Here is a 55022-nt window from a genome sequence, read left to right as displayed (position 1 = left end):
TGTAGCTGAAGACGACCAGGGTCGTCACCAGCGAGCCGCCCCACACCAGCATCGAACTGCGCCTGACCGACGTGCGGTTGAGCTTGCGCGTGGCCACCAGGCCCGCGACCAGGAGGATCAGCGCGGTGGGCAGCAGCCAGGAGATCTGGCTGCCGATCTCGGAGTTGAACATCCGGTCCCAGCCGGTGGCACCCCACTGACCGGTACCGCCGCCGCCACCGCCGCCTCCGACGCTGCCGGTCTCGTCGCCGCTGAGGCGGCCGAACCCGTTGTAGCCGAAGGTCAGTTCAAGGAAGCTGTTGTTCTGCGAGCCGCCGATGTACGGGCGCGAGGAGGCCGGCCACAGCTCGACGATCGCGACCCACCAGCCGGCGGCGGCGACCAACGCTCCCGTCGCCAGGCCCAGTTGGGCGAACCTCTTCTTCACGCTCACCGGCGCGCACACCGCGTAGACGATGGCCAGCGGCGGCAGGATCAGGAATGCCTGGAGCGTCTTCGACAGGAACGCGAAGCCGATCGCGACTCCGGCCCACACCAGCCACTTCGTACGGCCGTCCTCCAGGGCCCGGACGACGAGGTAGCAGGCGGTCGCCATGAGCAACGCCAGTGCGGCGTCAGGGTTGTTGAAGCGGAACATCAGCGCGGCGACCGGGGTGAGCGCCAGCACGGCGCCCGCGATCAGACCGGCCTCGGGGCTGTGGCGACGGCGTACGGCCGCGTATACGACGGCGACCGTGCCGACGCCCATGAGGACCTCGGGGACCAGGATGGCCCACGAGTTGAGGCCGAAGATCCGGACCGAGATCTCCATCGGCCACAGGAAGGCCGAGGGCTTGTCGACGGTGATCGCGTTGCCCGCGTCCAGCGAGCCGAACAGCATCGCCTTCCAGCTCTTGCTGCCGGCCTGGACCGCCGCGGAGTAGAAGGAGTTGGAGTAGCCGGACGCGCTCAGGTTGTAGAGGTAGAGCAGGCCCGTCGCGAGCAGCATGCCCCAGAACGCGGGGCGCACCCAGCGCGGGTCCTCGGGCCGGCCGCGCCACAGACGGCGGCCGAGCGGCTGCTTCGGCTCACCGGACTGGGGGGCCAGGGTGTCCGAGGTCGCCACCGGTTCGTGCACAGCCGTCACGGCCCTGTCTCTGGCACCGGTGTCACCGGCCGGCGCCCCCCAGGACGAGGGGCCGCCTCCTCCCGGATAGGTCGTCTGATCGGTTTCGGTGGTCATCGGGGGTCCCTCGGATCGGTGTCGTGGGGACGCACCGGCTGCAACTGCATCGTCGCGTCCCTCCAGGTGCCGTCCGCGGCTTCACCGGCGCGGAACTGGTTGGTGGTGTCGTACGTGGTGGTGTCGTACGTGGTGGTGTCGTACTGGGGCTGCGGCTGCCGGGTGGGCAGCGGGCCGTAGACACCGTGGTGCTGCGCGTGCTGGGGAGTCGCCGCCGTCGAATAGGTGGGCGACGAAGGGGTGTTGAGGGCCGCGAGCGTCGACTCGTCGGTGCTGTCGCCGCGGTCCGGGAAGACCCAGGCGCGGAAGAGCAGGAAGCGCAGGACGGTCGCGGCGAGGTTGGCGGCCACCAGGACCGCGAGTTCGGTGGAGTGCGCCGGGTTGCTGCTGGCCGCGTTCAGCGCCGCGAGGGAGCCGCTGGTCAGCGCGAGGCCGATGGCGAAGACGACCAGGCCCTGTGCCTGGTGGCGTACGGCGCCGCCCCGGCCGCGGACCCCGAAGGTGAGGCGGCGGTTGGCGGCCGTGTTGGCGACCGCCGAGACCAGCAGCGCGAGCGCGTTGGCGATCTGCGAGCCGGAGAACTGCCGGAAGGCGCTGTAGAGCACCAGGTAGAAGAGGGTGGAGAGACCGCCGACCACACAGAACCCGACGAGCTGGCGGGCCAGGCCCTTGGGCACGTCCTTGATGTCGCGGTCGCGGGGGTCGTCGCCGAAGGGGCGCGTGACACGGTCGAGCGGCAGCGAACCGGAGGCCAGGGCCTTGCCCACGCGCCACACTCCCTTCAGGTCCTCGGTCGCCGTCTTCACGATGTGGACCGTCGAGTTCGGGTCGTCGACCCAGTCGACCGGCACCTCGTGGATGCGCAGTCCGGCCCGTTCGGCCAGCACCAGCATCTCGGTGTCGAAGAACCAGCCGGTGTCCTCGACGAGCGGCAGCAGCGCCTGGGCCACATCACGCCGGATCGCCTTGAATCCGCACTGGGCGTCCGAGAAGCGGGCCTGCAGCGAGCCGCGCAGGATCAGGTTGTAGGTCCGGCTGATGAACTCGCGCTTGGCGCCACGCACGACACGCGACGAGCGGGCCAGCCGGGAACCGATCGCCAGGTCGGAGTGACCCGAGATCAGCGGCGCCACCAGGGGGAGCAGCGCGTTGAGGTCGGTGGAGAGATCGACGTCCATGTAGGCGAGGATCGGGGCGTCCGAGGCGGACCAGACGGTGCGCAGTGCTCGACCGCGCCCCTTCTGCTCCAGCCGGAACGATTTCACCTCGGGGATGTCCGACTCCAGCCGCGCCGCCACCTGAGGAGTGGTGTCGACCGACGCGTTGTCCGCGATGGTGATGCGGAACGCGTACGGGAACGTGCGCTTGAGGTGCTCGTGCAGTCTGAGCACACATGGCTGGAGGTCCTTCTCCTCGTTGTAGACGGGGATCACTACGTCCAGGACAGGCGTACCGGCGTCTCCGGCCGGGAGGTGCTCCCGCGCCGGCAGGGTGCCGGGAGAAGAGTCGGTTCGCATGAACCGACTCTCCTCAAGCGCCCTGTTGCACCCATGTGGTGGCACTGTGCTGTGCCTGTGAGTGCGATTGCCAATTCGTTTCGGGGGCGGGCGTGGGCACAGCCGGTGCAAGCGCGGGCAGATGCACGGTGAACACAGTGCGTCCGGGAACGCTGTCCACGGTGACGGCACCGCCGTGCGCGGTCGCGACCGCCTGCACGATGGCGAGGCCCAGACCGGTCGACCCGGTGGAGCGGGAACGCGCCGAGTCGCCGCGCGCGAACCGTTCGAAGACGTGCGGCAGCAAATCAGGCGGGATGCCCTGGCCGTTGTCCTCGACGTCCACACACATCCACGGTCCGCGCCGCTGCACGCGTGCGGTGATCGTCGTACCCGGCGGGGTGTGCTTTCTCGCGTTGCCCAGCAGATTGACCAGCACCTGCTGGATACGGGCCGCGTCCGCCGACACGAGGGCCGGTTCGTCGGGCAGGTCGAGCCGCCAGTTGTGGCCCATGCCGGCCGCGCGCGAGTCGCTGATGGTGTCCACGACGAGCGGGATCAGGTCGGTCTGGTCGAACTGGAGCGGTCTGCCGGCGTCGAGCCGGGCGAGGAGCAGCAGATCCTCGACGAGGAGGGTCATGCGCCCGGCCTCGGACTCGATCCGGCCCAGGGCGTGCTTGGTGTCGGGCCCGGTCTGTTCGCGCCCGCGACGGGTGAGCTCGGCGTAACCGCGGATGGAGGCGAGTGGCGTACGCAGCTCATGGCTGGCGTCCGCGACGAACTGCCGTACCCGCATCTCGCTCTGCTGTCTGGCGTGCAGGGCGCCGTGCACATGGTCGAGCATCCGGTTGAGCGCGGCTCCGACCTGGCCGACCTCGGTGTGCGGGTCGGTCTCGGACTCGGGGACCCGTTCGTTCAGGGTCACCTCGCCCGTGTGGAGAGGGAGTTCGGAGACCCGGGTGGCGGTGGCGGCGACGCGGCGGAGGGGGCGGGTCGCGATGCCGACGAGGATGTAGCCGGCGATCCCGGCGGCGACCAGGCCGGCCGCGGTGACGCTGAGTTCGACGAGGATGAGGGTGTTGACGGTGTTGTCGACATCCGTGGTCGGCAGGGCGACGTAGTAGCCCTCGGTGGTGGAGCTGGGATTCTTGGCGTACTTGACGAGATAGTCGCCGAGCCCCGGAATGGTCACCGAGTGCGTGTTGCCGTCCTTCGACACGGACGCGATGGCCTGCTTCTGCGCCGTGCTGAGACCGACGGCGTTCATGTTCTTGAACGCGCCGCTGCTGTCGGTCACCTGCTGGCTGTAGGACGCGCTGGTGATCACGCCCTTCTGCACATAGGCGGCGACGGTCTTCTCCTGCGTCGGACCGTTCGTGAGCAGCTTGTTGACCTTCGCGGCCGGCGTGAGGGCCTTGTCGGGATCGGTGTTCGAGTTGGCGGACGAGTTGTTGCCCGGGGTTCCCGGAAGCGCGCGCGGGGCGCCGTTCCCGCCGTCCGGACGACCCACGGCCCGGATCGCCGTCTCCGTCACCTTGCCCTGAAGCTGCTGATACAGGTGGGACTGCAGCGCGAGCGTCGTCACGGTCCCGATCACCGCACACACCACCGCGATCAGCGTCACGGACGCGACGACGAGCCGGGTCCGCAGGGTGCGCGGCTTACCCGCTCGCTTCTTCTGCGCACGCGGCCGTCGTCGCCCGCTCATGAGGCCGCGGGCTTGATCAGGTAACCGGCACCGCGTCGGGTGTGGATCATCGGCTCACGTCCCGCGTCGATCTTCCGGCGGAGGTACGAGATGTAGAGCTCGACCACATTGGCCTGCCCACCGAAGTCGTACGACCACACACGGTCGAGGATCTGTGCCTTGCTGAGTACACGACGGGGATTACGCATCAGGAAGCGCAACAGCTCAAACTCGGTGGCGGTGAGGTGGATGCCCTCACCGGCCCGCGACACCTCGTGGCTGTCCTCGTCCAGGGTGAGGTCACCCACGACCAGCACGGAGTCCGAACGGCGGTCCGCAGCGCCGGAGCGGCGGATCAGCCCGCGCAGCCGGGCCACGACCTCTTCGAGGCTGAAGGGCTTGGTGACGTAGTCGTCGCCGCCGGCGGTGAGACCCGCGATCCGGTCCTCCACCGCGTCCTTCGCGGTGAGGAACAGCACCGGAACGTCCGGCAGCTCACGGCGCAGCCGGCCCAGGACGGTCAGACCGTCCATGTCGGGCAGCATCATGTCGAGGACGACGGCGTCGGGCCGGAACTCGCGCGCGGTCTGGATCGCGCCGGTTCCGTCACCCGCGCTGCGGATCTGCCAGCCTTCATAACGAAGGGCCATGGACAGCAGCTCGGTGATCGACAGCTCGTCGTCCACCACAAGCACTCGGACGGGGCTCCCGTCCGGCCTCAGCAGTTCGGTGCGCCCCTGGGGCGAGGTCGTGGTCATGGTGGACACGTTGTCGTGGTCCTCTTAGAGCACGCTTTCTAGAGTCTGTGATTTTCCTGAGAAACGCACAGGGGCCTCTCAGGGAACACCTTGGAATCTCTTGCTCTGGACTTATCCCGTCCCGCACACGGCTCCGGCGGACCTGTGCGTTCCGCCCGTGCCGCCTCGGTCTCCCCTGTATCCCCCCAACCTCCGCGTCTCCCTCACAGTCCGAACAGCCCGGCCCCGTTGTGATGGCAGACCGCCCGCAGCCAGTCGTCCCCGAGGCCCAGCCGCTCCAGGGCGTGCAGCTGGTGCAGATACGGATACGGGATGTTCGGGAAGTCGCTGCCGAGTAGAACGCGGTTTCCCAGGGCGGCCAGCCGGGGGAGCGCACGCGGCGGGAACGGGGCGAGGCGCTCACTGAAGTCGGTGAACGCCATCGTCGTGTCCAGCCGCACCTCCCCGTACCGCTCGGCGAGGTCGAGGAAGTCCTCGTACTCCGGCATCCCCATGTGCGCGACGACCAGCCGCAGCCGAGGGTGTCTGGCCAGCACCCGGCCGATCGGCTCGGGCCCTGTGTGCTTGCCGGGAGCGGGCCCCGACCCGCAGTGGATCACGACCGGCGTACCGGACTCGGCGAGCAACCCCCAGGCGGGATCGAGGAGTTCGTCGGCCGGGTCGTACGCCCCGACCTGCACATGTGCCTTGAACACCCGCGCGCCGGAGTCCAGCGCCTCCCGGACGTACTCCTCAACTCCCGCTTCCGGAAAGAGAGTCGAGGTGTGCAGACAGTCCGGGGTACGGGCGGCGAAGTCGACGGCCCAGCCGTTGAGCCACCGGGCCATGCCGGGCTTGTGCGGGTAGAGCATCGCGGTGAAAGCGCGTACTCCGAACTCCCTTATCAGCGCGACCCGTTCGTCCTCCTCCTTCCGATACGTGATCGGCCACTCCAGCGCCCCGCCGGTCGAGGGCCCGAGCGCGTCGAAATAACCCCAGACCTTGCGCAGCACCCGCTCGGGCATGAAGTGGGTGTGCACGTCGACGAGCCCGGGGAGCCCGAGGCGCCGCCAGAACTGCCGGATCTCGGCCGCTTCGTTGGCCGCGGCCACCTCGGCCGTCTCGCCGCGATCACCGAATTCACTGCCCATACGGGACCCCACTCCTGCCCATCGCTAGCGCACCGGCCCCTGCTCGTCCACGTGAAAGGCGGGCGTCCCCAGAAACACGTCGGCGGTCACCGGCCCGTAGGCGACGTTGAACGTGTCCAGCCAGTACGACCAGTCCCGCACACCGGCCGCGCTGCTGAAACGGTAGTTGAGCTGCCACCGCACCCACTGACCCGGCGCGAGCCGGACCGCGGGAGGCCGCCGCGGTCTGGGCGGCAGCCCGAACAGCGGGTCCACGCGCGGGAACACCCTCAACCACCCCTCGGTCTCCCGCAGCTGGACCGCGGCCAGCTTCCGCTCCGCCAGGCCGTCGACCGGCGTGAAGTCGTCCTTCTCGTGCATCCGGACCGTGTGGACCGACTGCACCAACCCGTCCGGCAACGGGAATCCGACCGGAACCGCGTTTCTGCGCGCGGCTGCCTCGCCTCCCCGCGACCGCTTCGTCCAGGACGTGCGGACCCACTGGACGGTGACCTCCATGACGATTCCCCCTCCCTTCCCCGTTCTCAGAACAACCCCTCCTGGACCCCCGGCACTTCCCTCCTGAACTCCCGCACCGGCACCGTGAATTCAACCGTCTCGCCCCCGGCAGGGATCAGCTCCCACCCCGTCATCAGCCGTGTGTCCAGCACGACCACGCCCCGCCCGGTGGCGAGGTGGAGATCCGGTCCCGCCGCCGCGAGCACCTCGCCGCTCACCACCCCGCCCGGGATCAGCCCGCTCACCTCGCCGACGGGAGCCGGGAGGTCGGTGAGGCCGAACACCTCGACGTGGTCCACGGGTTGGTACGGCTCGCGGTGGAGCGACTCCGGCCATTCGCGCAGCGCGAGGGCCTGGGCGTGCAGGTCGGCGAGTTCGGCCGCGCGGTCCGCCACCGAGTCCGGGAGCACGGAGCGGACGGCGCGCTTCTCGCCGTAGGGGATCCGGTCCGGTACGCGGAGTGCGGCGCGCAGGAGTTCCTCCGAGCGGCGGGCTGCCATCAGGGGGCCGAGGCCCAGCCAGCTGAAGCAGACGGCGCCCTGCTCAAGCAGTCGCGCGGAGCCGCGCTCTTCGGCGGTGATGCCGACCTTGAGCAGGCCGGGACCGAACCAGGCCAGATATACGTGGTACGGCCGCGGATCGTCCGCGATCGTGTCGGCGGCGACCGAGTGCGCCCGGTCCAGCCGCGCGCACTCCTCGCACCGCGCGCCCGTGCTCCGCTCCGGCACGGCCGCCCGCAGCGGACACGTATGCCCCCGCGCTCCCACACATGTCCGCCCGCCCCCTTCCGCGACCTCGAAGGCCACCCGCTTCCCCCGGGGCAGCGGGCTCCCGCGCCCGCCGTCCCACTTCAGCTCGGGACCGCCTACCGTCCATCGGAGTCCCGAGCACTTCCACGTCCGTGGTGCCCGTGATGTCTGTGCCATCGCTCACGAGATTAGAGGGCGCCACTGACAACGGCCTCAGCCTGCGGTTTCTCCGACCGGAACGGGCTGCCGGGTCTCCGAGACCCGCCCCTCCTCGTGCCCCTCCGCCGGCCGTCCCCGCCCCGCCAGCCGGCACCCGACACACCCGGCGTGCCCGCCCCGCGCCAGCGGATCCCGTACCCGCATCCCCCACTGCGCCCGGTCCCGCCGCCCGGGCGGCTTGCCCCAGCCGGTGAGATGCAGCGCCCAAGTGACCAGGACGCTCACCACGAGGATCCCCAGCCCACCGCCGATCAGCGCGGCGGAGACGGTACACACCCCCACGCCGGCGACGGTCGTCCCGACAGTCGCGATGCCGAATCCGGTCCACCCGGCGACCGTATGCCCCTCGTCATACTGGTGTGCGCTCATGTGCCAGCCCCCTCAGACCTCTGAGATCTCTCACCACCTAAGAAGTTTATAGTATTAACCTCTCACTAGCTAAGGCAATATCCATGCAAGCCAAGCCCCGCCCCGCCGCCACCCCGGCCCAGGCACTGGACGCGATGGACTCCCTCATCGCCACCGCCCAGCTCGGCCAGCAGGAAATGGCCGAGCGGCTGGGCCTGAACGTCACCGATCTGCTCTGCTTCGCCTGCGTCCTGAAGGCGGGCGAGAACCTGCTCACGGCGGGCGATCTGGCGGAGCACGCCCACGTCACGACGGGCGCGGTGACCGGCATCCTCAACCGGCTGGAACGCGCCGGTTTCATCACCCGCGTCCCCGACCCCACCGACCGCCGCCGCGTCCGCGTGGCCTCGGTACCGGCCGCGGTGACCCGGGTCGTCGCGCTCTACGGCCCCTACTACGACCGCCTCAACGCCCAGTTCGCCGACTACTCCCCCGAGGAGATCGCCGTACTGGCCGACTGGTTCGCGCGGACGTCGACGCTGGCGCAGGACTACATCGAGGAACTCCGCGCGCGGGACAGCGAGCAGGACGGGAAGTGAGCCCCTCCGGGGGGTAAGCCCGACCCCGTTGGTGTAGCGGGCTCCACCAACGGTTCGGGAGACCGCTTCATCGTGCCCGCAGCCGTACGACGGCATCGTTGATCTCAGCCGGTCAGGAGGACCGGCGCAGGTCGAACGGCCGCCGTACGGAGGGAAATCCCATGTCAACCACTCCCGGTCCGTTCGCGTCCTTCGTGCGGTTCGTGGTGTGCGGGGGCGGGGTCGGGGTGCTGTCCAGCCTGGCGGTACCGCTGCTCGCCGGGCTGATGCCCTGGGCGGTGGCGAACGCGCTGATCACGGTCGCCTCGACCATCCTCTGCACCGAGCTGCACGCCCTGTTCACCTTCGGCACCGGGCGCCGTCCCGGTCTGCGCGAGCACTGGCAGTCGGCGGGTTCGGCCACGGCGGCCTACGCGGCGACGTCCGCCGCGATACTCGTCCTCCACACCGTCCAGGCCTCCCCCTCCATGCTCACCGAGCAGATCGTCTACCTCAGCGCCTCGGCCCTCGCCGGCATCGGCCGCTTCCTGGTCCTGCGCCTGTTCGTCTTCGCCGACCGGAGCGCTCCGGCGACCGTCACAGTCCCGGTACGGCCGGTCCCGGCGACGCCCGTGTTCAGCGCGGCGGCGTGAGCGACCCACGCCCCAACAGCGCGACGCACCAACGGAAGTGGCCGTCACTCCCGTCCGAGGAGAACAGGTCGTACGTCGCCAGGGCGTAGGCACGCTGGTAGAGGGCGAGCGTGTCCGGGGAGTGGTGGAGCTCCTCGGCGAACAGGCGGGTGAGCACGGCGGTGTGGTGTTCGGCGTACGGCCCGTACATGTCCCACACGGCGGCGGTCACCGCGGCCTCGAAGGCGGGGTCGCCGGCGGTGGTGAAGAACCCGAAGTCGAGTACGGCCGTGGGTGCGCCGGTGTCGTCGACGTGGATGTTGGGCGGTACGAGGTCGCCGTGCACGACGGAGACGAACGGGCTGTCCGGCAACGCCACCAGGGACTCCGCGGTCCGCCGCACGACGGCCGCGAGGTCGGAGACCTGGGCGGCGAGCAGGTCACCATGCCTGCGGACAGCCCTCCGGACGAGTGCGGCGAGCGCGTCGGGGAAGCGGGCGTGCCCCTCCCAGAGGGGACGGTCGTCTCCCTGGACGGTGAGTCGGCGCATGGCCTCGGTGCCGGGTACGGCGGCCAGGGCGCGCAGCACCGTCAACAGGGCGTCGGTCTCCCGCGCGGGCAGCTCCCGTGGCGGTGCCGCGATCGCCGAGTCGGGCCGCAACGGCGTTCCCCGCAGCTCCCGTTCATAGGTGACGAGGACGCCCTCGTGCTCCTCGACGGCGTGGATCTCCGGCGTGGCGAACGGCAACGACGCCGAGTGCCGGGCGATGTCCTCGTAGACCCGGCGCATCAGCTCCAGCCCGGCCGGCCGCCGCCCGCTCCACACCTTGGCGACCGTCCCGTCGCCGAGCCGGTAGACGGCACCCTCGACACCGGCGGCGAGCGGCCGGGCGTCCGGGTGACCGCGATCGGCGAAGTGTCGGACCCAGGCGGCGGTGTGCTGTTGACGGTGGGTGGTCATGGCTGAAGTAGATCGCCCTGGACGAGGCTGACCGCCGGGCGACGTCCTTGACGGCGGATGTACGCCCCCTTGTGGCCTCGGGGGCCTGCCGAGGCCGTGGACGCGACAGCCGGGCAACTGCCGTTCCCCGACGGGGCGTTCGACGCGGCGATGACGACGTTCAGCGTGCACCGGTGGAGCGGCCCCGTCGCCGGCATCGTCGACGCGCTCGGCGGGACGGTCACCCAAAGCCGTGGGCATGACTGTGCACGCCCGGTCCGCCGCCGGAAACCATGTCCCCCTCTGGAAGCCCGGCCCCCCGTGGCTGGGCCGTCCTGCCTAGCCCGCCTGGCGGTAGGCCTCGTCCAGTTCCGAGAACGTCGCCGGTCCGTCGTCGAACGGCAGTGTCTCGTCCTCCCCGAAGTCCGGGGCCTGGAAGGGGTTCGTCGCCGGAGGGGGCGATCCCGCGTTGGCACGGCGGGACGCCCCTTCCGGGGCGGAGAACAGCGAGGTCAGTTCGATGAGAGGTCTCCCGTTCGTTACAGGCCGCCAGGACCTGGTGTGCCGTGACCGGGCACTGCGGTCCTACAGCTTGCTCATCTTGGCGTACGGACTCAGGATGCGCTCCTGAACCGAGCCGAAGTCGACGAGCACCGCGATGCCGTCCTCGATGCCGATGACCCGGCCGAGGCCGTACATGTCGTGTGTCACCTGGTCGCCCACGGCGAAATGCTTGGGGGCCGCCGCGGCCGGTGCCTTGAAGGGACTGGTGGGCAGATAGCGCTTCGGTGCAGCTGGCTTTGTCATTGCTTCCAGTATGGGCCTAGACACGCCTCTCGCTGAGGCCGTCCACATCGCTTGTTCATCACAACCTGGTCGCCGACCTCGCGGACCACCTCGCCGAGCACCCGAAATCATGTGAGCAACGTCACTTGGACAGGTCCCCCATCGGCCTGGACAAGGAGGAACCCGCGACGCCGGACGAAAACAGGGACCCTGTGGAGTGATCCACAGGGTCCCTGTCGTTGATGTGCACTCGGCAGGATTCGAACCTGCAACCTTCTGATCCGTAGTCAGATGCTCTATCCGTTAAGCTACGAGTGCTTGGTTTTCTCTTGTTTTCCTTCGCCGCTCCCGGCCCTTCCGGCCCGCTCGCGGCGACAGGAAGAACATTACATGACTGCCGCCGCCATGTGAAATCCGTTAGCCGTACCCCTTGTGAGCTGCGGAAACAGCCTGAAAACGACCTTGCGAACGACCGAAGCCCCGGTCGGTTCGACCAGGGCTTCGGGTGGGGTGCGGAGGCGGAGGGATTTGAACCCTCGATGGGATTTGCGTCCCAAACCGCATTAGCAGTGTGTTGGGGTTCGTCCGGCTATGACCGATCTCGGGGTGTCGCGACGGGTCACCGCAGGTCATCGGCGTACTGGCATCCGGCGGCGTTGGGGGGCGTCGGAACGCGTATCGCCCTCTTGGTGCCATCGCGGTGCCATCTCGGAGGCATTCGGGAGACGCCTCTCGAATGGTCAGCGGAGATCCGTGCGAGCCCCACGACCCGGTCGCTGGAATTCGAGGATCGTGGCCGGCCTCCAGACAGGGGAGCGCCCGAAGACGGCGTCTTCCGGAGGCACTTCGCCGCGGCCTCGAGACCGGTACGTCCGGATGGTCTGCGGAGTGACACCCCAGTGTTCGGCGACATCCGCCACTGTCCAGTACTCGGCGTTCGGGTCGGCTCCCATGCACGGCTCCTTGTCGCTTCGACGTGGACAAAGTCTATGCAGTCTCCGCATCGACACGCCCCCAACAACCTTGCCCCAATGACGTTGACAAGGTTCTCGGTCAGACCCTAACTTTGTCAACGTGAGGCGGACAAAGTCCTTCGGGACTCAGGCCGCAAACACAGCGGCGCCGCCCGGTGATCTCACCCACCGGGCGGCGCCTGAGATCCGAACCCTTCGTCTCAAGGGAGTCAGACCATGAGCACCACCGTACAGAGCAGCCAGCAGGCCGACAGCCCCGCCAAGGAGGCGCACGTCGACGCGATCGGCACCGCGCTGCTCGCCCTCGAGCGCCTCTTCCGCGCCGGAGCCGCCCGGGCGGAGGCCGAGGGCAAGACGCCCGCGGAGGCGTGCCGCGGTGACCTCGAGCTGCTGGAGATGTGGCTGCCCGAGCTCTACGACCGCTTCACCACCCCGGCCCGGATGCTCGAGGACCTGGCGGCCGAGCACGACCTGGAAATCCGCACCACCGCCTCCCCCGGCCTGACCGGGGTGTGCGTGCTGGCGGAGGAGTCCGTGGTCGTCGTCCCGGCCAGCCTCGCCCCCACCGCGGCGCTCACCCAGCTGCGCGCCCAGCTCGCCGAGCGGGGGCAGGCATGACGCACACGGCCCTCAGCCCGGCCGTGGAGGCGCCCGGCATCCTGCCGGGCGCCCTGCCCGCCCCGGTCCGGGAACTGCTCACCGCCATCGTCGAGGCCCTCGACGTACCCCTCGCTGACCGGCCCGTCGACGACCAGGCGCGCGCCGAGCTGCTCACCCGCCGTGCCTCGGACACCCGGGTCATCGTCGAACTGCTCTTGGCCCACGGCCACCTCGCCCACTCGGCACGGCGCCTGCGCGAGTGGACCGCCGAGCACCCCGTCGCCTATCCGACGTGGCAGGCCCGTACCACGCAGTCCGCCGGCGAGCAGGCGCGGGGCCGCGGCGAGGACGGCGAGGGTAAGCAGACCGCGACTGCCCCTCACGAGGGCCGGGCGTCCGACGTGTGCAAGCCCCTGTACGGGGCGGAGGCCGATCGCGTCCGCGACCGGCTGCGCACCCTCGCCAGTGTGTGGGGTGAGGGCCGGTGAGCGCGCTCTCCCTCTCCCCGGACGAGCTGATGGGCCTCCTGGCCGGCGCCCACATCGAGGACATCCGTGCCCAGCTCCCCGAGCTCGGCACCCCCGAGGCCCTGGACGGCCACGGCTGGCAGCACGAGGCCGACCTGGGCACCGTCCGCCTCCGCCTGCGTGTGGAGTTCACGTCGACCGGCATGACGCTCGAGCAGGCCGAGGCCTGGATCGTCGCCGGGGACCCCGGCGAGTCCCGCGCCGAACGGCAGGCGGCCCGCGCGCTCCTGCAGTCCGCCGGCCTTCCCGTTCCCGACACCGGAGAGGAGGACGGGCGGTGACGCGGCGCGAGGTGACGATCCGTACGGCCGACCACGGCCCGGTCACCGTCGTCTGCCCGCCGTGGTGCCAGGGGCACGAGGGCCAGGACGACGAGTTCCGCGCGGACATCGGCCACGAAGGCCCTGAGCACACGATGACGCTGCCCACCAGCCGCGGCCCCGCCACCGTGCTCACCGCAGGCCTGGAACAGCGCCCCTACACCGAATACGCCCCGGGCCGGGCCGTGTTCGTGAACGTCGAGATCGGCGCCGACTGGTACCCAGCCGACGCCGACGGCCTCGAGGCCATGGCCACCGCGCTCACCGACCACGCGGCGACCCTGCGCAGCCTCGCCGCGCAGCTGCGCGGCGTGAGCGGGGCCACCCCGTGACGGCCCGCCACATCCGCCGGCCGACCGAGCGCGCCGCGATCCATGCGGTGTGCCGGTCGGCCCGGCTGCTCCCGCCCATTGACCAGCTCTTTGAGGCCCTCGTCATCGCGCGCCGTGCTGATGACCGCGAGGGCATGACCCTTGCCGCGCACCGCGCTGTGCGCGCCGCCGCCCCGGAGGTCGGCGAGACATGACCACCAGAGAACTCACCCAGGGGCAGACCGTCGTGCTCGGCGCGGCGGCCGTGGCGATGGCCGTCGTCGGAGGCTTCGGCGCGTGGGGCACCTACTCCAACGCTGTCGCTGCGTTCCACCGGCAGGCCACCGCGGCCGGCGTCGTCGCCGCAGGGGAAGGGCTGACGCTGATCCTGGCCCTGGTCCTCCTCGGCCGCACCATGCTGGGCATGTCCGCCCCGGCCGTCGTACGGGGCGGGATGTGGCTGGCCCCGCTGTCCGCCGCCTGCATCGGCGTGGCCATCGCCGACAACCCGCGCGAGGCCGCCGTGTACGCGGTCACCCCGCTCGCCATGTCCGGGGCCGCCGAGGGCCTCGGCTTCATCGCCCGCTCCATCGTCGTCTACACGACCGGCGTGGACGCCGAGGTGATGCGCCGCAACGCGGACGCCGCCCGGCAGCTGGCGTTCAACCGGGCCGTCGCCGACGGGCACCCCGACAAGCGCAAGCAGGACAGTGCGGTCCGCCGCTACTGGCGCCTCGCGAAGTACGTCGGTGTCGGCGACACGGAGCTCGGCGCCGGCCTGGTCGACGTCCAGCGCGTCCGCGTCCGCGAGGGAGCCGATGCGGCCCTCGCCGGGATGTACGGAGCCACGTCCGCGGCGTCCGCGGCGCAGCCGACCATGCAGCCGAGGCAGGCCTCCGCGACGGAGAGACTGAGGGCCGAGTTCGCCGACATGGACCCGGCCGACGCTATCCGTCTCGCCCACGATGCGCGACCTGATGCACCCCCGGCCGAACTCGCGCATCTCCTCGGCACCTACGGCGTGCCGGTGGACGCCGTTGCCGTTGCCCTGGTCCTCGGCCAACAGCCCCCGGAGTACACCGTCGACCGCCCTGATGCGCCCGCGCATCAACAGGTCAACCCGCCCATCGGCGAGTTGGCGCCGGTCACGCTCGAGGCCGCGGTGATCGAAGCCGCATCCACCCTCGGACCGGATGCGAAACCGCGGGAGATCGTCGAGCACGTCGAGCGTCACCGCCGCCTGATCGTGACCGAGCCCTACGTCCGTACCGCCCTCTCGAGGGCAGCGAAGAAGACCGAGCCGGAGCCCCCGGCCAACCCCATGGAAGGCGGCTACGCATGATGCGCTGGCTCATCCTCGGCGCCCTCCTCGGGCTCCTGCTCGCCTTTCCGGCCGCCCTCGCGGTCGTCATCGCCATCGTCGCGGCGATCCTGTCCAAGCCCGTGGTCGTGGCGTTCGGCCTCGGCCTGATCGTCGGCCTCCGCTCGCCCCGCGTCCGCCGGTGGGCCCGGTGAGCGACCTTCCCGAGCAGTACCAGAGGTACGTCAGCGAGGCCGACCAGCTGCCCCGCACCGGGCCCGTGGAGCTGTACGACGAGCGGGACCCGGTCGTTTGGGTGCCCGGCGCGTACGGCGGCATGGTGCCCGTCCGCAAGTCCCAGGCTCCCGCCCCCGTACAGGCCGCGCCGGCGCGCGACCTGAGCCCGCAGCCCGTCCTCGACCCGACCGCTCAGCGGCTCCTCGCCGGCGGGGTCGGCTCCGGCGTCGCCCTGTGGGGCGCCGGCAAGTTCCTCGTCGGCGCCAGCCAGTTCGTCTCCAGCCTGACCGGCATGGGCGCCCTGCTGCTCTTCCTCGCCATCGCCGGAACCCGCGCCCTCGTCACAGGCGGCCGGGCCGTCCGCGTCGAGCAGCACACCCACGTCCACCAGAAGTGGTTCGGACGGTCCGACGTCCGCAACCAGCAGTAGGAATCCCCGTCATGTGCCGCGACACCCGCACCACCGAGCAGATCCAGGGCGCACTCGCCGCCGAAGCCGCGCTCGCCCGGCAGATCGCCGCCGACCCGATGGCCAGCCCGCAGGACAAGGCACTGCACGACGCGCTCCACGACCAGATGAACACCGAGCTGACCGAGCTCGACAACCGCCGCTGACCAGGAGAACCCCCATGCCCGTCACCAAACACAGCGTCTCCGTCTGGCCCGCCCGCGGAGGCCGCAAGTACCAGTACCGGTGCAGCTGCGGGGCCCGCGGCTACGAGACCGACAGCTCCTCTAGGGCCCAGCAGATGGGCGACGACCACAAGGACAAGGCCAGCCGGAAGGGCGGGCGCTGACATGGCCGATGACCTGAAGCTGTCCGATTTCACCGGCGGCGAAAAAGCCCAACTCGCCTTCCTGCACGTCCGGATGGCAAAGCGCGGCCTGGCCGGAGACAAGGTCGACATCAGCGACCTGAAACGCAAGGTCGAACGCGTCGAGGACACCGCCCGCCGCCGCAAAAACGGCAAGTAGCCACGCCCCGGGGCGGCCGTCACCTTGGCCGGACGACCGGCCGCCCCGGGCCTCCCGCAACCCGTACAAGGAGCAGGAAGAGCCCAGCATGACGGACACCATCGCCCCCGCCAACACGACGCCCACCGACACCCTGCCGCCCGAACCCGAGACCTCCGCGGCCGAGGCCCCGCCCGCGCCGGTCCCCGTCGACAACCCCAAGCTCCCCGACCCCGGCGTGACCACGGAGAAGCGCCGCCCGATCATCGCCCCGTGGCTGCGCTCCCGCCGCGACCTGCTCGCGACCGTCGAGCGGGCCGCCGGACACGCCTGGTACGCCACCGCCTACCACGGCCTGCGCGCCCCCTGGTACGCCGCGCAGCTGACGATGATGGCGCCGCGCGGCGCCGCCCGCCTGGTCGCCGACACCAACCGGTGGCTCTGGGACCGCGAGGCCGCCCCACTTCGCGACTACGCCGTGCGCACCGAGGACGTCACCGAATACCTCACCCTCGCCCGGCTGCGCGCCGGACGCGTCCGCCTGCGCGGCCTGGTGACCGTCGTGGCCTGCGTGTTCGGCTTCGGCTTCGCCCTGTGGCTGTACGTCATGGCCCCGGGCTTCCTGTACGCGTTCGCGGCCGGCGGCGTGCTGACCCTCGGCTACTTCGGCCAGCAGCCCGACGCCCCGGTCATCGGCCCCGCCGTGATGCGCACGGAGTTGCAGAAGCTCACCGGGACGATCGTGCTGCGCGCCCTCGACTCGATCGGCAACCCGAAGATCACGGCCGCCATCAAGAAGGGCGGCGACATGAACGGCATGCGCTTCACCTCGGAGATCACCCGCGACGGGCCCGGCTACCGCGCCGATCTCGATCTGCCGTACGGCGTGGTCCCCGAGGACGTCATGGAAGAGCGCCAGGCCCTCGCCTCCGGCCTGCGCCGCAAGCTCGGCTGCGTGTGGCCGTCCGGCGACCCCGACGAGCACGAGGGCCGGCTGATCCTGTGGGTGGGCGACAAGCCCATGAACGAGACCACCAAGCCCCCGTGGCCGCTCCTACGCGAGGGCGAGGTCGACCTCTTCAAGCCCGTCGTGTTCGGCAACGACCAGCGCATGCGGGACATCGTCGTCACCCTGATGTTCGCCTCCGTCGTCATCGGCTCCATCCCCAGGATGGGCAAGACGTTCCTCCTGCGGCTGCTCCTGCTCATCGCCGCTCTCGACCCGCGCGCCGCGCTGTACGCGTTCGACTTCAAGGGCACCGGCGACCTCGGCCCCCTCGAGCCCGTCTGCCACCGCTACCGGTCCGGCGAAGACGACGAGGACCTCCTCTACGTCCTGCACGCCATGCGGGAGTTGAAGGAGGAACTGCGCCGGCGGGCGAAGGTGATCCGGTCCCTGCCCAAGTCCCGCTGCCCTGAGTCGAAGGTGACCCCGGCCCTGGCCAACGACCGCAGCCTCGGCCTGCACCCGATCGTCGTCGGGTTCGACGAGTGCCAGGTCCCCTTCGAGCACGAGAAGTACGGGGCCGAGCTGGAGTCCATCTGCACGGACATCGCCAAGCGCGGCCCCGCCCTCGGCATCATCGGCATGTTCGCTACCCAGCGCCCGGACGCCAAGAGCCTGCCGTCCGGCATCAGCGCGAACGCCGTGCTGCGGTTCTGCCTGAAGGTGATGGGCCACACCGCCAACGACATGGTCCTCGGCACCGGCGCCTACAAGGCCGGCATCCGGGCCACCATGTTCAGCCGCTCCGACCGCGGTATCTGCTGGATGGCGGGCGAGGGCGACGACCCGGTCATCGTGGCGTCCGCGTTCGTCGACGGCACGGCGGCCGAGCTGGTCGTCGTGCGCGCCCGCCAGCTGCGCGAGGCGTACGGCAACGTGACCGGGCACGCCATCGGCCAGAGCCCCAGCGAGAGCCGCGGGATGGACGTCCTCGGCGACGTCGCCAAGGTGTTCCGCGAGGACGAGGAACAGCTGTGGTGCGAGCGGATCGCCGCCCGGCTGGCCGAGGCCTGGCCGGACGTCTACGGCGCGTGGACCACCGCCAGCGTCGCGCCCGCGCTGAAGCCCTGGGGTATCGCCACGGTGGACGTGTGGGCGGCCGGCGAGGACGGCAAGGGCACCACGAAGCGCGGCATCAAGCGCGCCGACGTCCTCGCCGCGATCACACGCCGTGACGCCGACCGGGCCGCGGCGTAGTCCGAGCACGGGTGCTAGGCCTAGCACGCCCTGCTGCTAGGCCTAGCACTCCCGCTAGCACCACAACATGCCCTTGACCTGTTACCTAGCGCCTAGCAGCAGGACCCGGGGAAACGGGAAACACCCGCGATTCGAGGGGGAGAACACGTCATGTGGGTTGCGATGGCGGCCGTCGTCGCCTGGCTCGGCGGCTACGCAGTGTTGTGCGCGCTACGGCCGTTCGGCCCGTGCCGGCGCTGCCGCGGCACCGGCGAGATCGAGCGCTTCCGGAAGACACGGACGTGCCCGCGCTGCCGCGGGAAGAAGCTCCGGCTCCGGCTCGGGCGGCGCGCACACAACTCGTGGCGACGTACCCACGCGGCAGGCAGCCGCTGACGTACGGCCTCGCTGCGGTGAAGGCTTGTCTCGTAGTAGTACAAAATCGGAGGCATTGCCCTGGCCTGCCGCCGTACCATCCCGGCCATGACCAACGACGCCGCTCCCCGGGAGCGGAACCCCTTCCTGGAAGCTGTCGGCCGCATAACGCTTGCTGGTGGGGAACTCGACTTCAGCTTGCGCCACCTGCTCGGCGCGATCACCATCGAACCGACGCTGATCATGTACGCGAACGCGGCCAACACCAGCCAGCTGCTGGAGTTCTGCAGGCTGGCCCTCACCGTGGGACACATCCCTTCGGAAGACATCGCTGAGATCGAGTCCTGCCTCACCCGCGCAGACACGTTCCGCAAACGTCGCAACACGATCGTGCACGCGCTCTATGCGCCGACTGAAAACGGCGTTGGCATCGAAGCGATGAACCCCATCAGGAAGAACCTGGGCTATCACACCTCCGCCGTCTCCATCGAGGAGATGGAGGCGCTGGCCGATGAGGTGGCGCTGTTGCAGAACGACATGTTCCGAGCGGGCTGGAACGCACGCTCCGCCCAGATGCCGGGCATGCAGAAGATCCCGCCGCCTGCCCCTGGACAGATGGTCAACGGAGTCCTTGTGCCTGAATAGCCGGCCCGGCCCGGCTCCTGCCGAGTCTCTGCCACGGGCAGGCCGCAGTGCAGATGAGATCGACGACAGTCAGGGCTGAGACCAATGCCTCGTTGTCACACCCTCCCGGTAGCGTAAGCAGTTCGGCCCCCTGCACGGTCACCACGACCAGGCAGGGGGCCGTTCGTGTGCGCTCCGCGCGCCCCTTCCCCCTGGGCCCGGCGTGCGGGCAGCAGCGGGCGGGCGCACGCTGAAGCCATGGACAGCCGGACCCCGCCAGGCCCTCCAGAAGGGCCGCTGCACTCCCAGGGCCATCGCGACATATCCCGGCTCCCGCGCTCCTGGAGGCGCTTCCTCACTCACGCCGGCGCGGCCGTCATCGGTCTCTTCATCGGGGTGCTGATCGGCCTCACGGGAAACCCCAACGCCGACAAGGCCTCCCCCTCGGCGACGGTCACCGCGACCACAACTGCCCTCCAGACCGTCCGCGCCACCGGCTCGCCCGCCGTGGACAAGGTTCCCGCCGACGGCATCCCGGGCGACGGCACGTACGTGGTGGGCAGCGACATCAAGCCCGGCACCTACAGCACCAAGGGCCCGCAGGGCGGTCTGATCACGAGCTGCTACTGGGCGCGGCTGTCCAGCACGTCGGGCGAGGTGAAGGACATCATCGCGAACAACGCGACCAGCGGCCGGACGACCGTCACGATCTCCGCCTCGGACAAGGCGTTCACCACCACTGGCTGCAAACCCTGGAAGAAGACCGGTTGAGCTGTCGGCTCGCCAGGCGCCCCACGATCACAGGCTGCGACCCCGTCCGGGCCGTCCGCGGCTCCCAAGACGTCACGCCCGTGGACGTACCATCCGCTGCACCTTGCTGATCAGGTTCTGTGCGTCCGCCCCGTAGACCGCGGACTCGCGCAGTGTGTCCCACACCTTCATGTAGGTGGCCACGCTGTCGGCGTCGTCGAGCCAGATCTCGGCGTGCCAGTCCTCGGCGATCACGAGCCGGTCGTCCAGGATCCAGAACCCGTTCGCTGTGGGGATTTTCAGCGACGCCCCGAGCGGGACGACTCCCAACTCCACGGTGTCCATCCCGACCATGCCCGCGAGGCGGTCGAGCTGCGCGGTGAGGACCGAGGGAGCGCAGATCAGGGCGTGAAGGGCCGCCTCCCACACCAGGGCGTGGAAGGTGTGGCCGCCGTGGTGTAGCCACTGCTGGCGCAGGATGCGAGTGCGGACGGCTTCTTCGGTGTCCCGTACGGAGCTGTACAGGTCGGTGTACCGCTGGAACATGGCGCGGGCGTAGTCGGCGGTCTGGAGCATGCCGGGGATGACGGACTCTTCCCAGGCGTAGATGACCTGGGAGCGGTCGACCTCGAGGTTCCACACGTCCTGTACAGGGCGGTGGCCGGCGGCGAGCTGGCGGCGCCAGGATCGGATGTGGGACTCGAACCCCTTGAGTCGGGCGTCGAGTTCGGCGAAGACGGCGGGCTGCCCGACGGCCTCGGCCCACGCCCGGAGGTCGTCCGGGGTGGCGGTCTGGCGGCCGTTCTCCAGCTTGTAGACCTTCGAGTGGGGCCAGCTGAGGCGCCCGGCGAGTTGGGGGCCGGTGAGCCGTCCTGCGGGCCCGGTCAGCCGGAGGTCGCGCAGTCGCGCGCCGAGGGCTTCGCGGGCCTGTTGGTAGTCCGTGCTCACCGGCGGCTCGTCAGGGTGTGCGCAGGCGCGCGGCGAACTCGCCGCACGGGATGGCGTCGTGCGTGGCGGCGTCCCGCAGCTGGCAGTACCGCAGCACCTCAGCGGGGTCGGTGATGATCTCGACGCTGTGGAAGACGTCCTGTTCGTCGAAGTTGAGGCGGGCGACCATACGGCTGTCGAAGATCCAGAAGTCCTCGGCGGGCAGCAGTCGTTCCTCGGCCTCGTTGCGCGGTAGGCAGCGGATGTCCTCGCCGGCCGCGGTGTTGCGCGGGGAGTCGGCGAGGAGAAACAGCTGGCCCTCGGTCGGCGGCTCGTCGACGACGCGGACGCGGCCGATCGTCTTCCCGGCGCGGACCTGATGCCGGATGGTCTGCGACCACTCGTCGTCGTAGTCGAGGGTGATCCGGCCCGTGTCGACGAACTCGCGGTAGGTGGGGTCCTCGCGGTCGGAGGCGTAGCCGCGGCGCGTCTCCAGCCGCCAAGCGGTGTGCTCGAAGGTGTGGAAGAGCTGGCCGAACTCGTCCAGGTCGATGGTCTTCGGCACGCGGTGCAGCTCCTTGGGGCCGTGGTTGACGAGCAGTTCGGCCGGTACGACGACCGCCGCGTCGTCGGGGCCAAAGTGCTTGAGGCGGGCGAGGTCGTCGGGATCGGTGAGCGGCGGTCCCTGCACGATGATCTCGCCGGTGTCGGTGTCGGTGTGGAGTGCTGGGCAGCCGCCGTTCTTGCTGTCCGTGCCGGTGAAGATGAGCCGTCGTGCCACGGTGCCTCCCTCGTCGTGGGACTGGTCGCCATCAGCATCACCACGGCGACCGCGCCGATCTACTGCTCGCATACCTCCGCTTGCGACCACACGAGAACATCTCAGCAGAGACTGAGAACATTCGAGAACATCGCCTGGAAGCTGTCAACAGCCGCTCCCTACGGTCCCGTTCATGGCCTCTGCACCCGAGATGCACGACGTGTCCAACGTCGACCCGTTCACGGCGATGGAATCCCTGCGGGCCGCACTCGACCGCGCCGGCATCGTCCTTCCGTCCCTCGCCGTCGATCCGCAGGAGTCCTACCGGGTCCGGCTCGTCGTGCTCGGCCGCGTCCGCCCGGACGTCGCCATGCGACTGGCCGATGCCCTCCAGCGCGGAGCGGCAGCATGAGCAACACCACGGAGGAAGGCTCGGCGGTGCGATCGGGGCGGTGCCGCCCGAAGCCACACTTCGCCGCCGCGTACGAGGCCGGGGACGCGTGGCTCGCCGACTGCTCCGCGCACCCGGACCTTGTCCGCCAGGCGTGGTGGATAGAGGCACTCGCCCCGATCCCCTCCGGCCCTCACTGGCTCGCCGCCGAAGCGCTGCTCGTCACCACGATGCAGGCCCTCAACCGCATTCGCGAGGAACACCGCGGCCCTGTGCTCGCCGATCCCCTGCTCGACCGGGCCTGGTGGCTGGTGCCCAGCGACGCTGCCGACGAGCTCGCCGACGTACGGGCGGTAGCGGTCCAGCCGTCCGGCACGCCGCTGCACTGCCCGCCCACGGGCTGGCCGGTCTGCGGCCGCTTCTGGCTGCACCGCCCCGACGGGACGGGCCAACTGACCGACCCCACCGTACTCGCCGCCGCGTTCGGCCCCGGCGGGTCCCGACGTCCCACGGAGGCAACCCCATGACGACCACCACCCCCGCCGCCGAGGTCGATGTACCGAAGCTCGGCGAGCTGCTGGTCCGCAACGCCAAGAGCGACCGTGACCGGACAGCGGCGCAGGCCCTCGCCGAGGAGGAGACCCTCCTCGCCCACGATGGCGTACGCACGGCCCTGGTCGTGAAGCAGGACGGCCGGATGACGGCCGTCTGGGACCGTCTCATGGGGCGCCTCTACACGCTGAGCCTCGACGACCAGCAGCGCGCGTTTCTCGGCCTCGTGCTTTCCATGGTGGGCATCGGCCACGTCTCGCTCACAGCCGTCGAGTCGCTCGACGAACGCCGCCTGCTCATCCTCCAGCGGGCCATCCTGCGACTCGCAGGCAACGACCAGGCCACTGTCGGCGCGCGACGCTGACCCCCGAGGCCGGCCACCACCGCGCCGACCGGCCACGGGAAGACGGTGGCCGCCCCTCGTTCCCCCGACGGGGCGGCCGCCGTACCGCTGACTCCTCGGCCCGGCCTGTCCATGCTCCGCACCGCAGCAGGCCGGGCCGAGGGGCGACCGCTCTCCCACCCTGACGGGGACAGGGGCGATACATGCCGAACAAGCAGGCAGAAGCACACGTCATCACGTGGTTGTCGCAGGCTCACCCGGAGCCCGGCTGGGTACAGCGCGAGTGGGCCACGCGTGCCGCCGCCCTTGTGCCGCTCGGGCACACATTCGCCGCGATCCGGCTAACCGGCGGCCTCGTCCACGCCACCCTCGGCGTGAACGAGGTCGGCGCTGTTGCCCAGGCACTCGCCGAGCTGCTCGAGGGCCCGGTCATCTGCGACCCGCGCCCATCACGCCCGGGCCTCTACTACCCACTCGTTCCCGCAAACGTCGAACCCGCTTGGGAGCACGACCAGCGCGCGGAGTTCCTGGGGTCGGGTGTCTACCTCGGCATCCCGCGCCTGGACTGCGTACGTCCACCCGGGCCCCACTGGGCGGTCGCACCCCGGCGTGCCGGTGACCTGTGCCGGCCGGACGTCGTGGCTGCCCTCGTGACGACGGGGGTCGGCGGCGCTGGCTGATCGATGCCCGCGAATGATCTCGTGCTGAGTGCGTCGAGGCGCATCCGGTCAGTCGATCTGCGGCAACCAGTGCCGGCGCACCCACAGTTGCCAATTGCCGTCGCTGCGCTTCTGCCAGCCGTCCGGTTCGGGTCCGTGCTCTTCGAATCGTTGGATGCGCTGCAGGGCCCACTCGGCGAATCCGGCACGGAAGGCAGGGGCCAGTCCGGGGCGGATGACGAGCCGCACCTGAAGTCCTTCATCACGCACGCCAATGAGCGCGCAGCCGTCGACGTCCGGCTCGTCCTCGCGGCCGAAGTCCTCCTCTTCGAGTTCCAGGCCGCCTGCATTCAGCTGCTTCTCTGCATCCGAGGTCATGGGCCAACGCTAGTGCGGCAAGCGACCCTCCCGGGCCATCCAGCCGACACTCGCCGCAGGGATCCCGCAACGCGTTTTCGGTGCTTTCCTAGGAAAGCGGTTCTGGCTCCGGATAATGTTCCTTCTCATGAGCCAGCAACTGGAGTTGAGCACCCCCGTCGCAGCCCTCCCCCAGGCGGTCTCGGCTCCGCTGTCCGATGCCGCGCGGGCCGCGCTCGCGGCCGGTACCGCAGACTCCACGCGCCGCGCCTACAGCACCGACTGGGCGGGCTTCACCTCCTGGTGCACGGCGACCGGCACGACCCCGCTGCCCGCCAGCCCGGAGACCGTCGTGGAGTACACGACGCACCTGACCCTCACCCCGCGGCCGCGCACCGGCCGCCCGTACGGGCCGAGTTCCATCGAGCGCGCCCTGTCCGCCATCCGCACCGCGCACGCCGCCGCCAACGTCCCGGTGCCCAGCTGCAAGGGCGCCCGCGTCGTGCTGCGCGGCTACCGCGACCGGCTCGCGCGCGCCAAGGATCCCGCCGCCCGGCCTCGCAAGGCCGACCCCCTCCAGCCCGCGCAACTGCGGACCGTGCTCGCCGCGCTGGACCGCACCACGCTGCAGGGCAAGCGGGACGCCGCGCTCTTGCTCCTCGGCTTCGCCTGCGCCGGTCGCGTCTCCGAGCTCGCCGCGCTGGACCTGGCCGACGTCGCCGAGACGGACAACGGCCTCGAGGCCGCCGTCTACCGGAAGAAGCTGAAGGCCTTCACCGACACCGCGATCCCGTACGGCGCCAACCCCGCCACCTGCCCCGTGCGGGCCGTACGCGCCCTGCGGGAGGCCATGGCCGAGGCGGGCCGGACCGAGGGGCCGCTGTTCGTGCGCGTCGACCGGCACGGCCGCGTCGCGCCGCCCATGCACCGTCGCGGCCGGCCGATCGGCGACCCCACGGGCCGGATCACCCCGGAGGCCGCCGCAGACGTCGTCGAACGCGCCACGGCCGCGGCCGGCCTCGACGGGCGGTGGACCGGGCACAGCCTGCGGCGTGGGTTCGCCACCGCGGCGCGCAAGGCCGGTCACGACGTCGTACGCGTCGGCCGCCACGGCGGATGGGCCGACGGATCGAAAGCGCTGCTGGGCTACTTCGAAGACGCCGACAAGTGGGAGGACAACCCCGTGGCTGGCACCGGCCTCTGACCGGGCGTCTGGCGCAGCGGGTTGCTGAGCCCGGCGTCCGTCACGGCCGCCGCCTCGAGCTCCTGGCGCTCCGCCGCGGTGAAGGGCAGCACCGAGGCCAGGGCGGCGAGGGCCGCCGTGGACGGACAGCGACGGCCGGCCTCGAGGTTGGCGAGATAGCCCGACGACAACGCCGCCCGCCGGGCCGTCTCCCGCTGTCCCAGCCCGGCCCGGGCGCGGGCGGCACAGAGGATCGACGCCACGGCGGCGGGCGGCGTACGGCGCGTCCGAGGGGTGTCCACGGGGTCTCCTTGAGATCAGTGCTGCTCCTGCTCAGTGCTTGTACGCGGGATGTCGCGCCGTGTCGGGCGTGCCACGCCGTTGCAAGGTGGTCTCGTCGGCCCAGGCTCGGGCAGGTGTAGAGCCGCAGGACGGCGCCGACCGGTGCTCAGCGCTTGTAGGCGGGGTAGGTCGCCGGGTTGCGCATACCGCGACGCAGGAAGCCTCTCTCGACGACGTCGAGGAGCTTCCGTTCCGTCAGTACGTGGCCCTCAACGTGGAGTTGCACCGTGTTGTTGTAGACGACGGTGCCGCCGCCTCCTGCCATCGCGAGGCCCGGTCCGGTGAACGAGCCGGCGCCCGCAACGGAGCTGGCGAGGCGGTGTACGGCGGTGGTCGCGTGGTGGGCGTGGCGCTCGACGCCGGCGGCGAGGCCCTTGGGGATCCACTGGCCGATCTGGGCGAAGACCTGGCTCGGGCTCTTGATCTTGAGGGCGTTCTTGATGGTGGTGGCCATCTTCTTCGCGATCTTGAGCATCTGCTTCTCGATCGCCTTTTCCTGCGACTGGAGGCCCTTGACCAGCCCTTGGGCCGCCTTGATCCCGGACCCGTACATCGCGTCGGCCACCGACTTGCCCGCGCTGGTGGCCGCGTTCTTCGTGGCCGTGTTCGCCGCGTTGATCTGCTTGATCTGGTCCTTCGTCGCTCCGGCCAGAGCCGTGGCGGTCGCGCCGCCCTGGTCCACGCCGGCGGCGGCGATCTGCGCGATCAGATCGCTCGAGAGGCCCTTCTTCTTCAGGGCCTGCAGCTGGGCCGCGAACTGGACGGCCTTCTGCTGCTGGTCGCGCATCTTGTTGACCACGTCCTGCGCGGTCAACGCGAAGCCCTCTTGCGGGGCCTCCGTGACGACGGAGAAGCCCTGCATGATGCCCTGGCTGACGTTCTTGACCTCGTCGGACCAGGCCTTCTGGAGGTCTTTCAGCTTCTTCTGGGCGGTCTTCAGCTTGGCGGCGACCGAGTCGCGCTTCGCCGCCAGGCCGCGGAGGACCTTGTCCTCCTTCTTCGCGTACGCCTCCAGCTTCTTGATCGTCTTCTCGTGGGACTTCACCCACGAGTTGGAGACGCCGCGGGTGCCCTTGAGGTCGGCGACCTTGCTGTAGGTCTGCATCAGCAGCGACTCGATACGCCGGGTCGCGGCCTTGACCTTCGCCATCGAGCCGGTGAGGCCGTCGACCAGGCCGGTGTTGATGTAGATACCGAGCTGGCGGAACACCTTGCTCGGGCTGGCGATCCCGAGGGTGTGCGCGAAGGCGTCCGAGGTCGCTTTCGCGGCGTCACGCATCGTGGCGTGGGCGCGCGGGGCGCCTGCGCGGATGCCGTCCGCCAGGCCGTCCATCAGGGCCCGGCCCGAGTGCAGCGTCCAGCCGCGTCCCGAGAAGGGGCCTTCCTTCGCGGGTGAGTGCGGGAACAGGCCGGCGATCTTCGAGACCACGCCCTTCGCGGCGTTGTACGCCGCCCCGGCCATGTTCTTGATCCCGGTGATGAAACCGCCGATCAGAGCCTTACCGGCGCCCAGGAGGAGGCTGCCCAGGTTCCCGAGTGCGGATTTGACCCGGCCGGGCAGCCCCTTGACCCAGGCGATCGCTTCAGTGGCCTTGCTGATGGTGGAGGACTTGAAGCGGTACCAGGCGTCCAGGGCGACCTCGGCGACCTTGGCCGCGAGGGAGGACAGGGCGTTCTTCGCCCGGCCGGGCAGTCCGGTGATCCAGTCGATCAGGGATTTCCCGGTGTTGACGGTGGCGTGGTAGGCCGTCTTGAACCCGGAGCTGATCTTGTCCCAGTACTTGACGACCAGGGCGACCGCGATGCCGATCGGGCCGGTGAGGATCGCCAGGAGGAGCGGCCAGTGCCCCTTCACCCAGTCGATGACCGCACCGATCGCGCTGCTGATCATCTTGAAGGCGCTGTTGACGAAGTCCCTGAACCAGCCGATCTTGTTGTAGGCGAGGATCAGCCCGGCGATCAGGGCGGCGATGCCCAGCACGATGAGCATGATCGGGTTGGCGTCCATGACCAGGTTCAGGGCGCCCTGGGCGATCGCGGCGGCCCGCGAGGCGATCGTCGATGCGACGAGGGCGATCTTCTGTGCCGTGTATGAAATCGCGGCGCGCGCCGCTGACAGCGCGGACAGAGCCATGGTCCGCAGGAAGCCGAGCGCCTGTACTGAGGCCGTCTTCATGGCGAGGCCGACGCCCTTGATGCCCTTGACGACGCCGGTCCAGGCGGCCCTGCCGGCGCTGGCGGACACCTTGCCGATGTTGAGCGCGAGGGTCTTCACCGCGCCGCCGGCGGTCTTCGCTCCGGACACGATGCCGTCGAAGCCCTTGCGCAGCGCGCCGCCGAACGAGCCGGCCTTCCCGGAGAAGGCGCTCCCGGCGACCCGGGCGTCCCGGAAGCCCTGGACGACGCGGCCGCCCATCTTGACCGCGGACACCCCGAGTTTGCCGACCTCGACGACGCCCTTGGCCGCGCTCATGGTGAGCTTCGCCGCGTACGCGACCACGGACAGGGCGAGGACGCCGCCGATGACCGCGGCCAGCGCGGTCGCGGCGGACTTGTGCTTCGCGAAGAAGCCGATCACGGCGGAGACGACCGGGATCAGCTTGGAGCCGATCTCGATCGCCACCTTCTCAGCACCCATTTTGATCTGGGCGAGCTGCGTGCTGAGCTGCTTGGACGTCTCCTTCCAGCCCTCGACGTCCTTGCTGCTGTGGTTGAAGGACTCGCCGACCTTCTTGACCCGGTCCTTGAAGCCGTTGGCGTTCTCCCCGGTGAGCTGCAGCGTGGTGTTCAGGCCGATCGCGCCGCCCGTCATGCGCTTGATCGCGTCGGTGTAGGTGGTGGCTGCGGGGCCGCCCTTCTTCAGGGCGTCGCTGAACCCGTGGGTCTTGTTGACGAACGTCGCGAACTGGTTGGCCAGGTTGGCCTGGTCGGTGGGCATGCCCTTGATCTGCTTGCGCCAGTCGCCGACCGAGATCTTGCCGGTCTCGAAGGCGCGCGCCACCTTCGCGACCGCGGGGTCCATCAGCGAGAGCATCTGCCGGGCGTTGGCCGCGGCCTGCTTGGTGTCGTTGAACGCGCTCAACAAGATCGTCCCGGACTTGCCCATCTTCGACAGGACGGTCTGGGTGAGCAGGTCGAGGGTTCCGGTCAGGCCGCGCTTGCCGAGCTTGGTCTGCACGTCCGTGGCGGACAGGCCGAATCTCTGCATCGTCTGCACCGCGACGTTGTTGGGCGCAGCCAGGTTCCGGATCGTCGAGGCGAGTTCCTGCGTGCCCTCCCGGGCCGAGGTGCCGTGCTGGGTGAGCGTGGCCAGAGCGCCGGCCACTTCCTGGAAGGAGATCTTGTTGGCGGACGCGATCGGCAAGACCGTCGAAAGGGAGCCCGCGAACTCCTCCATCGTCATCTTGCCCTCGCCGGCCGCCGTCTTGAGGCCGTTCATGACACGCACGGAGTCGCTGGCGTGCAGGTGGTACGACGCCATGACCGAGGTCATGGCGTTGGTGACCGTGGAGAGTTGAGCGTTCTCTTCCTTCGCGCCTTGCGCGGCAGCCTTCAGGACCGTCAGGCCGGACTTCCCCCGGTAGCCGGCCTTTTCGATCTGGTACATGCCGTCGGTCAGGTTCTGAATGCCTGTACCGGTGCCTGTGGCGATGTTGAGGATGCCCTGGCGGACGGTGGCCAGGTTCTTCACGGTCTCGCCCGCGGCGGTGTGCAAGACCATCGTCTCGGATTGGAAGTCGGCCGCCATCTTCGTCGAGGCGACCGCGACGCCGGCGCCGACCAGGGAGACGCTGCGGCCCATCTTCGCCATGCCCGCGGCGACCGTGGCCCCGGACTGGCGGAAGCTCCCCTGCAGTCCTGTGGCCTCGGCGCGGGCCTGTCGGAACGTGCCGCGCAGCTGGGTGATGTCGCCCAGGAGCCGGACCACGACCGGGGGCAGCAGGGCGCCCTCAGACACGGCCGCTCACCCCGCAGCCCAGGGAGCCAGGGGCTTCGCGGGGAGCCGGGGGCGTGGTGTCCGGCCGTTTTGTTGCCATGGGGGGGCTCGTTTCTCCGCGTGGTGGGAGGGCTGAGGGGGCCGGCGGTGCAGGGGAACGCTGTCCTGACCGCCGGCCCGGCCAGCCACCACGCGCCCCCGGGACGAGGAGGAACCAGGGGCGTGGGGCTGGCACCGGCCGGTCCCGACGAGCCGACCGGGGTGGAGAGGGGCGCGGGCCTTCAGGAGGCGGAAGGCGTCCGCGCCCCTTGCTCAGGTCCGGCCGCGTGGCGCCGGGCGGGGAGAAGTCCTGATCTGGTGGAAGGCGGCGAGAGCGGCGGTGTCGAGCGACTTGGCGATGGCGGCGGCTTCCGCGCCGCCGAGGGCGGTGGTAAGCCGCTGCTTGTTGAGGGGCTCGGCCTCGGCGGGCTCGCTGTTGCCGGCGTCCGATACCCGTGTGACATCACTCGGGTCACAGATGCCGATGAGCTTGCCGGTGGAGTCGTAGACGGCCAGCCAATCGCCGTCGGCGGCCTTGGCCTTGCGTACGGGGCGGGCTGCCGTACGGCGCCCGGGAGTCTGCTGCTGTGCCATGCGGGATTCCTTCAAGGGGGCGCCGGTCAGCGGCGGATGAGGATGGTGTGGGGGGTGGGTGGCGGCTCGAGCTGCTCCAGGACGCGCTGGGCGTTGGCCCGCAGGACGGCGAGGGCCTCGTCCACGGCGGCCTCCGGCCGGGCGGGGTCCAGGACGTTCTCCACGGCCCGCAGGCGGGCGCGGAGGGTCGCGAGGCGGCGGTGGGTCTGTGCCAGTTCGCCGGTGCCGTCGGCTGGGCCGATCGCGTCCCGGCGGGCCTGGATCGTCTGCCGCTGGCTGGTGAGCTCGGCGGTGACCTCGTCGACGCCGACGATTTCGGCGCGGCGCGCGGTCACCTCGTCGACGTCGCCGACCTGGCGCGCGGAGGCGAGTCGGACGGCGGTCTCTTCGCGGCGACGGCCGAGCTGCTCCAGGCGCTCGGCGAGAGAGCCGTCCTCGGCCGCCAGCGCCTCGGCCTCGGCAGCGAGAGCCACCACGCGCTCCTGGTCCACGGCGATGTCACCGTGGAGGCTGGAGGCGTGCTCGAGGTGGCCGGCGTGCTCGTCGAGTTGGGCGGCTGTACGGTCTGCGCGCTGCGCACGGCCGGTCAGGGTGCGGGCCTGTGCTTCCGCGTCGGCGACCAGACGCGCGGCTTCGGCCCGGGCGACCCTGACAAGGCTCTCGGCCTGCTGGCGGGCCTGCTGGGCGTCCTCGCGGGCCTGCTGGGCGGCTTCCCGCTCTCGGGCGGCGGCCTGCGCCTGCATCTCCGCCGCCGGGGCGGTCGGCTCGTCGGCCTCGACCTCGCGGGCGTCGGCGGGTTGGGGCTTGGTGGGGTGCGGGGTGGTGCGGGGTCTGGCGAAGAACATCGCAGCGGCCTTCTCGTCCGGAGGACTTGGCTCCGGCTCTCCGCGCTGCGCCTGTGCCCGTCATCTGCGAGTCCTGCCACGCCTCTTGGCGGTTCGCTCGTGCCGCTCGTCGGGCACCTGGTGAGCGAGCCACCCGCGCGACAGCGGTGCTCGAGACGCTCATGGGCTGATGGCCTGCGCTGACAGCCGTTCGTCTCCGGCAAGATCGCCGATCACGTGGTGTCGCCGCTTCCGTGGTTCGCGAACCAGGGGTTGACCTGCGTTTTTCTTGCGAACTGCTGCGAACTCGGCCCGAGACGCCCGCCTTCCGGCCATGGGCTGCAAGCCGTGCCGCGGGCCGGGAGAACGAAAGTGGGGCTCGGCGTCCTCGAGGACGCCGAGCCTCACGTGCGGTGAGTGCCCGTCAGGCTCCGTACGGCCGGCCTGGGGTGTCGACTGCGGCCAGCCGCTCGAACTCGGCGGCTGCCGCCTGATAGACGAGCCGGTCGGTGTCCGTCGGCGGGGCCAAGCGGGCCGCGACGGTCAAGAGGACGTCCTGGGACCCCGCCAGGTCGGTGTGTTCGGAGAGGGCTGCCAGGCGGCCTTCCGCGATGACGAGACGCTCGCGCTGCGCCTGGTCGCGCTCGGCGGGCGACGCGTGCACGACGCAACTCGCCTGCCCGGTCAGCGGCGCTTGACGGCACGGTTGTCCGTCGGCCCGCTTGTGCGTGCACCGTGGGCGCGTGGAGTCGGTGACGGTCTCTGTACGGCTCAAAGCGCTTTCCAAGGGTTCGTACGGCTCATGGGTATTTTCGGAGGGCTACGGATCCAGGGGTTGTACGGGGCGATCGCCGCCCGGCGCGGGGCGTGCCGGGCGGGCGTTGTGTCATGGGGTGTCGTCCGGATCTGGGGTTCGTCGGGCTGCCCAGACGGCGAGGCCGTCGGCGTCGACGAGCCAGGTACGGCCGTCACCGGCCCGGGTTGCCTGGACGATCCCTCGCCGGGCCAGGCGCTGGACGTAGGACACGGAGACACCGGTGAGGGCGGCGGCCTGGCGCACGGTGACCCACTCCGGCGGGGGCTCGGAGTCCGCGGTGAGCGGGCGTGGCTTGCGGGGTGCGGTGCGGGTGTGGAGGCGGAGGTTGCGCCGGATTTCAGCGGCGAAGGGGTGGACGTTTTCGGCGAGTGCGAGAACGTCGCGGGGGAGGACGCCGTCACGTCCCCTGAGGTAGCGGATGTGGTCTGCGAAGACGCGGTCGACAGTGAGGATGTCGCGCGCGGCGAAGAGCATGCCTGGGGGCAGGACTGTCGGCGACACTCAGGCCTCCCCGGGCTCGGCAGTGGCTTGTGCGTAGGTGAGGCCGGCGCGCTCGAGCCAGTGGGGGCCGCCGACGGTGTGGTCGATCATCCACGCGGAGAAGTCAGCGAGCGCCAGGAGCAAGTTGCGTGCGGGGGTTTCCTGCATGAGCGCCTCGAGGGCCTCTTGGGGGGCTTGGTAGAGGCGTCCGGCGACGAGGGCCACGACGGCGGCCGGGAGGCGCTCAGCGGCCTGCTCAGGGCTGCTGGCGCGACTGCTGCCGATGCCGGTGGGGCACCGGTGGCCGCAGTGTGGGCACGGGGGTGGTGGTGTGGGGGCGGGGCCGGTGTCGGGCTGGTCCTGCACGGCACAACTCCTCGGTGGTGTACGGGGGTTGAGGGTGGGACTGACCGGGTGGCCGGAGGGTCGGGCTGATCAGGGTCCGTACCGGGGCGGTGCGAGGCGGGCATCGCGAGTGGCGTGGGACCGGGCGGGGTGTCAGTCGGCGGCCAGGCCGGGGAGCTCGGGATCAGCTGAGAGCGGTGAACGGGTCGGGTGGGGTGGAGAGGGCAGCGAGTCGGGAGAGGGCGCGGGCGGCCTGGGCCGGGCCCAGCCGGGCCTCGTCGTAGAGGCGGCGTTCGCGGTCGGTCAGGGAGGCGAGGAACTCGTCGAGGACGCGTGGGGTGGTGACGCCTGTCTCGCCGCGGCCCTTGGCGTACTCGTCGATCGAGCTGCCCTGGGTCTGGAGACGGCGTTGGCCGTCCTCGGCGACCGCTGGGAGGCCGGCCAGGGTCTGCGCGAGCTCCTCGACGCTGCGGAAGGCGGACGCGAGGGTGACCCGTAGGTCCTCGAGGCCAGCCCGGTAGTCGGCGACGTCGCGTTCGTGGATGGCCCGGTACTCGTCGAGATCGGGGGTGTCCATGGTCATGGGCGAGGCTCCTTCGAGGCGATGGTGTAGCGGGCGCCGCAGGGGGCGCGGCGGTTGCCGGTGTCGAGGTGGCGGTGCAGGTGGCCGCATGCGGGGCAGGTGACGAGGTACTGGACCTGGCCGGCCGTGACGAGCTCGGCCGACGACACATCCGGAGTGGGGGTCTTCAATCGCGCTTGCCTTCCTGGTCGTTCATGTCGCGGAGGCGCTGAGTCGGGGGTGGACTTGGAACTTGGGTGAGGGCTTGCGGCCTCGGCGGCCTTGCCTGTCGGGTGGAGGCAGGAGCGCGATCCATCCGTGGTCTTCCAGCTGCAAGAGGACGTCGCTCATGGCGTCCATGTCTTCGGCCCATTCGCGGCCCTTCAGGGCTTGCCAGGCATCACGCGCGGAGAAGTCGGATCCGGGTTCCGGTCGGGTGCTCAGCCAGGCCAGGACGTCGCGGAGCGGCTTGAGCTTGCCCTCGCGGTTGCGCCCCATAAGGTCGAACACGGCTCGGGCATGGGCGATCAGGTAGGGGGCCAGGGCCAGGACGTCGTTCATGCGCTCGAGACTGATCTCCCGGGCGCGCGGGTCCTCGTAGAGAGTCAGGCAGGCAGCGATACGGACGAGCTGGCCGCGGAGCTTGCCGGCCCAGTCCGCGATGTCATGCAGGTCGCCGCCAGGCTTCCGGCGCTTCGCGAAGGCGTTGTAGTACTCAGCGAAGGCCTGACGTGCACCGGTCGTGAGCGTCATCGTCTCGGCGAGCGGCCGGTCCCACAGCTGAGTGACGAGATTGCGGATGCACGTCCGGTACTCCTCGGCGATCACGAGCGGGACCGCCGGGGAGTCGAAGGTGTCCTCGTCAGTCGGGTTGGATCGGGCGTACAGGAATCGTCCGAGCAGGCCGGATTGCCGGAACTCGGGGTTCTGCTTCTCAAGGCCAGCGACGATGCCCGGCTGCACGACCAGGCCGAGCGCGAGGAAGGTCGAGGACATGCGGGCGGATGCACGGCCCGTACGGTCGATGGTGTAGGGGCCGCCGCTGTACGCCTCCAGGAGCAGGTCTGTGTTGGCCTTGCCGTTGTTGCCGTACAAGCCTGCCGCGACCTTGAAGAGACCGCCCTCCGACGCGAGCGAGCCGATCCGGCCGCCCTGTTCGTACATCACCTTGCCGACCGCCTCGAGCGTGATGTCGCGTACGAGGAGTCGGGGAAGGTGTGGCGTGTCACCGAGTTCGGTCAGCCGTAGACGCGCGGCCTCCGCGTCGGCTTCGGCTTCTTCCCGTTTTTCGGCGGCGGCGCCGGCGGCAGCCTGCTCGGCCTTGCTCATGCGGGCTGTGGTGATGCGGATCTCCTGGGCTGTGGCTTCGACGCGGGGCCGGTGCTGCTCGATCAGCTCGTCTTCGATCTCCCTGAGCGGTGCGGCAGCTGCGTTGAGCGCAGGCGTCTTCTTCTCGGAGGAGTCGGCGAGGGCCACCAGGTACAGAGCCGTGCTCTCGTACCAGTCGGCTTTGACCTGGACGCGCACGCGGCCGCCGGTGGCGGTGGAGATGCTGGCGAGGGAGGCGAAGGCGACCAGGTCCTCGGGCGTCTGCAAGGAGGCCGCGTTAGCGGTGACGAACTTGCTGAGCAGGCCGAGGCGCTCGGTCGGGAATCTGGGCAGCGCGGGCGCGTCGACAGGTACGGGCTCGTCCCAGTCCGTATCCGCGATTCGCGTCCCAGAAATCCCAGAATCGTCGCCGAATCCCATGTTCTGGGCGCTCCCTGCTGTTCTGGGATTTGTGGGACGCGTTTCCCGGGTACCGGGGATGAAGGCCTCGACGATCGCGCTGGCCTCCGCCCGGGTCGCGGCGTCGGTCACGCCGTCACCCCCGTACGACGGGGAGCGCGTTCTGCGCTGTGGAGCGTGCGGGATGCCTCGGCTTCGGACAGGCCGGTGCGCACCCCTGCCTCGAGGAGTGAGCCGTAGACGGCGGCGCCGTCGACCTTTCCGGCCTGCACGAGCTCGAGGCCGCGGCAGGCTGCCCAGAAGAGGCGGCTGTTCCGCTCGCCTTCACGGGCATCAAGGACGAAGGCGACCAGGCCCACCAGGTTGCTGATGGGTCGTACGGCAGCTGCAGACGGGCGGAGGCGCGGTGGGACGGGACGGTGCCCGAGGCAGCTGGGCCATGGAGTGAGCGGGTGGTCGAAACGGCCGTCGCCGGACCACGCGTAGTACGCGCCGGAGGGGTGGCGGGAGGGTGCAGCCACGATGTAGCCGTTGGCCTTGACGTCGATGCCGGGCCCGAGCTTGCCGGGGAGTTCGATTCCGGGGTGGGCGTACACCAGGTGCAGGCCTCCGCCTCCGGTCATCTGCATGAGGGTGCCTGGCAGCGGCCCGTGCTCGTCTTCCAAGCCGGCGATCGTCTCGAGTCCGCCGTTGCGGGGGTCGATGTCGACGACGGCCAAGCCGTTCGGCGCGCACGGGAGTCCGATCCCCGCATTCGGGTAGCGGCCCCACCATGCGCGGATCTGCTCCGGGTCGCGGGTGGCGTCGTGGTAGCCGTGCCCAAGTCGTCCGCACTCGCCGCGGCATGGGTTGCCGGACTCATGTGCGCGGGGGATCGCCGGCGTCTTGCCGACGAGCGGGAAGACGCTCCAGCCGTGTTCTGCGTAGGCCAGGGCCTGGCTGAGCACCTGCTGCGGGGGTGGCGGCGGGCGGTGTGGCGCTCTCACTTCAGGGCGTGTCATCATCGGTGTCCGTTCTCTGTCGAAGCCCTGGGCAATCGCTGGCCGGCGACCCGGGGCTTCGATGCGTTCGGGCTCAGTTGTGAGCCGGGGAGTGGCACGGGCCCCTCGCGCTCACGCGCGGAGGGCGCGAATCGACGCCAACTCCCTATCCCTGCAATCGCATTGAGACTGCGATTGGGGGGCACTTTGACCGGCCCTGAGCTGCGGTGATGCCTCGTGATGGCACACCCCCGCCTCGTGCGGGTTCACTCCGACCCCCGCCAACGCGCCGGGCTCGAAGCCGTAGAGGCAGGCGACCAGATCCCGGGTCGGAATCTTGATTTTCCGGCCGAGTTGAAGAACCCGCGTCATCGTCCACTCGCCCCGGCGGATCTGCGCGTAGATCGTGTCCTTGTTGACGAGGAGGATCGACGCTGTCGTTGGAACGTCCGTCACCGGCCCGAGCGCCTCGATCGCCGCACGCGTCCATGCGGTCATGTGCCGACCCGTCCTCTGGCCGCGACCCAGTCCTGCACGTCACCCCGCCGGTAACGGATGCGCCCGCCACGTCCAGGCGAGAGCTTGATGAAGCGCGGGCCGGTGCCCTTCCAGCGTTTGTCCTTCAGCGTGCCAACGGTCAGCTTCACCAGCGCGGCAGCTTCTCCCGGAGTGAGGAGTTCCTCCGCATCAGATCCCTCGACTACGCGGGCCCCTGGTGAACCAGGTTTCTCAACTCGCATCGATGCCTCCATGAATCGCAGCGATCACTGCGCGTCTTGGACTGTACGCGGATGGCGTTGACTGTGCAAGGAGCCGCATGGGACGCTGCGAAAGTGACAGCGAATACTGCCTCTAGATCTTCTGACTCTCCTGGCTGGGGGCCGATCAGCCGCTACGTGGCCGCAAACCTCGTACGCCTGCGGCAGGAGCGCGGCCTGTCGACCACACGCCTGGCTTCGAGACTGGAAGAACTGGGGAACCCAATTCCAGCCACGGGGATCACTCGCATCGAGAAGGGGCAGCGCCGTGTCGACGCCGACGACCTTGTAGCTCTCGCCGACGCGTTCAACGTCTCGCCGACCACTCTCCTGCTTCCCCCCACGTACGGCGACGACCTTGTGCAGCTCACCAGGGAGCACGAGGTGACAAGCCGTACGGCCTGGCGATGGGCTGAGGGCCATCAGACGGCGATGGATTGGGACGCGCACCCCACCGCCAACAGCGTTGACGGTGACCCGGCGATCCCCACAGAGGCGTACGAGCGGGAGCAGGAGTTCGCGGCTCAGCAGACGGCGTACAGGGCCCTCGCACGGCCGCCCGCGCATCGGCGCGTCACGGAGCACCAGGCCGTGTATCTGGCCTCGCAACTTATGGAGCTGCTTGGGGACTTGGTGGCTTCCACGCCTAGTGCAGATCAGGCAGACCTAGCTGTCCTGGCACAAACAGCACGGCACCGCTACGACCAACTCGGCATCGAGCTGAAAATGCTCCGCGAGCGACTCACCCGGACAGACATCGGCAGCAGCGCGCCGAAGGACCGACCAGGGGGGAATTGATGAAGCCGTACAAGTCCTGTTCGTGCCGGGACCCGGAGACGAAGCGGCTCCTCGGCAAGAAGTGTCCGAGCCTCAGCAAGAAGGGACACGGCGGCTGGTACGCCCGGTACGAAGCGCCGAAGTCCGGTGAGGGTAAGCGCCGGCAGCCGCGTATCGGCCCCTTCGACACCGAGACGGAGTGCAAGAAGCAGCTGGCGAAGGCGCTCGGCACCGCGGCCAGCCCGAAGGCGCACGACGAGCGGAACACCACGCTCGGCGCCTACCTCGAACGCCGCTACACCTGGCGGCTGTCCGAGTCGGAGACCGGTGAGGGCCTGGCGAAGTCGACGCTTGCGGCCGAGCGCGAGGCGATCGACCTGTACGGGAAGCCGGGGCTCGGGCACATCAAGGTCGTCGACCTCACCGACGAGCACTTCCGTGAGCTGTACGCCGCGATGCGGAAGATCAACCGTCCCGAGGAGCAGGGCGACCGCTCGGAGATGCTGCGCCGGCTGAAGGAGGTGCGGGCCGTCCGGGACGGCAAGCGGCTGCATACGCGGCCGATCTCCGAGTCCCGCATCCGGCGCGTGCACGCCGTCCTGCACGGCGCCCTGAGCGACGCGGTGAAGCTGTCGAAGATCCGGATGGACAACCCGGCTGACGGGGTGTGGCGGTCGAAGGGCGGCAAGAAGAAGAAAGGCCGCATCAAGCCCCTGCTGTGGACGGACGAACGCGTCGAACAGTGGCAGAAGACCGGGGCCGTCCCGGCGAAGGTCATGGTCTGGACGGCCGCGCAGACCGGGAACTTCCTCGACTTCGCGGATGCCGCCGAGGAACGGCTGTACCCGGCGCTGCACCTCACCTCGTACTACGGTCCTCGCCGCGGTGAGCTGGTCGCCGCCGAGGAGCAGCACCTCAGCCTCGACCGAGCCCGGCTGCACATCCTTCAGTCGCAGTCGGACGACGAGCTGGACGACACCAAGAGCGAGGCCGGGTGGCGGCAGGTGCCCCTCGACCCCGAGACGGTGCGCGTCCACCGGGCGTGGCACAAGCGGAAGCTGGAGGAGCGGCTTCGGTGGGGTGAGCTGTACGAGGACTCGGGGCGGGTCTACTGCTACGAGGACGGCAAGGAGCTGAAGCCGGAGTACCTCTCCAGCCGCTTCAGCATCTTGATCGCGCGGCACGCCAACATCCGCGCGAGGGCCGCGGAGGGCTGGTCGACGGAGCGGATCGCGCGGAAGTACCGGACGACCGAGGCCGCCGTCGAGGTCGCCCTGCGGATGCCGCTGCCGCCGATCCGCTTCCATGATCTCCGGCACGGCGCGGCCACCATGCTGCTCGCGGCCGGCGTCGACGACAAGTTCGTCAGCGAGGTGCTCGGCCACGCGTCGGTGGCCTTCACGAAGGACGTGTACGCGGTGGTCGCGGAGGAGATGGCGGCGGACGCCACGCGCCGGATCGCGGCCTTCATTCCGCGCCAGAATCGCCTTTCGGCGGTTGGTGCCATCACCGTGCCATCTGGGGGTTGAAAGTGGCTCTGAACGCGACTCAGGGAGTCCAGCCGAAATCAGCCGAACTCCCTGGTCATGGGGCGGAGGCGGAGGGATTTGAACCCTCGATGGGCTTTAAGGCCCAAACCGCATTAGCAGTGCGGCGCCATAGACCGGACTAGGCGACGCCTCCAGCAATGACCTCCCGCGCGAGCGCGAGTGGTGCGTGCAGATGATGACACAGACGAGCGGGGTGCCACCAATCGCGGTCCACGGTACTAGGCAGGCGGGCCGCAGGGCAAAGCCGTTGATGCCGGCCGCCGTGTCCGCAACGTCCGGGGGCGGTGGGCGTTAGTCAGGTCATGTTGCAGGTCAACCGTCTCCTCGTGATCGCCGCCGCGTCCGCCGCCACCGTCGGCGCACTGGCCGCGACGCCCGCCACCGCGTCCCCCGCGACCGCCCGCACCCTCGCCCCACCGCCCGGCAATGACGAGGACCTGTCCGGCGGCGACCATCTCACCGTCACCGTCCGGCACGCAGGCTCCGCCGACGGCACGCGCGACCTGTACTGCCACCCCGGCGGCGGCACCCACCCGGACGTGACCGGCGCCTGCGAGGCCGTCGGCCGCAACACCCGTTGGGGCAAGGACCCCTTCGCCCCGGTACCGCCCGACAGCATGTGCACGATGATCTACGGCGGCCCCGCCACCGCCCACGTCACCGGCACATGGGCCGGACGCCCCGTCGACACGACGTACGACCGGAGCAACGGCTGCGAGATCTCCCGGTGGAACCGGATGGTCCCGCTGCTGCCCGACCTCGGCGCCGGCCACTAGAGACTCCGGGGATCGAGGGGTGTCGGTGTTCGGTCACACGTTCTGCGTCACTTCACCGTGCGACCTCCCTCTCATCTCACTCCGCGAGCACAAGGAGTGCCCTTAGACTCCCTCGCGTGACACGTCGCGGACCCGTTGGCAAGATGGCCTCCGCGGTCGGCAAGGTGCGGTAACAGGGAGGAAGCGTCTCGTGAGCAGCAGGCCATCCCGAGGCGCTGCTCGCCTCGCAGCCATACTCGACGCGCTCCCGGACGCGTTGGTGCTGGTCAACGCCAACGGAACCGTCGTCAACGCGAACACCATCGCCCTGGAAGCCTTCGAGGCGCCCGGCACCGCGCTCGTCGGACGCGGACTGCTGGACCTGCTGCCGGAGTTCGACTCCCGGCTCATCCCCGGTTCCATGCGCCGCCCCGACTCGATGGACCCGCGCGGCCGGACCAAGCCCACCCGCATGATCGCCCGCCGGACGGACGGCTCCGAGTTCCCGGTCGAGGTCACCAGCGCCAACCTCGAGGACGGCCAGCAGGCCTACGACGGCTACGGCTACACCGCCGACGAGCTGCTGATGCTCGTCGTCCGCGACCTCTCCGGGACCGTCGACACCGAGGCCGAGCTGGCCCGTTCGCAGCGGCAGACCGAGATGATCCTGCGCGCCGCGGCCGAGGGTGTCGTAGGAACGGACACGGACGGGCGGGTCGTGCTGGTCAATCCGGCCGCCGCGCAGATCCTCGGGTACCGGGCGAGTGATCTCGGCGGCAAGGAGCTGCACACCCTCGTGCTGCACTCGCGCGCGGACGGCTCGCCGTTCCCGTACGCGGAGTCGCCGCTCGCCGACACCCTGCGGTCCGGGCGCAAGCACCGGGTGCGCGGGCAGGTGCTGTTCGCGAAGAACGGGGACCGGGTCTCCGTCGACCTCACCACCGCGCCCGTGCGCGACGGCGACCAGCTCGTCGGCGCCGTGATGACCTTCACCGACCGGCGGCCCTACGACTCGCTCGCCGAGGAGAAGGAGGCCGCCGACAAGCAGCACCGGGACGAGCTGGAGCGGATCGACGAGGAGCACGCCTCCGAGCTGACCGCCCTGCGCCAGAAGCACATCACCGAGGTCGAGGAGCTCCAGGAGCAGCACGAGGAGGAGCTCGCGGCGAACGAGGAGCGGTACGCGGCTCTCGGGGAGCGGGAGAAGGACCGGTACGAGGAACTCGCCGCGCGGCACGAGCAGTTGCTCACGCTGCTCGGGCGTTCGCTGCGCGGGCCCCTCGACGAACTGCGCCGGGAGTTGGCCGCGTTGGCCGCCGACGACGCCGGGCAGCTGTGGCCCGAGGCCAACCAGGTCCTCCATCACCTGTCGGCCGGTTACTCGCGCATCACGCAGCTCATCGACAACGTGCTCGGCTATCAGCGGCTGGAGACCGGGGCCGAGGAGATCGCGCGGACGAAGGTCATGCTGGACGCCGTGGTCGCCGCCGGTGTCGACGGGGCCGTAGAGCTGATCGGGCCGGGGCGCGTGCAGTTCGCCGTGCACGCGCCGCCCATCGAGGCCGAGGTCGACCCCGCGCTGCTCGCGACCGCGCTCGCCCACCTCGTCGCGGACGTCGCCGGTGTCGACGCGACCGGCAACTCGCCCGCGTCGGCGGGCGGTTACATGGACAACACGGTCGTCGTGGCGGCCGCGCAGCGCGGTGAGGTCGTACGGATCGAGGTGCGCGGACCGTATGCCGGGGGAGACCCGGTGCACGAGCCGATCGTGCGCGGGATCGTGCGGGCGCACGGCGGGGTGCTGCAGACGCACGACGTGCCGGGGATGAGCGGCAGCGCGTATGTGCTGGAGGTGCCGATCGGGGGCGGGGCGGGGGCCGTCGCGGTCCCGGCCGCGACCGGCGGTGCCGAACTCGCCCTGCCCGAGCAGGTCTCGGGCGGCAACAGCGGGCGGCGGCGGGCCCGGCGGTCCTCCGTGGACGCGTTCCTGGAGAGCGAGGTGCCGGAGGGCGGGTCCGACGGTTCCGGCGGCTCCGGTGGTGAGGGCGCGGTGCCGACCGGGCGGCGCAGGAGGCGTGCGGGCGAGGAGTCTGCGGCGGCCGTGGAAGCGGGCGGCGACGGGGCTTCCAGCGGTACGGGGCGACGGCGCGGGCGGGCCGCCGAGGGCGGCGCCGGTGACGGGTCCGACGGGGACGCGGAGGGTGTTTCCGAGGGTGCCGTGATGACGGCGGCGGAGCACGCGGCCGGGACGGCGGCTTCGGGTACGGGGCTGGGCGGGACGGTTCCGCCGCAGGGTGTGCCCGCGCCGGGCGGTGGCGAGCAGCGGCAGGCGTTGCCGGCCGCGTTGCCTGCGGGGGGTGCGGCCGACGCCTCTGGTGGTGGCGAGGACGGGCAGCCGACCGGGCGTCGTAGGCGCGCTCTGGCGGCTGCGGCCGAGCGGGCCGCCGCGCAGGAGGCGGGCGCCCGTACGGTGTTCGCGCTGCCGCCGGCCGAGGCGGACCGGACGCCGGAGACGGCTGCGCAGGCGCCTGGGGTTCCGGTCGCGCCTGTGCAGGTCGCCGGTGACGAGGGACGGCACGACGCCGTTCCGCACGACCAGTCCGAGGACCACACTCCGCCGCAGCCGCATCCCGCGAGCGCGCCCACCGGGCGTCGGCGCCGGGCCGTGGCCCAGCCGCAGCAGCCCGCCGAGGGCGTGCCGGTGCAGGCGGCGGGCGCGGTGGTTCCGGCGCAGGGGCAGCAGGCAGTTCAGCAGGGGCCGGGTGCTCCCGTGGGGGTACCGGCTCAGGCGCAAGGACAGGGACAGGCACCGGCGGGGCAGGCGGTGCCGGGGCGGCAGCAGGGTGTGGTGCAGCAGGTCGGTGGGCCGCCGCCCGTCGCCGGTCAGCCGGTGCCCGGTCAGGCCGGTCAGCCGGGCGGCGCCATGCAACTCGCGCCCGCGCAGAGCCTTCCCGGTCAGGGACAGCCCACCGGGGCGCAGCCGATGCCGCTCCCGGCGGAGGCGGCCCCCGGTCAGGGCATCCCGGCACAGGCGGCGTTGCCGCAGGGCGGGCCCGGTCAGCCGGTCTCGCCTCAAGGAGTCCCCGGCCAGCCGGTCTCTCCTCAGGGAATTCCCGGGCAGGGACTCCCGGGTCAGCCGATTCCGCCGCAGGGCGTTCCCGGGCAGCCCGTGCCCGCCCAGGGGCAGCCGGTCTCCCCGCACGGCATCCCCGGCCAGGTCGGCGCGGCTCAGGTCCATCCCGGTGCGGCCGCGGCGGCCGTACCGCCGCAGGCGCTGCCCGCCGCTCAGCCGGCCCCGGGCGCTACGCCGGCCCCCGGCACCCCCGACGTACCGGCGAACGGCGCCGACCCCGCCGTAGCCCCGAACCCACAGCCGAATCCGAACGCGCCGGCACCCGCCGCTGCCGCTCCCGCCGCCCCGCAGGCCCGGGTCGCGCAGCCGTTGCCCGCCGAAGCTGCCGTGCCGGCCTCGGTCGGGGGTGTCGATCCCAACTCCACTCAGGGGCGGGCGATCAGTGTGCGGACCTTGGGGCAGGGGGTGCCGTTCACGCGGCAGGCGGCTCAGGTGCAGCAGCCGACCGCGACGCCTCCGCCGCATACGCCGGCCGGCGGCGGGCGGCGGCGGAAGCTGGGCACGCGGCCCGATGCCGGTACCGCCGGATCGGCGCGTCCGCATCCCCAGGGTGAGCAGGCCCAGCCCTCCATGGCCGGGCAGTCGCGGCTCTCGCCCATCACCGAGGGCGCCGGACGGTCGTACGCCATAGGAGCACCGGACGAGAACGCGGCCGAGGGGCCCGAACCCCTGGACGGGCCGGGCGGGGCCGTGGAGATCGCGGACACGCCGAGACCGCAGCCGCTCGACGACGAACTGCCCCCCGAGCCGCTCGACAACCCGCGCCGGCTGCTGGTCTGGCCCGCGCCGGACGTGACGACCACGCAGGCGCTGAGCGACCGCGGGTACCGGCCCGTCATCGTGCACTCGCGCGAGGAGGTCGACGCGCAGATCGCGGCCTTCCCTGCGGCGCTGTTCGTGGACCCGCTGACCGGGCCGATCACGCGGACGGCGCTCCAGTCGCTGCGGCAGGCGGCGGTCGCGGCCGAGGTGCCCGTGCTCGTCACGGCGGGGCTCGGGCAGGCGACGCGTGAGGCGGCCTACGGCGCCGATCCCGCCGTACTGCTGAAGGCGCTCGCGCCCCGGGACAGTGAGCAGCATCCGCCGCGGGTGCTGCTGATCGAGGAGCACGCGGAGATCGCGCTGGCGCTGACGGCGACGCTGGAGCGGCGCGGGATGCAGGTGGCGCGGGCCGCGAGCGACGCGGACGCGGTGACGCTGGCGGGGCAGTTGCGGCCCAACCTGGTGGTCATGGACCTGCTCCAGGTGCACAAGCGGCGGGCCGGGATCGTCGACTGGCTGCGCGCGAACGGGCAGCTCAACCGCACGCCGCTCGTGGTCTACACGGCCGCGGTCGACCAGGCGGATCTGCCGCGGCTGGCGTCCGGTGAGACCGTCCTCTTCCTCGCCGAGCGGTCGACGAGCACGGAGGTCCAGTCGAGGATCGTGGACCTGTTGGCCCGGATCGGCACCAACTAGCCGGTCGGGCGGGCGAGTTGGGAAAGTAGCCTGCGGGCATGCCTACGCCCGTGCCTGGTCCCTTCGCCGTCCCCACTCGCTACGACGGTGCGCCCGACCGGGTCGCGGTCGTCGTGCCCGGTGTCGGGTACACGCCCGCCATGCCGCTGCTGCACTTCGCTCGTGCCGTGCTTCTCCAACACGGCTGGACGGTCCAGGAGTTGTGGTGGCGGATACCGGACGACTTCTCACGGTTCGGTGTGGAGGAGCGGATCGCCTGGGTGGAGGCGGAAGTCACGCGGGCCGTCGACGCCGAGGCGGGGGCCTGCCGGCTGGTCGTCGGGAAGTCCCTGGGATCCCTCGGGTGCGGGGTCGTGGCCGAGCGGGACATCGCGGCGGCCTGGCTCACGCCCGTTCTGACGATCGACCAGGTGGTGCGGGGGCTTCGGCGGGCGCAGGCGCCGACCCTTCTCGTCGGCGGCGGTGCCGACAAGCTGTGGGACTCGGGGGTCGCCGGTTCCAGCGGACATGAGGTGCTGGAGATTCCCGGCGCCGATCACTCGCTGGAACTCGCGGGCGACGCACGGGGATCGGTGGACGTGTTGGGTGAGGTCGTCTCCCGGTTGGATCAATTCGTCGGCTCGCTCGGCCGGTAGCCGGTGGGGTCACCGGCCGGGCCAGCCGTCGGTTCAGAGCTTGGTGACGTCCAGGTCGCCGTCGGCGTAGCGCCTGCGCAGGACCTTCTTGTCGAACTTGCCGACGCTCGTCTTCGGGACCGACTCGACGATCGTCCAGCGTTCGGGGAGCTGCCACTTGGCGATCTTCCCCGCGTCGGCGAGGAACGCGCGCAGGGACTCGAAGTCGGCGGTGGAACCCTCCCGCAGGACGACGGTCGCCAGCGGGCGCTCGCCCCATTTCTCGTCCGGTACGGCGACGACGGCGGCCTCGGTGACGTCCGGGTGGGACATCAGGGCGTTCTCCAGGTCGACGGAGGAGATCCACTCGCCGCCGGACTTGATGACGTCCTTGGCGCGGTCGGTGAGCGTGAGGAAACCGTCGGGGGAGATGGTGCCGACGTCACCGGTCTTGAGCCAGCCGTCCTCGCTGAACTTGTCGGCGGGGCGCAGGGGTTCGGCGTCGGGGCCGTTGTAGTAGGCGCCGGCGACCCAGGGGCCGCGCACCTCCAGTTCGCCCGCGGACTCGCCGTCGAAGGGGAGCCGTTCGCCGCCGGGGCCGGTGAGGCGGGCCTCGACGCTCGCCGGGAAGCGGCCCTGCGTCAGCCGGTACTCGAACTCGCGGTCCGTACCGACCGCTTCGGCCGGCGGGCGCGAGACCGTGCCCAGCGGGGAGGTCTCCGTCATGCCCCAGGCGTGGCAGACCCGCATGCCCAGCTTGTCGAAGGCCGCCATGAGGGCGGGCGGGCAGGCCGAGCCGCCGATGGTGACCTGGGTGAGGGAGGAGACGTCGCGCGGCTTGGCGGTCAGTTCGGCGAGCAGGCCCTGCCAGATGGTGGGCACGGCCGCCGCGTGCGTGGGGCGCTGGCTCTCGATCATCTCGGCGAGCGGGGCGGGCTGGAGGAAGCGGTCCGGCATCAGCATGTTCACGCCGGTCATGAAGGTGGCGTGGGGCAAACCCCAGGCATTTACGTGGAATTGGGGCACGACGACCAGTGAGGTGTCCTGGTCCGTGAGACCCATCGACTGGGTCATGTTGACCTGCATGGAGTGCAGGTAGATCGAACGGTGGCTGAACACCACGCCCTTGGGGTCGCCCGTGGTACCGGAGGTGTAGCACATCGCGGCGGCCTGGCGTTCGTCCAGCTCGGGCCAGTCGTACGTGGTCGGCTTGCCGGCGATCAGGTCCTCGTACTCGTGCACCTGCACGGAGGTGCCGTCCAGCGGGCTGCGGTCGCCGGGTCCGGAGACGACGATGTGCTCGACCGTCGGCAGCTTGGGCAGCAGGGGTGCGAGCAGCGGGATCAGCGAACCGTTGACGATCACCACGCGGTCGGCCGCGTGGTTGACGATCCACGCCAACTGGTCGGCCGGAAGACGGAGGTTGAGGGTGTGCAGCACCGCGCCCATGGCGGGGATCGCGAAGTAGGCCTCGACATGGACGGCGTTGTTCCACATGAAGGTCGCCGTGCGTTCGCCGTCCGCCACACCCAGGTCCTCGCGCAGGGCGTGCGCCAACTGGGCCGCCCGGGCGCCGATCTCCGCGAAGGAACGGCGTTCCGGCTCTCCCTCACCGGTCCAGCTGATCACCTGCGATGTTCCGTGGACCGTCGACCCGTGGGTCAGGATCCTGGAGATCAACAGCGGTACGTCCTGCATCGTGCTCAGCACGGCGTCCTCCCGGGGCGACATTGCCTACGCGGTAGTAAGGGTTGCGCTGATTCTGCGCACATACCGCACGGTATGTCACTAGGGGCGGGTGATCGATCACCCGACCTGCCCGGGTCCTACCGTACGAGGACCAGCTCCGGGTCCTCGCGCAGCTTGCCCAGCGCCCGTGACACCGCCGACTTCACCGTACCCACGGAGACCCCGAGCACCTCGGCGGTCTGCACCTCGCTGAGGTCCTCGTAATACCTGAGGACGACCATCGCCCGCTGCCGGTCGGGCAGCTTCGCGATCGCCCGCCACATCGCGTCGTGCAACGCCTGCTGCTCGGCCGGGTCCTCGGCGCCGCAGCCCGGCTCCGGCTCGGGCAGCTCCTCGCACGCGAACTCGTCGACCTTGCGCTTGCGCCACTGCGAGGTGCGCGTGTTCAGCAGCGCCCTGCGCACATAGCCGTCCAGCGCGCGGTGGTCCTCGATCCGCTCCCAGGCGACGTACGTCTTCGTCAGCGCGGTCTGCAGCAGGTCCTCGGCGTCGGACGGGTTCGCGGTCAGCGACCGCGCGGTCCGCAGCAGCACGGGTTGCCTGGCCCTCATGTACGACGAGAACGAGGGGTACGTGAGGGCGGCGCCGGCAGCGGTGGTGGCGGTAGCGGCAGCGGTCGGCTGGGTCTGCGCAGCCCGCGCGGCCGGCCGGGTGGCGGGACGGGCGGCCGGACGTACGGCGGGGCGCACCGCGGTACGGGTGCCGGGCCGTGTCGTGGTCCGAGCGTCGGCCCGTTCGGCGGCCCGTGCGACGGCGTTCGAAGCGCTGGTGCAGACGGCTGTGGTCATGGCTCCACGCTATGAGCGATCCCTCCTCCGGCGGATCGGCCGCAGGTCCCGAAGCAGACTCCGCCTCAGGTTGTAGTGGTGGGGCTGACTCCACCTCCTGAAGGTGGACGAGCGGGGGAGACGTACTGCGGGTTTACCCCTGGGGGGTGGGTTGGGTGGGGGTGGTCGTGGGGGTCCCTCCCGGGGGGGAACCGGATGAGGGTGACCGCTGGGGGTTCCCTCTGGGGGGGGGGAGCCGGGCGGGAGCGGTCGCTGCGGATTGCCCGGGGGCTCGGTCGTCCGGGGAGAGGGAGCGGCTGCGAGTTCACCCGTGCGGACTCGTGTCTGGGAGCGGCCGAGGCTCAGGCGTCTGTGGTGAGGATCAGCCCCGATGTCGGTACCCCGGTCCCCGCGGTCACCAGTACCCGGTCGGCCCCCGATATCTGGTTCACCGCGGTGCCGCGTATCTGTCTGACGCCTTCCGCGATTCCGTTCATGCCGTGGAGGTACGCCTCCCCGAGCTGGCCCCCGTGCGTGTTGAGCGGCACTCGTTCCTCGGCCACGAAGTCGGACGCCTCGCCCTTTCCGCAGAAGCCGAACTCCTCCAGTTGCATCAGCACGAACGGCGTGAAGTGGTCGTAGAGGATCGCCACGTCCATGTCGGCCGGGCCGAGCCCCGACGTGCGCAACAGCTGGCGTGCGACCACGCTCATCTCCGGGAGGCCTGTCAGGTCGTCGCGGTAGAAGCTGGTCATTTGCTCCTGTGCTCGCCCGGCGCCCTGCGCCGCCGCCGCTATGACCGCCGGCGGACGCGGCAGGTCGCGGGCCCGCTCCACCGACGTCACGACGATCGCCTGCGCGCCGTCCGTCTCCTGGCAGCAGTCCAGCAGCCGGAGCGGCTCCACTATCCAGCGCGAGGCCGCGTGCTCGGCGAGGGTGATCGGTCTGCCGTGGAAGTACGCCGCCGGGTTCGTCGCCGCGTACTTGCGGTCCACGACCGCCACCTGACCGAACACCTCGGGTGTGAGGCCGTAGGTGTGCAGATACCGTTGCGCCGCCATCGCCACCCACGACGCCGGGGTGAGCAGCCCGAACGGCAGCGACCAGCCGAGCGCCGCGCCCTCCGCCGACGGCTCGCGGTGCGTGACGCCGGAGCCGAATCTGCGGCCCGACCGCTCATTGAAGGCGCGGTAGCAGACCACCACCTCGGCGACCCCCGCCGCCACGGCCAGCGCCGCCTGCTGGACCGTCGCACAGGCCGCTCCGCCGCCGTAGTGGACCCGGGAGAAGAAGGACAGCTCGCCGATCCCGCAGGCCTGGGCGACCGTGATCTCCGGGTTGGTGTCCATCGTGAACGTCACCATCCCGTCCACGTCCGCCGGTGTCAGCCCCGCGTCGTCCAGCGCCGCCCGCACCGCCTCCACGGCCAGCCGCAGCTCACTGCGCCCCGAGTCCTTGGAGAACTCCGTGGCCCCGATACCGACGATCGCCGCCTGCCCACCGAGGGTGTCGCGGTTACGGGCACTCATCCGACCTCCCTCGGTACGGTCACCGTCACGGTGCCTGTCACATGCCGGCCGATGCCGTTCGTCCCGAGCACACGCACCGTCGCGGTGTCGCCGTCCGTCTCCTCTACCCGGCCGGTCAACACCATGGTGTCGCCGGGGTAGTTGGGGGCGCCGAGCCGTATGGCGACCTTGCGGAGGACGGCCCGCGGGCCGAAGTGGTCCGTGATGTAACGGCCGACCAGGCCGTTCGTCGTCAGGATGTTCATGAAGATGTCGGGGGAGCCCTTCAGCCGCGCCAGCTCCGCGTCGTGGTGCACGTCCTGGTAGTCGCGGGAGGCGATCGCCCCGGCGACGATCAGCGTGCGGGTGATCTCGATCTCGAGCGGGGGCAACTCCTCACCCACCCTCATGGCCGTGCCTCCTGACCTCATGGCCGCGCCTCCCGCGCTCATGGCTGCGCCTCCTCACTGACGATCAACTCCCCCAGTTCCTGAAGCACTTCGGCCCCGCAGCCCAGATACGCGTCCAACTGGCGCCCCCAGAGGAAGTGCCGATGGACCGGATGGTCCAGGTCGGCTCCCGCCCCGCCGTGCAGATGCTGACCCGTGTCGACGACCCGCCGGCCCCCCTCGGACGCCCACCAGGCCGCGGTCAACGCATGTGTGGCATACGGCAGTTCGGCATCGCGCCGCCAGGCGGCCTCGTACGCCGTCACACGTATCGCCTCGATGTCCATGTACGCGTCGGCGGCCCGGAGTTGGACCGCCTGCCGGGTGGCCAGCGGACGCCCGAACTGCTCCCGCGTGTTGACATGCCCCACGGCCCGCGCGAGCGACCCCGCGCAGACCCCGGCCTGAAGACCGGCGAAGGCGGTACGGGCGGTGGCGAGGACGTCGGCATGGGCCCCCGTGGCGCCGAGCCGTTCTGCCGCCGCGCCGTCGAGTGTCAGCCGCCCGGCCGACCAGGGTGCCGTCAGCTCGACCGGCTCGACGCGCGTGGCATCCGTGACCGGTGTCAGCCACAACTCCCCGCGCTCGTCCGCGACAAGGACATGCGTGGCGTCACGCAGCCAGGGGACGACAGGGACCGTGCCGGTCAACTCGCCCTGCGCAGAAGCCCGTCCGGCCTGTGCGGCCCGTACACCCCCCTGCGCCGGAAACCCGCCGCACACCACCACCGACCCGTCCCCGATGCCCGGCAACAACCGCTCCCGCTGCTCGGGCGAACCGTGTGCCGCCACCGCCAGCAGCCCGTACACGCATGTCGAGGCGAAGGGCACCTGGGCCGTCGTCCGCCCCTGCTCCTCCAGGAGGAGGACAAGGCCGAGCAGGCCCAACTCCTCGACCGCGCCCACCAGTCCGGCGCCGCACAGCGCCTTCCACAGCTCGGGGTCGCCGCCCGTCCCGGCCGCCGTGAGCCGTTCCGGTGTCGCGAGGTCGCCGAAGATCCGGGCGGCCAGGTCACGGGCCGCCGCCTGTTCCTCGGTCGGCGTGAAGTCCATGTCAGCCCACCCCGCCCTCTCGGCCTTCCTGGACCCGGAAGACGGGGAGCACCAGCGGATCGTCCTCATCGTCGTCGTAGCGCCGGAATTCGAGCCGTACCGGCAGCCCGACGCGCACCTTGTCGTACGGCACCCCCACCACGTTGCTCACGATCCGCACGCCCTCGGCGAGTTCGATCAGCCCGACGGCGTAGGGACCCGCCGCGTCAGCGGCATGATCGGATTGCGTGAAGGCGGGGAAGGGCGGGTGGTGCATCACCACGTACGAGTAGACGGTCCCGTCGCCGCTCGCCTCGACGGTGTCCCAGTCCGGGCCGCCGCAGGTGTTGCAGCCCGGCAGCCAGGGGTGGCGCAGTGTCCCGCAGTTCGTGCAGCGCTGGATGAGGAGTTGATGCCGCTCCACGCCCTCCCAGAAGCCGGCGTTGTCGCGGTTGACGACGGGCCTGGGGCGGCGGGCACCACTGGCCTTCGGTTTCCGGTGCGCGGGGGCGTACTTGAGGATGCGGAAGCGGTGGGTGCCGACGAGGTCCTGGCCCACCCGCACGTCCATGCGCGTGGTGACGAAGTACCCCGTGCCCAGCTTCGTCGTCTTGCGGTCCGAGACCGACTCGATCACCGCGTCGAAGGTGACCTCGTCCCCCGGCCGCAGAGGCCGTAGATACTCCTGCTCGCAGTCGGTGGCGACCACCGAGGTGCAGCCCGCCTCGTCGAGCAGGTCGAACAGCTCGTCGTAGGCCCCCGTGCGTCCCGCGTGCCCGGAGAGGCCGCCCATGGTCCAGGCCTGGAGCATGGTGGGCGGGGCGACGGCGTCCGGGCCCGCGTACGCCGGATTGGTGTCGCCCATCGCCTCGCACCAGTGCCGGATCATCGGCTCGTTGACGGGGTCCTTGCCGGTTCCCGCGACGGCGGCCGCACGTCCCTCGTACCCCTTGAGCTTCGCCCCCAGCTCGTCGATCACTGTGCTCACCGCCTCCCCCTCGTCATCCCGAGCCGCATCGCCGCGACGATCTCCCGCTGCACCTCGCTCACCCCGCCCCCGAACGTGTTGATCTGCGCCGCCCTGTTCAACCGCTCCAGCTCGCCGTCCCCGAGGACACCCGGCGAACCCGAACGCACCAGCCCCGTCAGTCCCGTAGCCGCACCTGTTCCTGCCGCCCGGTCCGCTCCGGCGACGTGCTGACATATCTGGTACACCGCGACCGTCGATTCGGTTCCCATCACTTTCACGCCGCTCGCGTCGCCGGGCGCCAGCCGGCCCGCTCCCACGTCACCCACCAGCCGCCAGTTGAGCAGGCGGGTCGCCGCCAGCCGGGCGTGCGCCTCGGCCAACTGCGCCCGCACCCACGGCTCGTCGGCCCGGCGCCTGCCCGTCACCGGATCGGGTGCCTGGGCGGCGGTCAGTACGGCCGTGTAGAAGTCCTCGGCCTGCATGCCGGTCGCGGCGAGGGCGACCCGCTCGTGGTTGAGCTGGTTGGTGATGAGCGACCAGCCCTCGTTCTCCGCGCCGACGAGGTTGCCCGCCGGGACGCGGACGCCGTCGTAGTACGTGGCCGTCGTCCGCTGCCCGCCCACCGTGTCGATCGGGGTCCAGGAGAAGCCGGGCGCGTCGGTCGGGACGAGGATGATCGAGATGCCGCGGTGCTTGGGGGCCTCGGGGTCGGTGCGGCAGGCGAGCCAGATCCAGTCGGCGTTGTGGGCGTTGGAGGTGAAGATCTTCTGCCCGTCGATCAGCCAGCCCCGCTCGTCACCCACCGCCCGGGTCCGTAGCGACGCGAGATCCGTGCCGGCCGACGGCTCGCTGTAACCGATGGCGAAGACGAGTTCGCCGCGCAGGATGCCCGGCAGGAGGGCGGCCTTCTGTTCCTCGCTGCCGTATTTCATCAGTGTCGGCCCGACGGTGTTCAGGGTGACCATCGAGACGGGCGCGTTCGCCCGGTAGGCCTCGTCGAAGAACACGAACTGCTCGTCCGCGCCGCGCCCTTGACCGCCGTACTCGACCGGCCAGCCGAGCCCGAGCCACCCGTCGCCACCGATACGACGCAGCAACTCCCGTTGCCCCTGGGGGTCGTCCGCGCGGGGTGGTCCGTCCGGCATCAACGCGGCGAAGTACGACCGGAGTTCGGCACGCAGGCGCTGCTGGCGAGGGGTGGGGGCGAGGTGCACGACGCCGGACCTCCGTGTCGTCGTAGTCCTACGGACGATGGTTTCTGACTGTCCGTCAGATGCCGTGGGCTGTCAAGGTCGTCAACGCACAGGCGCCCTGCCGCTCGGCCACGCGCGCGTGGCGTACGAAAACGTCCGCACGGAACGCCTGCCCGCATACGGAAAAACGCCTGCGCGGCGGCACCGAAGCACCACCGCGCAGACGCGTTACGACCCCACAGAGCACACCTCGCACACCCTCAGACGCCCCGGCGCATCCCCGCGCGGGAGTCGTCGGGCGCGGCTACCAGAAGTTGGCGAAGTTGACGGCGACGTTCGAGTTTCCCTGGTTGATGGCGGTGAACGCGGATCCGTTGACCTGGGCGGTGTTGCTCTGGTTCGAAGCCCCCGAACCCACCGCCTGCTGCTGGGTGGTCGACGAGTTGCCCTTGTTGTCGTGCCCGACCCCACTGCCGCTGACGGTCGCCACACCCGCGTTCGATCCGTTGCCCGCGATGGCGCCGTTGTCCGCCGCCGCGACGCCGGTGAAGAGGGCGGCTGCCAGCGGGAGGGCGGAGACGGCGGCGATGAGGCGGGCGGTACGGATGCTTGCCATGTTGTTCCTCCAGAACAGAGTGCGTAGCGGCTCCGTAGCCGGACGCACATGAAGTACGGCTTCAAGTACTGCTGCTACCAGGGCAGTTGGCCGACCGCCTCGGTGTTGTGCACGACGTCGCGAGACCAGAGTTGCCCACCGAATCCCCGGCGAACCAGGCCGGAAGCGGTTATTCCCTCTGAAGCGTGATGAAAAGTCGATAAACCCCCTTGCTTCCACCGAAGCCGCAGTTCGGGGCGGTACGGACATCCCGTCCCGGGCCGCGCACGAGGCGAAGCGTTCCGCCACATTCCTCGCCAATCGCCACACCCCGGGCGCGTCGGCGCCACCCCCTCTTCCCTTTTTCGAACACTCGTACGAACATGGAGTCATGGCCACCATCGACCGGCAGGCCACCACGCTGGCCCTCGCACACGCCCTGTCAGCCGCCGAACGCGGACTGGCCGTGATCCCCCTGTCCCGAACCAAACTCCCGGCCCTGCGCTCACCGCACCGCGACGACACCGACCTGGTGGGCGCGGCAGGCACCGTAGGACCGCCCTGCCACGGCGAGTGCGGACTCCTCGGGCACGGGGTCTACGACGCCTCCACCGACCCGGCGCGCATCCGCGAACTGTTCGCCGCCGCGCCCTGGGCCACCGGCTACGGCATCGCGTGCGGACTGCCGCCGTACCACCTGATCGGCGTCGACCTCGACACCAAATCCGGTACGGACTCGTCCTCCGCCCTGCGCGAACTGGCCCTCCGCCACCTGTTCACGATCCCCGAGACCGTGGTCGTCCTCACCCCCAGCGGCGGCCGCCACCTCTGGCTCACCGGCCCGCCCGACGTCGTCGTCCCCAACTCCGCGGGCCGACTCGCCCCCGGCATCGACATCCGCGGCGCCGGCGGCTACCTCGTCGGCCCCGGCTCCCGCACCGAACACGGCTTCTACGGCGCCGCCCCCGCCACGGCCCACCTCGCACCGGCCCCCTGCCCGCCCTCCCTCCTACGCCTGCTCCTCCCCCCACCCCGCACCAACCACCCCACCCCCACCTCGACCGGCCAACACGGCCAGGGCCTCGTCCAGTTCGTCCTCGCGGCCCACGAGGGCCAACGCAACACCCGCCTCTTCTGGGCGGCCTGCCGCGCCTACGAGAACGACATCGGCCCGGCACTGGTCGAGCCCCTGGTCGAGGCGGCCCTGGGCACGGGACTCTCCGAGCGGGAGGCCCGGGCGACGATCGCTTCGGCGGCTCGGATGACGGGACGGCGGCTGTGAGACCGCTGCACGGCTCGTGAAAGCCGACATGCGTGAGGGGCGCCCTCAACTGAGGGCGCCCCTTACAAGCACCGCGGTGGGTGTGGGATCTGAACCCACGGTGACATCGCTGCCACGACGGTTTTCAAGAGCGTCACTCTGGCCAGGTCCGCAGCGCAGGTGACCTGCCCAAACGTCATCCGGATCACTCTCGGCTGGCCGCCTGGCCCAGAGATGGCCCACGGCGTCTTCCCATTGGGCTAGGGCGGTCACTTGGAGGAGGAGCAGGCGCGTCCACTGGCAGGTTTAAAGTGGGCTGGTTGTAGCCAGTCTGCCGAGGCAATTCGATGGCCAATGCATCTCTTGGGGGGTATAGGGGCCTACGCCTTGAGGCGTATCAGCCACCATTCAGTCGAGTGAGGCTGTCGAGCAGTCTT

General features: G+C 70.6%; 61 protein-coding genes and 2 tRNA genes (1 of these 63 running past the window's edge). 27 read left to right on the top strand and 36 right to left on the bottom strand.

Going from position 1 to position 55022, the window contains the following annotated elements; translation table 11 throughout:
- The 8 genes from SSP08S_RS40045 to SSP08S_RS56805 form a co-directional block, all read right to left on the bottom strand.
- Positions 1-1222, bottom strand: the 5' portion of a protein-coding gene (locus tag SSP08S_RS40045) for an ArnT family glycosyltransferase (protein WP_019073281.1). The gene continues 1022 nt to the left of window position 1, outside the view; the window shows 1222 of its 2244 coding nt (coding positions 1-1222); its start codon is at positions 1220-1222; its stop codon lies off the left edge, out of view.
- Entirely contained in the window at positions 1219-2739 is a 1521-nt protein-coding gene (locus SSP08S_RS40040; protein ID WP_019073280.1) for a bifunctional glycosyltransferase family 2/GtrA family protein, read from the bottom strand. Before SSP08S_RS40040 ends, SSP08S_RS40045 begins: the two co-directional genes overlap by 4 nt.
- Before the next feature lie 13 nt (positions 2740-2752).
- A complete protein-coding gene (locus SSP08S_RS40035; RefSeq protein ID WP_019073279.1) occupies positions 2753-4426 on the bottom strand; it encodes a sensor histidine kinase in 1674 nt (557 codons plus the stop codon).
- Positions 4423-5163 (bottom strand): response regulator transcription factor, encoded by a 741-nt coding sequence (locus SSP08S_RS40030; protein ID WP_026179246.1) that lies wholly within the window; start codon positions 5161-5163, stop codon positions 4423-4425. Before SSP08S_RS40030 ends, SSP08S_RS40035 begins: the two co-directional genes overlap by 4 nt.
- Before the next feature lie 203 nt (positions 5164-5366).
- The gene (locus SSP08S_RS40025) at positions 5367-6293 is read right to left on the bottom strand and encodes an amidohydrolase family protein (protein WP_019073277.1); all 927 of its coding nucleotides are present in this window, start codon (positions 6291-6293) and stop codon (positions 5367-5369) included.
- A gap of 24 nt (positions 6294-6317) precedes the next feature.
- On the bottom strand, positions 6318-6791 hold the full coding sequence (locus SSP08S_RS40020; RefSeq protein WP_019073276.1) for a hypothetical protein: 474 nt from the start codon (positions 6789-6791) through the stop codon (positions 6318-6320).
- 26 nt (positions 6792-6817) lie between these two features.
- Positions 6818-7717, bottom strand: a complete 900-nt coding sequence (locus SSP08S_RS40015) for a DUF2797 domain-containing protein (protein WP_026179245.1) — start codon at positions 7715-7717, stop codon at positions 6818-6820.
- A gap of 36 nt (positions 7718-7753) precedes the next feature.
- The gene (locus SSP08S_RS56805; protein WP_019073274.1) at positions 7754-8128 is read right to left on the bottom strand and encodes an HGxxPAAW family protein; all 375 of its coding nucleotides are present in this window, start codon (positions 8126-8128) and stop codon (positions 7754-7756) included.
- A gap of 83 nt (positions 8129-8211) precedes the next feature.
- Between SSP08S_RS56805 and SSP08S_RS40005 the strand changes: the two genes are divergently transcribed.
- Positions 8212-8706 carry a MarR family winged helix-turn-helix transcriptional regulator gene (locus SSP08S_RS40005; protein WP_019073273.1) on the top strand — a complete coding sequence of 165 codons (495 nt, stop codon included), beginning with the start codon at positions 8212-8214 and terminating at the stop codon, positions 8704-8706.
- A gap of 161 nt (positions 8707-8867) precedes the next feature.
- Positions 8868-9338 (top strand): hypothetical protein, encoded by a 471-nt coding sequence (locus SSP08S_RS40000; RefSeq protein ID WP_019073272.1) that lies wholly within the window; start codon positions 8868-8870, stop codon positions 9336-9338.
- Here SSP08S_RS40000 and SSP08S_RS39995 read toward each other — a convergent pair.
- The 3 genes from SSP08S_RS39995 to SSP08S_RS39985 all read right to left on the bottom strand — a co-directional run bounded on the left by SSP08S_RS39995 (position 9322) and on the right by SSP08S_RS39985 (position 11361).
- Positions 9322-10278 carry a phosphotransferase family protein gene (locus SSP08S_RS39995; RefSeq protein WP_019073271.1) on the bottom strand — a complete coding sequence of 319 codons (957 nt, stop codon included), beginning with the start codon at positions 10276-10278 and terminating at the stop codon, positions 9322-9324. The two genes, SSP08S_RS40000 and SSP08S_RS39995, sit on opposite strands and share 17 nt — an antisense overlap.
- Before the next feature lie 564 nt (positions 10279-10842).
- Positions 10843-11064 (bottom strand): hypothetical protein, encoded by a 222-nt coding sequence (locus SSP08S_RS39990; protein WP_019073270.1) that lies wholly within the window; start codon positions 11062-11064, stop codon positions 10843-10845.
- Positions 11065-11288: 224 nt separating this feature from the next.
- A tRNA-Arg gene (locus tag SSP08S_RS39985) sits at positions 11289-11361 on the bottom strand.
- Between the two features lie 872 nt (positions 11362-12233).
- On the opposite strand from SSP08S_RS39985, the gene SSP08S_RS39975 reads away from it, so the two are divergent.
- The 14 genes from SSP08S_RS39975 (at position 12234) to SSP08S_RS58445 (ending at position 20218) form a co-directional block, all read left to right on the top strand.
- A complete protein-coding gene (locus SSP08S_RS39975; protein ID WP_019073269.1) occupies positions 12234-12635 on the top strand; it encodes a hypothetical protein in 402 nt (133 codons plus the stop codon).
- On the top strand, positions 12632-13105 hold the full coding sequence (locus SSP08S_RS39970) for a hypothetical protein (protein ID WP_019073268.1): 474 nt from the start codon (positions 12632-12634) through the stop codon (positions 13103-13105). Before SSP08S_RS39975 ends, SSP08S_RS39970 begins: the two co-directional genes overlap by 4 nt.
- The gene (locus SSP08S_RS39965) at positions 13102-13425 is read left to right on the top strand and encodes a hypothetical protein (protein WP_019073267.1); all 324 of its coding nucleotides are present in this window, start codon (positions 13102-13104) and stop codon (positions 13423-13425) included. Before SSP08S_RS39970 ends, SSP08S_RS39965 begins: the two co-directional genes overlap by 4 nt.
- Positions 13422-13796, top strand: a complete 375-nt coding sequence (locus SSP08S_RS39960) for a DUF6907 domain-containing protein (RefSeq protein ID WP_019073266.1) — start codon at positions 13422-13424, stop codon at positions 13794-13796. The genes SSP08S_RS39965 and SSP08S_RS39960 overlap by 4 nt, the downstream gene beginning before the upstream one ends.
- Entirely contained in the window at positions 13793-13990 is a 198-nt protein-coding gene (locus SSP08S_RS39955) for a hypothetical protein (RefSeq protein WP_019073265.1), read from the top strand. The genes SSP08S_RS39960 and SSP08S_RS39955 overlap by 4 nt, the downstream gene beginning before the upstream one ends.
- Positions 13987-15117: a hypothetical protein gene (locus tag SSP08S_RS58450; RefSeq protein ID WP_051106069.1), complete on the top strand. Its 1131-nt coding sequence runs from the start codon at positions 13987-13989 to the stop codon at positions 15115-15117. The genes SSP08S_RS39955 and SSP08S_RS58450 overlap by 4 nt, the downstream gene beginning before the upstream one ends.
- A complete protein-coding gene (locus tag SSP08S_RS62100) occupies positions 15114-15290 on the top strand; it encodes a hypothetical protein (RefSeq protein ID WP_019073264.1) in 177 nt (58 codons plus the stop codon). The genes SSP08S_RS58450 and SSP08S_RS62100 overlap by 4 nt, the downstream gene beginning before the upstream one ends.
- Positions 15287-15742, top strand: a complete 456-nt coding sequence (locus tag SSP08S_RS56795) for a hypothetical protein (protein ID WP_158697277.1) — start codon at positions 15287-15289, stop codon at positions 15740-15742. The genes SSP08S_RS62100 and SSP08S_RS56795 overlap by 4 nt, the downstream gene beginning before the upstream one ends.
- 11 nt (positions 15743-15753) lie before the next feature.
- Positions 15754-15927 carry a hypothetical protein gene (locus SSP08S_RS62095; RefSeq protein ID WP_019073262.1) on the top strand — a complete coding sequence of 58 codons (174 nt, stop codon included), beginning with the start codon at positions 15754-15756 and terminating at the stop codon, positions 15925-15927.
- Between the two features lie 14 nt (positions 15928-15941).
- Positions 15942-16109: a hypothetical protein gene (locus SSP08S_RS62090; RefSeq protein ID WP_019073261.1), complete on the top strand. Its 168-nt coding sequence runs from the start codon at positions 15942-15944 to the stop codon at positions 16107-16109.
- 1 nt (position 16110) lies between these two features.
- Positions 16111-16287, top strand: coding sequence for a DUF6257 family protein (locus SSP08S_RS62675; protein ID WP_019073260.1), 177 nt, complete (start codon positions 16111-16113; stop codon positions 16285-16287).
- Between the two features lie 88 nt (positions 16288-16375).
- Complete coding sequence (locus tag SSP08S_RS39920) at positions 16376-18469, top strand: cell division protein FtsK (protein ID WP_019073259.1); 2094 nt, start codon at positions 16376-16378, stop codon at positions 18467-18469.
- A gap of 462 nt (positions 18470-18931) precedes the next feature.
- Entirely contained in the window at positions 18932-19468 is a 537-nt protein-coding gene (locus SSP08S_RS39915; RefSeq protein WP_245608049.1) for a hypothetical protein, read from the top strand.
- 237 nt (positions 19469-19705) lie between these two features.
- Positions 19706-20218, top strand: a complete 513-nt coding sequence (locus SSP08S_RS58445; protein WP_019073257.1) for an Rv1352/Rv1906c domain-containing protein — start codon at positions 19706-19708, stop codon at positions 20216-20218.
- 72 nt (positions 20219-20290) lie between these two features.
- On the opposite strand, the gene SSP08S_RS39905 is transcribed toward SSP08S_RS58445, so the two are convergent.
- Together SSP08S_RS39905 and SSP08S_RS39900 are read right to left on the bottom strand one after the other, a co-directional pair.
- Positions 20291-21145: a helix-turn-helix domain-containing protein gene (locus tag SSP08S_RS39905; protein ID WP_019073256.1), complete on the bottom strand. Its 855-nt coding sequence runs from the start codon at positions 21143-21145 to the stop codon at positions 20291-20293.
- A 10-nt stretch (positions 21146-21155) separates the two neighbouring features.
- Positions 21156-21905 (bottom strand): DUF6879 family protein, encoded by a 750-nt coding sequence (locus SSP08S_RS39900; RefSeq protein ID WP_019073255.1) that lies wholly within the window; start codon positions 21903-21905, stop codon positions 21156-21158.
- A gap of 172 nt (positions 21906-22077) precedes the next feature.
- Between SSP08S_RS39900 and SSP08S_RS39895 the strand changes: the two genes are divergently transcribed.
- The 4 genes from SSP08S_RS39895 to SSP08S_RS58440 all read left to right on the top strand — a co-directional run bounded on the left by SSP08S_RS39895 (position 22078) and on the right by SSP08S_RS58440 (position 23850).
- Positions 22078-22296: a hypothetical protein gene (locus SSP08S_RS39895; protein WP_019073254.1), complete on the top strand. Its 219-nt coding sequence runs from the start codon at positions 22078-22080 to the stop codon at positions 22294-22296.
- Positions 22293-22802, top strand: a complete 510-nt coding sequence (locus SSP08S_RS39890; protein ID WP_019073253.1) for a hypothetical protein — start codon at positions 22293-22295, stop codon at positions 22800-22802. Before SSP08S_RS39895 ends, SSP08S_RS39890 begins: the two co-directional genes overlap by 4 nt.
- Entirely contained in the window at positions 22799-23191 is a 393-nt protein-coding gene (locus tag SSP08S_RS39885) for a hypothetical protein (protein ID WP_019073252.1), read from the top strand. Before SSP08S_RS39890 ends, SSP08S_RS39885 begins: the two co-directional genes overlap by 4 nt.
- A gap of 182 nt (positions 23192-23373) precedes the next feature.
- Complete coding sequence (locus SSP08S_RS58440) at positions 23374-23850, top strand: hypothetical protein (protein WP_019073251.1); 477 nt, start codon at positions 23374-23376, stop codon at positions 23848-23850.
- 48 nt (positions 23851-23898) lie between these two features.
- Here the strand turns inward: SSP08S_RS58440 and SSP08S_RS39875 are convergent, their stop codons facing one another.
- Positions 23899-24207, bottom strand: a complete 309-nt coding sequence (locus SSP08S_RS39875) for a hypothetical protein (protein ID WP_019073250.1) — start codon at positions 24205-24207, stop codon at positions 23899-23901.
- Between the two features lie 127 nt (positions 24208-24334).
- Between SSP08S_RS39875 and SSP08S_RS39870 the strand changes: the two genes are divergently transcribed.
- Complete coding sequence (locus tag SSP08S_RS39870) at positions 24335-25390, top strand: site-specific integrase (RefSeq protein ID WP_102133510.1); 1056 nt, start codon at positions 24335-24337, stop codon at positions 25388-25390.
- On the opposite strand, the gene SSP08S_RS56780 is transcribed toward SSP08S_RS39870, so the two are convergent.
- The 13 genes from SSP08S_RS56780 to SSP08S_RS64320 all read right to left on the bottom strand — a co-directional run bounded on the left by SSP08S_RS56780 (position 25333) and on the right by SSP08S_RS64320 (position 36757).
- The gene (locus tag SSP08S_RS56780; protein ID WP_019073248.1) at positions 25333-25671 is read right to left on the bottom strand and encodes a helix-turn-helix domain-containing protein; all 339 of its coding nucleotides are present in this window, start codon (positions 25669-25671) and stop codon (positions 25333-25335) included. The two genes, SSP08S_RS39870 and SSP08S_RS56780, sit on opposite strands and share 58 nt — an antisense overlap.
- A gap of 146 nt (positions 25672-25817) precedes the next feature.
- Complete coding sequence (locus SSP08S_RS39860; RefSeq protein WP_019073247.1) at positions 25818-29669, bottom strand: phage tail tape measure protein; 3852 nt, start codon at positions 29667-29669, stop codon at positions 25818-25820.
- Positions 29670-29960: 291 nt separating this feature from the next.
- Entirely contained in the window at positions 29961-30281 is a 321-nt protein-coding gene (locus SSP08S_RS39855; RefSeq protein ID WP_019073246.1) for a hypothetical protein, read from the bottom strand.
- Positions 30282-30307: 26 nt separating this feature from the next.
- Entirely contained in the window at positions 30308-31126 is an 819-nt protein-coding gene (locus tag SSP08S_RS39850; RefSeq protein WP_019073245.1) for a hypothetical protein, read from the bottom strand.
- A 403-nt stretch (positions 31127-31529) separates the two neighbouring features.
- The gene (locus SSP08S_RS39845) at positions 31530-31769 is read right to left on the bottom strand and encodes a hypothetical protein (RefSeq protein ID WP_019073244.1); all 240 of its coding nucleotides are present in this window, start codon (positions 31767-31769) and stop codon (positions 31530-31532) included.
- Positions 31770-31991: 222 nt separating this feature from the next.
- Positions 31992-32423 carry a helix-turn-helix domain-containing protein gene (locus SSP08S_RS39840; protein WP_158697276.1) on the bottom strand — a complete coding sequence of 144 codons (432 nt, stop codon included), beginning with the start codon at positions 32421-32423 and terminating at the stop codon, positions 31992-31994.
- Positions 32424-32768, bottom strand: a complete 345-nt coding sequence (locus SSP08S_RS39835; RefSeq protein ID WP_019073242.1) for a hypothetical protein — start codon at positions 32766-32768, stop codon at positions 32424-32426.
- A 163-nt stretch (positions 32769-32931) separates the two neighbouring features.
- Positions 32932-33330, bottom strand: a complete 399-nt coding sequence (locus SSP08S_RS39830; RefSeq protein ID WP_019073241.1) for a hypothetical protein — start codon at positions 33328-33330, stop codon at positions 32932-32934.
- Positions 33327-33500 carry a hypothetical protein gene (locus SSP08S_RS62085; RefSeq protein ID WP_158697275.1) on the bottom strand — a complete coding sequence of 58 codons (174 nt, stop codon included), beginning with the start codon at positions 33498-33500 and terminating at the stop codon, positions 33327-33329. Before SSP08S_RS62085 ends, SSP08S_RS39830 begins: the two co-directional genes overlap by 4 nt.
- Before the next feature lie 22 nt (positions 33501-33522).
- Entirely contained in the window at positions 33523-35169 is a 1647-nt protein-coding gene (locus SSP08S_RS56775; RefSeq protein WP_245608048.1) for a YfjI family protein, read from the bottom strand.
- On the bottom strand, positions 35166-36023 hold the full coding sequence (locus tag SSP08S_RS39815) for a bifunctional DNA primase/polymerase (protein WP_158697274.1): 858 nt from the start codon (positions 36021-36023) through the stop codon (positions 35166-35168). The genes SSP08S_RS56775 and SSP08S_RS39815 overlap by 4 nt, the downstream gene beginning before the upstream one ends.
- 126 nt (positions 36024-36149) lie before the next feature.
- Positions 36150-36515, bottom strand: coding sequence for a hypothetical protein (locus tag SSP08S_RS58435; protein ID WP_019073237.1), 366 nt, complete (start codon positions 36513-36515; stop codon positions 36150-36152).
- A complete protein-coding gene (locus tag SSP08S_RS64320; protein ID WP_063739210.1) occupies positions 36512-36757 on the bottom strand; it encodes a helix-turn-helix domain-containing protein in 246 nt (81 codons plus the stop codon). The genes SSP08S_RS58435 and SSP08S_RS64320 overlap by 4 nt, the downstream gene beginning before the upstream one ends.
- A gap of 156 nt (positions 36758-36913) precedes the next feature.
- Here SSP08S_RS64320 and SSP08S_RS58800 point away from each other — a divergent pair, with 156 nt between their 5' ends.
- Together SSP08S_RS58800 and SSP08S_RS39795 are read left to right on the top strand one after the other, a co-directional pair.
- Positions 36914-37573, top strand: coding sequence for a helix-turn-helix domain-containing protein (locus SSP08S_RS58800; protein ID WP_019073235.1), 660 nt, complete (start codon positions 36914-36916; stop codon positions 37571-37573).
- Complete coding sequence (locus SSP08S_RS39795; protein ID WP_019073234.1) at positions 37573-39081, top strand: tyrosine-type recombinase/integrase; 1509 nt, start codon at positions 37573-37575, stop codon at positions 39079-39081. Before SSP08S_RS58800 ends, SSP08S_RS39795 begins: the two co-directional genes overlap by 1 nt.
- 63 nt (positions 39082-39144) lie before the next feature.
- On the opposite strand, the gene SSP08S_RS39790 is transcribed toward SSP08S_RS39795, so the two are convergent.
- Positions 39145-39235: transfer RNA gene (locus tag SSP08S_RS39790), tRNA-Ser, on the bottom strand.
- Between the two features lie 169 nt (positions 39236-39404).
- Between SSP08S_RS39790 and SSP08S_RS39785 the strand changes: the two genes are divergently transcribed.
- The 3 genes from SSP08S_RS39785 (at position 39405) to SSP08S_RS39775 (ending at position 45083) form a co-directional block, all read left to right on the top strand.
- Positions 39405-39878, top strand: a complete 474-nt coding sequence (locus SSP08S_RS39785; protein ID WP_019073233.1) for an SSI family serine proteinase inhibitor — start codon at positions 39405-39407, stop codon at positions 39876-39878.
- A 190-nt stretch (positions 39879-40068) separates the two neighbouring features.
- On the top strand, positions 40069-44448 hold the full coding sequence (locus SSP08S_RS39780) for a PAS domain-containing protein (protein ID WP_086022051.1): 4380 nt from the start codon (positions 40069-40071) through the stop codon (positions 44446-44448).
- 38 nt (positions 44449-44486) lie between these two features.
- Positions 44487-45083, top strand: a complete 597-nt coding sequence (locus SSP08S_RS39775; protein WP_063739208.1) for an alpha/beta hydrolase — start codon at positions 44487-44489, stop codon at positions 45081-45083.
- A 33-nt stretch (positions 45084-45116) separates the two neighbouring features.
- Here SSP08S_RS39775 and SSP08S_RS39770 read toward each other — a convergent pair whose 3' ends face one another.
- From SSP08S_RS39770 to SSP08S_RS39735, 8 genes are all read right to left on the bottom strand, one after another.
- Positions 45117-46793, bottom strand: coding sequence for a long-chain fatty acid--CoA ligase (locus SSP08S_RS39770; protein WP_174479438.1), 1677 nt, complete (start codon positions 46791-46793; stop codon positions 45117-45119).
- Between the two features lie 95 nt (positions 46794-46888).
- Positions 46889-47500, bottom strand: a complete 612-nt coding sequence (locus SSP08S_RS39765; protein ID WP_026179241.1) for a SigE family RNA polymerase sigma factor — start codon at positions 47498-47500, stop codon at positions 46889-46891.
- Between the two features lie 440 nt (positions 47501-47940).
- Positions 47941-49107 carry a lipid-transfer protein gene (locus tag SSP08S_RS39760; protein WP_019073228.1) on the bottom strand — a complete coding sequence of 389 codons (1167 nt, stop codon included), beginning with the start codon at positions 49105-49107 and terminating at the stop codon, positions 47941-47943.
- A complete protein-coding gene (locus SSP08S_RS39755) occupies positions 49104-49496 on the bottom strand; it encodes a MaoC family dehydratase (RefSeq protein WP_019073227.1) in 393 nt (130 codons plus the stop codon). The genes SSP08S_RS39760 and SSP08S_RS39755 overlap by 4 nt, the downstream gene beginning before the upstream one ends.
- A gap of 38 nt (positions 49497-49534) precedes the next feature.
- Positions 49535-50587 (bottom strand): acyl-CoA dehydrogenase family protein, encoded by a 1053-nt coding sequence (locus tag SSP08S_RS39750; protein WP_019073226.1) that lies wholly within the window; start codon positions 50585-50587, stop codon positions 49535-49537.
- Between the two features lies 1 nt (position 50588).
- On the bottom strand, positions 50589-51554 hold the full coding sequence (locus SSP08S_RS39745; RefSeq protein ID WP_019073225.1) for a bifunctional MaoC family dehydratase N-terminal/OB-fold nucleic acid binding domain-containing protein: 966 nt from the start codon (positions 51552-51554) through the stop codon (positions 50589-50591).
- Positions 51551-52750, bottom strand: coding sequence for an acyl-CoA dehydrogenase family protein (locus SSP08S_RS39740; protein ID WP_019073224.1), 1200 nt, complete (start codon positions 52748-52750; stop codon positions 51551-51553). The genes SSP08S_RS39745 and SSP08S_RS39740 overlap by 4 nt, the downstream gene beginning before the upstream one ends.
- A 283-nt stretch (positions 52751-53033) precedes the next feature.
- Positions 53034-53345 carry a hypothetical protein gene (locus SSP08S_RS39735; RefSeq protein WP_019073223.1) on the bottom strand — a complete coding sequence of 104 codons (312 nt, stop codon included), beginning with the start codon at positions 53343-53345 and terminating at the stop codon, positions 53034-53036.
- Positions 53346-53715: 370 nt separating this feature from the next.
- Between SSP08S_RS39735 and SSP08S_RS39730 the strand changes: the two genes are divergently transcribed.
- Complete coding sequence (locus SSP08S_RS39730) at positions 53716-54606, top strand: bifunctional DNA primase/polymerase (protein WP_019073222.1); 891 nt, start codon at positions 53716-53718, stop codon at positions 54604-54606.
- Positions 54607-55022: the final 416 nt, after the last annotated feature.

The organism is Streptomyces hokutonensis (assembly GCF_000376565.1).
In the GTDB taxonomy this organism is placed as follows: domain Bacteria; phylum Actinomycetota; class Actinomycetes; order Streptomycetales; family Streptomycetaceae; genus Streptomyces; species Streptomyces hokutonensis.
Note: the sequence above shows the minus strand (reverse complement) of the source record. Positions and strands in the feature narration are given on the sequence as shown.

Coding starts and splice junctions, on each gene's coding strand:
- SSP08S_RS40040 (WP_019073280.1), bottom strand. CDS start 2,739: ATGCGAACCGACTCTTCTCCCGGCACCCTGCCGGCGCGGGAGCACCTC.
- SSP08S_RS40035 (WP_019073279.1), bottom strand. CDS start 4,426: ATGAGCGGGCGACGACGGCCGCGTGCGCAGAAGAAGCGAGCGGGTAAG.
- SSP08S_RS40030 (WP_026179246.1), bottom strand. CDS start 5,163: ATGACCACGACCTCGCCCCAGGGGCGCACCGAACTGCTGAGGCCGGAC.
- SSP08S_RS40025 (WP_019073277.1), bottom strand. CDS start 6,293: ATGGGCAGTGAATTCGGTGATCGCGGCGAGACGGCCGAGGTGGCCGCG.
- SSP08S_RS40020 (WP_019073276.1), bottom strand. CDS start 6,791: ATGGAGGTCACCGTCCAGTGGGTCCGCACGTCCTGGACGAAGCGGTCG.
- SSP08S_RS40015 (WP_026179245.1), bottom strand. CDS start 7,717: ATGGCACAGACATCACGGGCACCACGGACGTGGAAGTGCTCGGGACTC.
- SSP08S_RS56805 (WP_019073274.1), bottom strand. CDS start 8,128: ATGAGCGCACACCAGTATGACGAGGGGCATACGGTCGCCGGGTGGACC.
- SSP08S_RS40005 (WP_019073273.1), top strand. CDS start 8,212: ATGCAAGCCAAGCCCCGCCCCGCCGCCACCCCGGCCCAGGCACTGGAC.
- SSP08S_RS40000 (WP_019073272.1), top strand. CDS start 8,868: ATGTCAACCACTCCCGGTCCGTTCGCGTCCTTCGTGCGGTTCGTGGTG.
- SSP08S_RS39995 (WP_019073271.1), bottom strand. CDS start 10,278: ATGACCACCCACCGTCAACAGCACACCGCCGCCTGGGTCCGACACTTC.
- SSP08S_RS39990 (WP_019073270.1), bottom strand. CDS start 11,064: ATGACAAAGCCAGCTGCACCGAAGCGCTATCTGCCCACCAGTCCCTTC.
- SSP08S_RS39975 (WP_019073269.1), top strand. CDS start 12,234: ATGAGCACCACCGTACAGAGCAGCCAGCAGGCCGACAGCCCCGCCAAG.
- SSP08S_RS39970 (WP_019073268.1), top strand. CDS start 12,632: ATGACGCACACGGCCCTCAGCCCGGCCGTGGAGGCGCCCGGCATCCTG.
- SSP08S_RS58450 (WP_051106069.1), top strand. CDS start 13,987: ATGACCACCAGAGAACTCACCCAGGGGCAGACCGTCGTGCTCGGCGCG.
- SSP08S_RS62100 (WP_019073264.1), top strand. CDS start 15,114: ATGATGCGCTGGCTCATCCTCGGCGCCCTCCTCGGGCTCCTGCTCGCC.
- SSP08S_RS62095 (WP_019073262.1), top strand. CDS start 15,754: ATGTGCCGCGACACCCGCACCACCGAGCAGATCCAGGGCGCACTCGCC.
- SSP08S_RS62090 (WP_019073261.1), top strand. CDS start 15,942: ATGCCCGTCACCAAACACAGCGTCTCCGTCTGGCCCGCCCGCGGAGGC.
- SSP08S_RS62675 (WP_019073260.1), top strand. CDS start 16,111: ATGGCCGATGACCTGAAGCTGTCCGATTTCACCGGCGGCGAAAAAGCC.
- SSP08S_RS39920 (WP_019073259.1), top strand. CDS start 16,376: ATGACGGACACCATCGCCCCCGCCAACACGACGCCCACCGACACCCTG.
- SSP08S_RS39915 (WP_245608049.1), top strand. CDS start 18,932: ATGACCAACGACGCCGCTCCCCGGGAGCGGAACCCCTTCCTGGAAGCT.
- SSP08S_RS58445 (WP_019073257.1), top strand. CDS start 19,706: ATGGACAGCCGGACCCCGCCAGGCCCTCCAGAAGGGCCGCTGCACTCC.
- SSP08S_RS39895 (WP_019073254.1), top strand. CDS start 22,078: ATGGCCTCTGCACCCGAGATGCACGACGTGTCCAACGTCGACCCGTTC.
- SSP08S_RS39890 (WP_019073253.1), top strand. CDS start 22,293: ATGAGCAACACCACGGAGGAAGGCTCGGCGGTGCGATCGGGGCGGTGC.
- SSP08S_RS39885 (WP_019073252.1), top strand. CDS start 22,799: ATGACGACCACCACCCCCGCCGCCGAGGTCGATGTACCGAAGCTCGGC.
- SSP08S_RS58440 (WP_019073251.1), top strand. CDS start 23,374: ATGCCGAACAAGCAGGCAGAAGCACACGTCATCACGTGGTTGTCGCAG.
- SSP08S_RS39875 (WP_019073250.1), bottom strand. CDS start 24,207: ATGACCTCGGATGCAGAGAAGCAGCTGAATGCAGGCGGCCTGGAACTC.
- SSP08S_RS39870 (WP_102133510.1), top strand. CDS start 24,335: ATGAGCCAGCAACTGGAGTTGAGCACCCCCGTCGCAGCCCTCCCCCAG.
- SSP08S_RS39855 (WP_019073246.1), bottom strand. CDS start 30,281: ATGGCACAGCAGCAGACTCCCGGGCGCCGTACGGCAGCCCGCCCCGTA.
- SSP08S_RS39850 (WP_019073245.1), bottom strand. CDS start 31,126: ATGTTCTTCGCCAGACCCCGCACCACCCCGCACCCCACCAAGCCCCAA.
- SSP08S_RS39830 (WP_019073241.1), bottom strand. CDS start 33,330: ATGACCATGGACACCCCCGATCTCGACGAGTACCGGGCCATCCACGAA.
- SSP08S_RS58435 (WP_019073237.1), bottom strand. CDS start 36,515: ATGACCGCATGGACGCGTGCGGCGATCGAGGCGCTCGGGCCGGTGACG.
- SSP08S_RS64320 (WP_063739210.1), bottom strand. CDS start 36,757: ATGCGAGTTGAGAAACCTGGTTCACCAGGGGCCCGCGTAGTCGAGGGA.
- SSP08S_RS39795 (WP_019073234.1), top strand. CDS start 37,573: ATGAAGCCGTACAAGTCCTGTTCGTGCCGGGACCCGGAGACGAAGCGG.
- SSP08S_RS39785 (WP_019073233.1), top strand. CDS start 39,405: ATGTTGCAGGTCAACCGTCTCCTCGTGATCGCCGCCGCGTCCGCCGCC.
- SSP08S_RS39775 (WP_063739208.1), top strand. CDS start 44,487: ATGCCTACGCCCGTGCCTGGTCCCTTCGCCGTCCCCACTCGCTACGAC.
- SSP08S_RS39770 (WP_174479438.1), bottom strand. CDS start 46,793: ATGTCGCCCCGGGAGGACGCCGTGCTGAGCACGATGCAGGACGTACCG.
- SSP08S_RS39760 (WP_019073228.1), bottom strand. CDS start 49,107: ATGAGTGCCCGTAACCGCGACACCCTCGGTGGGCAGGCGGCGATCGTC.
- SSP08S_RS39755 (WP_019073227.1), bottom strand. CDS start 49,496: ATGAGGGTGGGTGAGGAGTTGCCCCCGCTCGAGATCGAGATCACCCGC.
- SSP08S_RS39750 (WP_019073226.1), bottom strand. CDS start 50,587: ATGGACTTCACGCCGACCGAGGAACAGGCGGCGGCCCGTGACCTGGCC.
- SSP08S_RS39735 (WP_019073223.1), bottom strand. CDS start 53,345: ATGGCAAGCATCCGTACCGCCCGCCTCATCGCCGCCGTCTCCGCCCTC.
- SSP08S_RS39730 (WP_019073222.1), top strand. CDS start 53,716: ATGGCCACCATCGACCGGCAGGCCACCACGCTGGCCCTCGCACACGCC.